General features: G+C 69.8%; 52 protein-coding genes (2 of these 52 cut by a window edge). 23 read left to right on the top strand and 29 right to left on the bottom strand.

The window, feature by feature from the left end:
• Window positions 1–946, bottom strand: the 5' portion of a protein-coding gene (locus ACFFQA_RS22615; RefSeq protein ID WP_377855527.1) for an ABC transporter permease. It extends 29 nt beyond the left edge of the window; only the first 946 of its 975 coding nucleotides appear in the window; its start codon is at window positions 944–946; its stop codon lies beyond the left edge, outside the window.
• A 4-nt stretch (window positions 947–950) separates the two neighbouring features.
• Complete coding sequence (locus ACFFQA_RS22610) at window positions 951–1,970, bottom strand: substrate-binding domain-containing protein (RefSeq protein WP_377855525.1); 1,020 nt, start codon at window positions 1,968–1,970, stop codon at window positions 951–953.
• Window positions 1,971–2,114: 144 nt separating this feature from the next.
• Here ACFFQA_RS22610 and ACFFQA_RS22605 point away from each other — a divergent pair, with 144 nt between their 5' ends.
• Both ACFFQA_RS22605 and ACFFQA_RS22600 read left to right on the top strand, forming a co-directional pair.
• Entirely contained in the window at window positions 2,115–3,107 is a 993-nt protein-coding gene (locus tag ACFFQA_RS22605; RefSeq protein WP_377855966.1) for a LacI family DNA-binding transcriptional regulator, read from the top strand.
• A 50-nt stretch (window positions 3,108–3,157) separates the two neighbouring features.
• Window positions 3,158–3,925 (top strand): sugar phosphate isomerase/epimerase family protein, encoded by a 768-nt coding sequence (locus ACFFQA_RS22600; RefSeq protein WP_377855523.1) that lies wholly within the window; start codon window positions 3,158–3,160, stop codon window positions 3,923–3,925.
• Here ACFFQA_RS22600 and ACFFQA_RS22595 read toward each other — a convergent pair.
• Window positions 3,922–4,893, bottom strand: coding sequence for an alpha/beta hydrolase (locus ACFFQA_RS22595; protein ID WP_377855963.1), 972 nt, complete (start codon window positions 4,891–4,893; stop codon window positions 3,922–3,924). The two genes, ACFFQA_RS22600 and ACFFQA_RS22595, sit on opposite strands and share 4 nt — an antisense overlap.
• A gap of 449 nt (window positions 4,894–5,342) precedes the next feature.
• Here ACFFQA_RS22595 and pdhA point away from each other — a divergent pair, with 449 nt between their 5' ends.
• The 6 genes from pdhA (at window position 5,343) to gntA (ending at window position 11,517) form a co-directional block, all read left to right on the top strand.
• On the top strand, window positions 5,343–6,572 hold the full coding sequence (gene pdhA / locus ACFFQA_RS22590; protein ID WP_377855520.1) for a pyruvate dehydrogenase (acetyl-transferring) E1 component subunit alpha: 1,230 nt from the start codon (window positions 5,343–5,345) through the stop codon (window positions 6,570–6,572).
• On the top strand, window positions 6,572–7,594 hold the full coding sequence (locus tag ACFFQA_RS22585) for an alpha-ketoacid dehydrogenase subunit beta (protein ID WP_377855517.1): 1,023 nt from the start codon (window positions 6,572–6,574) through the stop codon (window positions 7,592–7,594). Before pdhA ends, ACFFQA_RS22585 begins: the two co-directional genes overlap by 1 nt.
• Before the next feature lie 19 nt (window positions 7,595–7,613).
• Entirely contained in the window at window positions 7,614–9,041 is a 1,428-nt protein-coding gene (locus tag ACFFQA_RS22580) for a dihydrolipoamide acetyltransferase family protein (RefSeq protein ID WP_377855515.1), read from the top strand.
• A gap of 161 nt (window positions 9,042–9,202) precedes the next feature.
• Window positions 9,203–9,358, top strand: a complete 156-nt coding sequence (locus tag ACFFQA_RS22575) for a hypothetical protein (RefSeq protein WP_377855512.1) — start codon at window positions 9,203–9,205, stop codon at window positions 9,356–9,358.
• 97 nt (window positions 9,359–9,455) lie between these two features.
• Window positions 9,456–10,076: a hypothetical protein gene (locus ACFFQA_RS22570; protein WP_377855510.1), complete on the top strand. Its 621-nt coding sequence runs from the start codon at window positions 9,456–9,458 to the stop codon at window positions 10,074–10,076.
• 736 nt (window positions 10,077–10,812) lie between these two features.
• Window positions 10,813–11,517, top strand: coding sequence for a guanitoxin biosynthesis heme-dependent pre-guanitoxin N-hydroxylase GntA (gene gntA / locus ACFFQA_RS22565; protein ID WP_377855507.1), 705 nt, complete (start codon window positions 10,813–10,815; stop codon window positions 11,515–11,517).
• A 109-nt stretch (window positions 11,518–11,626) separates the two neighbouring features.
• Here gntA and ACFFQA_RS22560 read toward each other — a convergent pair whose 3' ends face one another.
• Together ACFFQA_RS22560 and ACFFQA_RS22555 are read right to left on the bottom strand one after the other, a co-directional pair.
• Window positions 11,627–12,838 carry an acyl-CoA dehydrogenase family protein gene (locus ACFFQA_RS22560; RefSeq protein ID WP_377855504.1) on the bottom strand — a complete coding sequence of 404 codons (1,212 nt, stop codon included), beginning with the start codon at window positions 12,836–12,838 and terminating at the stop codon, window positions 11,627–11,629.
• Between the two features lie 11 nt (window positions 12,839–12,849).
• Entirely contained in the window at window positions 12,850–13,404 is a 555-nt protein-coding gene (locus tag ACFFQA_RS22555) for an SCP2 sterol-binding domain-containing protein (protein WP_377855501.1), read from the bottom strand.
• A gap of 91 nt (window positions 13,405–13,495) precedes the next feature.
• Here ACFFQA_RS22555 and ACFFQA_RS22550 point away from each other — a divergent pair, with 91 nt between their 5' ends.
• Entirely contained in the window at window positions 13,496–14,176 is a 681-nt protein-coding gene (locus tag ACFFQA_RS22550; protein ID WP_377855498.1) for a TetR/AcrR family transcriptional regulator, read from the top strand.
• A 71-nt stretch (window positions 14,177–14,247) separates the two neighbouring features.
• On the opposite strand, the gene ACFFQA_RS22545 is transcribed toward ACFFQA_RS22550, so the two are convergent.
• From ACFFQA_RS22545 to ACFFQA_RS22485, 13 genes are all read right to left on the bottom strand, one after another.
• Window positions 14,248–14,745, bottom strand: a complete 498-nt coding sequence (locus tag ACFFQA_RS22545) for a hypothetical protein (RefSeq protein ID WP_377855496.1) — start codon at window positions 14,743–14,745, stop codon at window positions 14,248–14,250.
• A 220-nt stretch (window positions 14,746–14,965) separates the two neighbouring features.
• Window positions 14,966–15,868 carry an SGNH/GDSL hydrolase family protein gene (locus ACFFQA_RS22540; protein WP_377855494.1) on the bottom strand — a complete coding sequence of 301 codons (903 nt, stop codon included), beginning with the start codon at window positions 15,866–15,868 and terminating at the stop codon, window positions 14,966–14,968.
• A gap of 141 nt (window positions 15,869–16,009) precedes the next feature.
• Entirely contained in the window at window positions 16,010–16,909 is a 900-nt protein-coding gene (locus tag ACFFQA_RS22535) for an ROK family protein (RefSeq protein WP_377855492.1), read from the bottom strand.
• A 27-nt stretch (window positions 16,910–16,936) separates the two neighbouring features.
• Window positions 16,937–17,704: a peptidylprolyl isomerase gene (locus ACFFQA_RS22530; protein WP_377855489.1), complete on the bottom strand. Its 768-nt coding sequence runs from the start codon at window positions 17,702–17,704 to the stop codon at window positions 16,937–16,939.
• The gene (locus ACFFQA_RS22525; protein WP_377855486.1) at window positions 17,701–21,927 is read right to left on the bottom strand and encodes a glycoside hydrolase family 38 N-terminal domain-containing protein; all 4,227 of its coding nucleotides are present in this window, start codon (window positions 21,925–21,927) and stop codon (window positions 17,701–17,703) included. Before ACFFQA_RS22525 ends, ACFFQA_RS22530 begins: the two co-directional genes overlap by 4 nt.
• Before the next feature lie 22 nt (window positions 21,928–21,949).
• Window positions 21,950–22,780 carry a carbohydrate ABC transporter permease gene (locus tag ACFFQA_RS22520; protein ID WP_377855483.1) on the bottom strand — a complete coding sequence of 277 codons (831 nt, stop codon included), beginning with the start codon at window positions 22,778–22,780 and terminating at the stop codon, window positions 21,950–21,952.
• On the bottom strand, window positions 22,777–23,631 hold the full coding sequence (locus ACFFQA_RS22515) for a carbohydrate ABC transporter permease (protein ID WP_377855481.1): 855 nt from the start codon (window positions 23,629–23,631) through the stop codon (window positions 22,777–22,779). Before ACFFQA_RS22515 ends, ACFFQA_RS22520 begins: the two co-directional genes overlap by 4 nt.
• A 231-nt stretch (window positions 23,632–23,862) precedes the next feature.
• A complete protein-coding gene (locus ACFFQA_RS22510) occupies window positions 23,863–25,209 on the bottom strand; it encodes an extracellular solute-binding protein (protein WP_377855478.1) in 1,347 nt (448 codons plus the stop codon).
• A 206-nt stretch (window positions 25,210–25,415) separates the two neighbouring features.
• A complete protein-coding gene (locus tag ACFFQA_RS22505; protein WP_377855475.1) occupies window positions 25,416–25,754 on the bottom strand; it encodes a hypothetical protein in 339 nt (112 codons plus the stop codon).
• 78 nt (window positions 25,755–25,832) lie between these two features.
• The gene (locus ACFFQA_RS22500) at window positions 25,833–26,591 is read right to left on the bottom strand and encodes an amino acid ABC transporter ATP-binding protein (RefSeq protein ID WP_377855472.1); all 759 of its coding nucleotides are present in this window, start codon (window positions 26,589–26,591) and stop codon (window positions 25,833–25,835) included.
• A 1-nt stretch (window position 26,592) separates the two neighbouring features.
• Window positions 26,593–27,417 (bottom strand): amino acid ABC transporter permease, encoded by an 825-nt coding sequence (locus ACFFQA_RS22495; protein WP_377855469.1) that lies wholly within the window; start codon window positions 27,415–27,417, stop codon window positions 26,593–26,595.
• A gap of 61 nt (window positions 27,418–27,478) precedes the next feature.
• A complete protein-coding gene (locus tag ACFFQA_RS22490; RefSeq protein ID WP_377855466.1) occupies window positions 27,479–28,282 on the bottom strand; it encodes a transporter substrate-binding domain-containing protein in 804 nt (267 codons plus the stop codon).
• A gap of 129 nt (window positions 28,283–28,411) precedes the next feature.
• Complete coding sequence (locus ACFFQA_RS22485) at window positions 28,412–29,830, bottom strand: M20/M25/M40 family metallo-hydrolase (RefSeq protein ID WP_377855463.1); 1,419 nt, start codon at window positions 29,828–29,830, stop codon at window positions 28,412–28,414.
• 316 nt (window positions 29,831–30,146) lie between these two features.
• Between ACFFQA_RS22485 and ACFFQA_RS22480 the strand changes: the two genes are divergently transcribed.
• Window positions 30,147–31,769, top strand: a complete 1,623-nt coding sequence (locus tag ACFFQA_RS22480; RefSeq protein WP_377855461.1) for a hypothetical protein — start codon at window positions 30,147–30,149, stop codon at window positions 31,767–31,769.
• Between the two features lie 46 nt (window positions 31,770–31,815).
• Complete coding sequence (locus ACFFQA_RS22475) at window positions 31,816–32,508, top strand: ubiquinone/menaquinone biosynthesis methyltransferase (RefSeq protein ID WP_377855458.1); 693 nt, start codon at window positions 31,816–31,818, stop codon at window positions 32,506–32,508.
• 339 nt (window positions 32,509–32,847) lie between these two features.
• On the opposite strand, the gene mctP is transcribed toward ACFFQA_RS22475, so the two are convergent.
• Together mctP and ACFFQA_RS22465 are read right to left on the bottom strand one after the other, a co-directional pair.
• Window positions 32,848–34,506, bottom strand: coding sequence for a monocarboxylate uptake permease MctP (mctP, locus tag ACFFQA_RS22470; protein ID WP_377855455.1), 1,659 nt, complete (start codon window positions 34,504–34,506; stop codon window positions 32,848–32,850).
• A complete protein-coding gene (locus tag ACFFQA_RS22465; RefSeq protein ID WP_377855452.1) occupies window positions 34,503–34,796 on the bottom strand; it encodes a DUF3311 domain-containing protein in 294 nt (97 codons plus the stop codon). Before ACFFQA_RS22465 ends, mctP begins: the two co-directional genes overlap by 4 nt.
• Before the next feature lie 224 nt (window positions 34,797–35,020).
• On the opposite strand from ACFFQA_RS22465, the gene ACFFQA_RS22460 reads away from it, so the two are divergent.
• Window positions 35,021–35,893, top strand: a complete 873-nt coding sequence (locus tag ACFFQA_RS22460; RefSeq protein WP_377855449.1) for a septum formation family protein — start codon at window positions 35,021–35,023, stop codon at window positions 35,891–35,893.
• On the opposite strand, the gene ACFFQA_RS22455 is transcribed toward ACFFQA_RS22460, so the two are convergent.
• Complete coding sequence (locus ACFFQA_RS22455; RefSeq protein WP_377855448.1) at window positions 35,859–37,127, bottom strand: hypothetical protein; 1,269 nt, start codon at window positions 37,125–37,127, stop codon at window positions 35,859–35,861. The genes ACFFQA_RS22460 and ACFFQA_RS22455 overlap by 35 nt on opposite strands.
• A 220-nt stretch (window positions 37,128–37,347) precedes the next feature.
• Between ACFFQA_RS22455 and ACFFQA_RS22450 the strand changes: the two genes are divergently transcribed.
• Window positions 37,348–38,622 carry an SGNH/GDSL hydrolase family protein gene (locus ACFFQA_RS22450; RefSeq protein ID WP_377855961.1) on the top strand — a complete coding sequence of 425 codons (1,275 nt, stop codon included), beginning with the start codon at window positions 37,348–37,350 and terminating at the stop codon, window positions 38,620–38,622.
• Here ACFFQA_RS22450 and ACFFQA_RS22445 read toward each other — a convergent pair.
• The 4 genes from ACFFQA_RS22445 to ACFFQA_RS22430 form a co-directional block, all read right to left on the bottom strand.
• Window positions 38,619–38,801: a hypothetical protein gene (locus ACFFQA_RS22445; RefSeq protein WP_377855446.1), complete on the bottom strand. Its 183-nt coding sequence runs from the start codon at window positions 38,799–38,801 to the stop codon at window positions 38,619–38,621. The two genes, ACFFQA_RS22450 and ACFFQA_RS22445, sit on opposite strands and share 4 nt — an antisense overlap.
• A 169-nt stretch (window positions 38,802–38,970) precedes the next feature.
• Window positions 38,971–40,563 (bottom strand): glycosyltransferase family 87 protein, encoded by a 1,593-nt coding sequence (locus ACFFQA_RS22440; RefSeq protein ID WP_377855959.1) that lies wholly within the window; start codon window positions 40,561–40,563, stop codon window positions 38,971–38,973.
• A gap of 152 nt (window positions 40,564–40,715) precedes the next feature.
• Window positions 40,716–43,103, bottom strand: coding sequence for a transglycosylase domain-containing protein (locus tag ACFFQA_RS22435; protein WP_377855443.1), 2,388 nt, complete (start codon window positions 43,101–43,103; stop codon window positions 40,716–40,718).
• Window positions 43,104–43,615: 512 nt separating this feature from the next.
• Window positions 43,616–44,017 carry a DUF5318 domain-containing protein gene (locus ACFFQA_RS22430; RefSeq protein WP_377855442.1) on the bottom strand — a complete coding sequence of 134 codons (402 nt, stop codon included), beginning with the start codon at window positions 44,015–44,017 and terminating at the stop codon, window positions 43,616–43,618.
• 178 nt (window positions 44,018–44,195) lie between these two features.
• Here ACFFQA_RS22430 and ACFFQA_RS22425 point away from each other — a divergent pair, with 178 nt between their 5' ends.
• Complete coding sequence (locus ACFFQA_RS22425) at window positions 44,196–44,771, top strand: PadR family transcriptional regulator (RefSeq protein WP_377855439.1); 576 nt, start codon at window positions 44,196–44,198, stop codon at window positions 44,769–44,771.
• Window positions 44,772–44,790: 19 nt separating this feature from the next.
• A complete protein-coding gene (locus tag ACFFQA_RS22420) occupies window positions 44,791–45,882 on the top strand; it encodes an inositol-3-phosphate synthase (RefSeq protein WP_377855436.1) in 1,092 nt (363 codons plus the stop codon).
• Between the two features lie 49 nt (window positions 45,883–45,931).
• Here the strand turns inward: ACFFQA_RS22420 and ACFFQA_RS22415 are convergent, their stop codons facing one another.
• The gene (locus ACFFQA_RS22415) at window positions 45,932–46,606 is read right to left on the bottom strand and encodes a type 1 glutamine amidotransferase domain-containing protein (protein ID WP_377855433.1); all 675 of its coding nucleotides are present in this window, start codon (window positions 46,604–46,606) and stop codon (window positions 45,932–45,934) included.
• Between the two features lie 98 nt (window positions 46,607–46,704).
• Between ACFFQA_RS22415 and ACFFQA_RS22410 the strand changes: the two genes are divergently transcribed.
• On the top strand, window positions 46,705–47,598 hold the full coding sequence (locus ACFFQA_RS22410) for a LysR family transcriptional regulator (protein ID WP_377855431.1): 894 nt from the start codon (window positions 46,705–46,707) through the stop codon (window positions 47,596–47,598).
• A gap of 52 nt (window positions 47,599–47,650) precedes the next feature.
• Window positions 47,651–48,778, top strand: coding sequence for an HNH endonuclease signature motif containing protein (locus tag ACFFQA_RS22405; RefSeq protein ID WP_377855428.1), 1,128 nt, complete (start codon window positions 47,651–47,653; stop codon window positions 48,776–48,778).
• 297 nt (window positions 48,779–49,075) lie between these two features.
• Here ACFFQA_RS22405 and ACFFQA_RS22400 read toward each other — a convergent pair whose 3' ends face one another.
• Complete coding sequence (locus ACFFQA_RS22400; protein WP_377855425.1) at window positions 49,076–49,501, bottom strand: hypothetical protein; 426 nt, start codon at window positions 49,499–49,501, stop codon at window positions 49,076–49,078.
• A 172-nt stretch (window positions 49,502–49,673) separates the two neighbouring features.
• Between ACFFQA_RS22400 and ACFFQA_RS22395 the strand changes: the two genes are divergently transcribed.
• From ACFFQA_RS22395 to ACFFQA_RS22385, 3 genes are read left to right on the top strand one after another with little or no spacing between them, the layout of a single operon-like run.
• Window positions 49,674–50,324 carry a DUF998 domain-containing protein gene (locus ACFFQA_RS22395; protein WP_377855422.1) on the top strand — a complete coding sequence of 217 codons (651 nt, stop codon included), beginning with the start codon at window positions 49,674–49,676 and terminating at the stop codon, window positions 50,322–50,324.
• 45 nt (window positions 50,325–50,369) lie between these two features.
• Window positions 50,370–50,741 carry a YciI family protein gene (locus ACFFQA_RS22390; protein WP_377855419.1) on the top strand — a complete coding sequence of 124 codons (372 nt, stop codon included), beginning with the start codon at window positions 50,370–50,372 and terminating at the stop codon, window positions 50,739–50,741.
• Complete coding sequence (locus tag ACFFQA_RS22385; protein ID WP_377855417.1) at window positions 50,738–52,000, top strand: RNA polymerase sigma factor; 1,263 nt, start codon at window positions 50,738–50,740, stop codon at window positions 51,998–52,000. Before ACFFQA_RS22390 ends, ACFFQA_RS22385 begins: the two co-directional genes overlap by 4 nt.
• A gap of 13 nt (window positions 52,001–52,013) precedes the next feature.
• Here ACFFQA_RS22385 and ACFFQA_RS22380 read toward each other — a convergent pair whose 3' ends face one another.
• Entirely contained in the window at window positions 52,014–52,766 is a 753-nt protein-coding gene (locus tag ACFFQA_RS22380) for a DNA-processing protein DprA (protein ID WP_377855415.1), read from the bottom strand.
• 100 nt (window positions 52,767–52,866) lie between these two features.
• Between ACFFQA_RS22380 and ACFFQA_RS22375 the strand changes: the two genes are divergently transcribed.
• Genes ACFFQA_RS22375 through ACFFQA_RS22365 form a run of 3 tightly spaced genes read left to right on the top strand, consistent with a single transcriptional unit; the run spans window position 52,867 to window position 55,310 of the window.
• Complete coding sequence (locus ACFFQA_RS22375) at window positions 52,867–53,547, top strand: AAA family ATPase (protein WP_377855412.1); 681 nt, start codon at window positions 52,867–52,869, stop codon at window positions 53,545–53,547.
• 9 nt (window positions 53,548–53,556) lie between these two features.
• Complete coding sequence (locus tag ACFFQA_RS22370) at window positions 53,557–54,846, top strand: hemolysin family protein (protein ID WP_377855409.1); 1,290 nt, start codon at window positions 53,557–53,559, stop codon at window positions 54,844–54,846.
• Window positions 54,843–55,310, top strand: a complete 468-nt coding sequence (locus tag ACFFQA_RS22365) for a hypothetical protein (RefSeq protein ID WP_377855406.1) — start codon at window positions 54,843–54,845, stop codon at window positions 55,308–55,310. The genes ACFFQA_RS22370 and ACFFQA_RS22365 overlap by 4 nt, the downstream gene beginning before the upstream one ends.
• Here the strand turns inward: ACFFQA_RS22365 and ACFFQA_RS22360 are convergent.
• Window positions 55,290–55,866, bottom strand: partial view of an SDR family NAD(P)-dependent oxidoreductase gene (locus ACFFQA_RS22360; RefSeq protein ID WP_377855403.1) — the 3' portion only. The gene runs 170 nt beyond the window's last position; 577 of the gene's 747 nt are visible here — the last part of the coding sequence; its start codon lies off the right edge, out of view; the stop codon is at window positions 55,290–55,292. The two genes, ACFFQA_RS22365 and ACFFQA_RS22360, sit on opposite strands and share 21 nt — an antisense overlap.

The raw sequence follows: 55,866 nt of genomic DNA, 5'->3' as shown, positions 1-55,866 counted from the left end.
CCACCGCCACCGCGACGATCACCAGCACGCCGGTGGCGACGTCCTGGTAGAGGCTGTCGATCCCGGCCTGGGTCAGCCCGGAGCGCAGCACCGCGACGATCAGCGCGCCGACCAGGGTGCCGAGCACGCTGCCCCGCCCGCCGAACAGGCTGGTCCCGCCGAGCACCACCGCGGTGATCGAGTCGAGGTTGCCCATCTGGAAGGCGTTCGGGTCGGCGTTGGGCACCCGGCCCAGCGCCTGCCAGGCCGCGATGCCGTAGACCAGCCCGGCGACCACGTAGACGCTGAGCACGGTGCGCCGGACGTTGATGCCCGACAGCCGCGCCGCCTCCGGGTCGTTGCCGACGGCGTAGACGTGCTTGCCCCACGCGGTCCTGGTCAGCGAGTACCAGAGGCCGAGGTACATCAGCAGCGCCAGCCCCATGCCGACGGTGACCTCGATGTGGCCGAAGAGGTACTGCCGGGTGCCGAGGAACGACAGCACGTCGTCGGTGACCGGGTAGCTGCGGCCCTCGGCGTAGATCCGGCTGACCGCGGTGACAATGGTCAGCATGCCGAGGGTGACGATGAACGGCGGCAGGCTCGCCCCGGTGACGATGCCGCCGACCAGCGCTCCGATCGCCACCGCGACCGCGATCCCGGTGACGAGCGCGACGGGTCCGGAGACCCCGCCGACGACCAGCTTGGCCATCAGCAGGGTCCCCATCACCGCGGTCGCCGCGTTGGCCAGGTCGATGCCACCGGTGAGGATCACCAGCGTCTGGCCGAGCGCGAGCGTGCCGACCACCAGCGACTGCTGGACGATCAGCGAGAGGTTGTCGCTGTTGAGGAAGGTGTCGGTGGTCGCGGCGAACAGCACGACCGCCACCGCCAGCGCGATGGCGGGGCCGACCGCCGGAGTCCGCAGCACGAACTCGGTGACACTGCCCTTGGTCCTGGTACTCACGTGATCATCCCCAGCAGTTCTGCAGGCCCCACGCCGTGTCCTTGGACTCGATGCCGGGCACCGGCTTGTCGGTGACCACCACGGAGCCGGTGTTCACGAAGCCGCTCGGCTTCTTGCCGGACCTGGTGAACTCCACGGCAGCCTGCACGCCCTGCTCGGCCATCTTCTTCGGGAACTGCATGACGGTGAGGGCGTACTTGCCGTCCTTCACGTCCCGCACGCCCTGGCAGCCGCCGTCGATCGAGCCGACGAGGACCTGCGCCGCCTTGCCGCGCGCCGCCAGCGCCGCGTAACCGCCCCGGGCGGCGGGCTCGTTGATCGTGTAGACGGAGTTCACGTCGGCGGCGCGCTGGAGCAGGTTCTCCATCGCCTGCTGGGCCTTGTTCTGGTCGCCGTTGGTCGACTCCTTGCCCACGATCTTCGGGTCACCCTCGGCGATGCCGATGCCCGCGAGGAAACCTCGGTGGCGCATCTCGTCCACAGTGCCGCCGGGCGTGCCGTCGAGCATCAGCAGCTTCGGCTCCTTGCCCGCGAGTGCGGCCTTCACGTAGGCGCCCTGCGACCGGCCCGCGTCGAGGTTGTCGGTGGCGAAGGTGGCGTCGACCGCGTCCTTCGGGTCGGTCTCGGTGTCCAGGGCGATCACCAGGATGCCCTTCTCCCTGGCCTTCTTGATCGCGCCGAGGATGCCGGTGGAGTTGCTCGGCGTGATCATGATGGCGTCCACGCCCTGCTGGACCAGGTTCTCCAGCGCGGCGACCTGGCCCTCGTTGTCGCCGTCGAACTTGCCCGCGAGCGCGATGACCTCGGCGCCGTCCTTGGCCGCCTGCGCCTTCGCCGCGTCGCGCAACGCCACGAAGAACGGGTTGCTGTCGGTCTTGGTGACCAGGCCGACCTTGGTCTTGCCGTCGTCGTTGCCCCGCCCGGTGTCTCCGGCCTTCTGGCTGGAGCAGGCGGTGCCCGTGAGTGCGATCGCGGCGGCCGTGAGCACGGCGGCGCCGCGGCCGAGGGGACCTCGTCGTCCCATTCGCTGCCTCCTGGGTAGGCGGACCGCCCTCCTGGCGCGGGCGGCGGTGCGCGGATAGTGGCGCGGAAGCTAACCCGGCGCACGGCGAGCGCCAAGCGTTTGCGCAAACGCTTGCGACCGGCGCACCCTGGACGCGTGGTCACCATGCGGGAGGTCGCGCGACTGGCCGGGGTCTCGATCACCACGGTGTCGCACGTGGTCAACGGGACCCGCCCGGTCGCAGAGGAGACCAGGCAGCGGGTGCTCGACGCGGTCGCGCGGACCGGCTACACCGGCAACGCGATCGCCAGGTCGCTGGTCACCGGCGGCACCCGCACGCTGGGCGTGGCGATCTCGCTGGTCGCCAACCCGTACTTCGCGGAGCTGATGCAGGCCATCGAGAGCGAGGCCAGCGGCGCGGGGTTCACCCTGCTGCTGATCGACACCCACGACGAGGCCGAGGCGGAGCACGCCGCCGTGCGGGCGCTGCGCTCGCGCCGGGTGGACGGGCTGCTGCTGACGCCGTCGCGCCGGGCGAGTGCGGCGGTGCTGCCGGAGCTGCGGCACCTCGGCGTGCCCACGGTGCTCGTGGACCGGCTGCCAGCCGACGGCCAGTTCGATCAGGTGGGACCGGAGAACGTCGGCTCGACCGCCAGCCTCGTCACCCATTTGGCCGAACGTGGTCATCGCCGGATCGGGTTGGTCAGCGGAGCCGCGGGACTGACCACGAGCGCGGAGCGGACGCGCGGGTACCTGGTCGGCCTGCACCGCGCAGGGCTGCCGTCCGACGAGGCGCTGATGATCTCCGGGGAGTCGGCCGTCCAGCCCGCCGCAGAGGCGCTGCGGCGGATGGCCGCGCTGTCGCGACCACCGACCGCCGTGGTCGCGGCGAACAACAACATGCTGGTAGGAGTCCTGCGGGCGAGCCGAGAGCTCGGCATCCGGGTCGGCGAGGACCTCGCGGTCGTCTGCTACGACGAGGTCGAGTGGGCCGAGCTGGTGGACCCGCCGCTGACCACGATGGCGCAGCCGATCGCCGAGATCGGGCGCACCGCGGTGCGGATGCTGCTCGCCAGGATCGCCGATCCTCGGCGCCCGGCGCGCACGATCCGGCTGCCCGCACGGCTGATGCACCGCCGCTCCTGCGGCTGCGCATGATCGTGACGCCGCTAAGGTCCCTGCCGGCGGTCGATGCGAGAGGAGGGCTAGTGATCATTCCCGGCCTGGTGTCGGTGACCTTCCGGCACCTGGACGTGCCGAGGGTCATCGAGCTGGTCACCGAAGCGGGGTTGTCCGCCGTGGAGTGGGGCGGCGACGTGCACGTGCCCTCCGGCGACGTGGAGACCGCCCGCCTGGTGCGCGAGCAGTGCGCGAGCGCGGGCATCTCGATCGCCGGATACGGCTCCTACTACCGCGCGGGCGCCTCCGATCCGTCCGAAGTGGACCGAGCGCTGCGCACGGCGGTCGCGCTGGGCGCGCCGAGGATCCGGGTCTGGGCGGGCACGTGGGGCTCGAAGCGGATCACGCCGGGCAAGCGCGCCGAGGTCCTCGCGGCGCTGCGGCTGTGCGCCCAGGCCGCCGAGGCGGAGGGCCTCCAGGTCGCGCTGGAGTTCCACCGCAACACCCTCACCGACACCGTGGAGTCCACGCAGGCGGTGCTGGCGGAGATCGGCATGCCGAACGTGGCCTCCTACTGGCAGCCGCGTGGCGCGCAGGACGTCGAGGAGGCCGTCGACGAGGTCCGGTCGCTGCTGCCGAACCTGCCGACGGTGCACGTGTTCTCCTGGGGAGCGGGCTGGGGTGACAACCGGCTCCCGCTCGGCGAGCGCGCCGACCTGTGGGAGGCCGTGCTGCCGGAGCTGGCCGGCGACGAGGTGGACCGGTACGCGCTGCTGGAGTTCGTTCCCGACGACCACCCCGCCGCCTTCCGCCGCGACGCGGGCACGCTGCTCGGCTGGCTGGACCGGCTGCGCTAGACCCCGAGGGCTCCCAGCAGCATCGGCAGCGAGTTCCTCAGCTCGCGGCCGTAGTACGGCCACGCGTGCGTTCCCTTGCCGTAGAAGGACGTCTGCACCTTGCCGCCCGAGAGCAGCAGCTTGGTCGCGACCAGCTGCGACATGCCCTCGATGGCCTTCTCCTTGACGTCGAAGCCCGCGCCGGGCGCGTCGAGCGGGCCGGGCTCGCCGTTGCCCGCGGAGAGGTAGACGGGGATGTTCTTCAGCTTGTCGGTCAGCTCGTGCGGGTTGTGCGCGGCCCACACCTTCGCGTCCTTGACCGGGTCGCCCCACAGCGCGGCGGGGTCGAGCCCCTGGCCGATCAGGACGGCCTGCACGCTCGCGGGGCCGAGCATGAACAGCTGCGTGTGCACCGTGCCGCTGTAGGAGGCGGCGGCGGAGAACATGCCCGGCCTGCGCCCCGCGTAGGACAGCGCGCCGAAGCCGCCCATCGACAGCCCCGCGATCGCGCGCTTGGTGCCGCCGCCGTAGTTCTTCTCCACCAGCGGCAGCACCTCGTCGAGGTGGAAGTCCTCCCACTTCGGGCCGCCGGCCTTGTGCCAGTTGCTGAAGTAGCCCGCCTTGCCACCGATCGGCGTGACCACCAGGACCTTGCGCAGCTCGGGGTAGTTCTCGATGTCGGTCTTCTGCACCCAGCTCTCGTGGCCGTCGCCGTCGCTCCAGCAGCAGCCGCCGAGCAGCAGCAGCACCGGCCAGGTCCTCCCGTGCTGCCTGCCGTCCCAGCCGTCCGGCAGCAGCAGCCGCACGTTGGCCTGCTGGCCGATCGCGGGCGAGCTCACGGTGAGGTCGAGCGTGCGCGCGTCGACGCGGTTCTCGGCGACGACGGCCGCCCTGGTCGCTGTCCCCGCCGAGGCCGGGGCAGCGGCCAGCAGGGTCGGCAGCGTCACGGCCATCGCGGCGAAGATCGTCACAAGGCGTCGGATCGGCATTCGCACGCCCGGTCCTCCTCGAAGTTCACATTGGGGGAGGACATGCTCTCGGCGTGCTCACAGTGCTGGATAGAGCACGTTAAGTAATTTACTAATCGAATATCTTTACAGTGCGCCAAGAAGTAACAAGAAGTCACCGCTCACACACGCAAACGGTTACCCATCGGTAAGTGCGGGAGCCCTCATCAGAGGGCGGATACCGCCATGCGAGGCTGGGGCCGAGCCGTGCCGCGGAAGGCGACGAAAAAACCGTACACAAGCTGATACATAAGCCACATGTGGCAGGGCTCACGGATCATGGCATTCCCGTGTCAGGATGGCGGCAATGCGATCCGTCATCGTCGACGGGCTGGCACCCACCCGATCCGGTGGGTGTTCGTACCGAGCGGCGTAGTCGTGCCCGCCCGCCACAAGCGGGAGGCGTGACGTCAACCACGAGGAGAAGACGCATGTCGTCGCCGGACTTCTGGACGCAGCCTCCGGCCACCCCGCCGGACGCGTCCAGCGAGGTAGCCCCCGCTGCGACCGCAGCCCGACCGACCGCGGAGCAGGTCATCGCTGGATTGCGGGCGACCACCGAAGGTGGAGCCGATCTCGTGCAGCTGCTCACCCCTGAGGGTGAACGCGTGCACCACCCCGAGTTCGACATCGACATCACGGCCGAGGAGATCCGCGGGCTCTACCGCGACATGGTCCTCGTGCGCCGGGCCGACCGGGAGGGCAACGCGCTCCAGCGCCAGGGCCAGCTCGGCATCTGGGTCCCGCTGCTCGGCCAGGAGGCCGCCCAGATCGGCGCCGGCCGCGCCATGCGGCCCACCGACATGGCCTTCCCGAGCTACCGCGAGCACGGCGTCGCCTGGTGCCGCGGCATCGACCCGACCGAGATCGTCGGCATCTTCCGCGGCACCGACCACGGCTCGTGGGACCCGCAGGAGAAGCGGTTCCACCCGTACACGATCGTCATCGGCAACCAGTGCCTGAACGCGGCCGGCTACGCCATGGGCCAGAAGTTCGAGGGCAAGGTCGGCGACGACGACGGCGAGGCCACCATCACCTTCTTCGGTGACGGCGCGACCAGCCAGGGCGACGTGCACGAGGCCATGGTGTGGGGCGCGGTCTACGACGCGCCGCTGGTCTTCTACTGCCAGAACAACCAGTGGGCCATCTCCGAACCGCTGGAGCGCCAGACCCGCGTACCGCTCTACCAGCGCGCGCTGGGCTACGGCTTCCGCGGCATCCGCGTCGACGGCAACGACGTGCTCGCCACCCTCGCGGTGAGCCGCTGGGCGCTCAACGAGGCCCGGCACGGCAACGGACCGGTGCTGATCGAGGCCTTCACCTACCGGATGGACTCGCACACCACCTCCGACGACGCCACCCGCTACCGGCACTCCGACGAGCTGGAGGCCTGGAAGCTCAAGGACCCGATCGAGCGGGTCCGCGTCTACCTGGTCAAGCAGCAGCTGGCCGACCAGGAGTTCTTCGACGGCGTGCAGGCCGATGCCGACGAGCTCGCCGTCCGCCTGCGCGACTACACCATGAACCTGCCGGACCCGGGTCCGGAGCGGATCTTCAGCAACGTCTACGCCGAGGAGCCGGAGACCCTGCGCTCCCAGCGCGAGGAGTACCTGACCTACCTGTCCGGATTCGCCGACACCCACGCTGGAGGTGGGCACTGATGGCCGCGCCGACGATGAACAACGCACCGGGTGCCACCGCCCAGCCGCCGAGGACGACCACCCTCGGCAAGGCGCTGAACATGGGGCTGCGCGCCGCGATGGAGCGCGACCCGAAGGTCATCGTGATGGGCGAGGACGTCGGCAAGCTCGGCGGCGTCTTCCGGATCACCGACGGGCTGCAGAAGGACTTCGGCGAGCAGCGCGTCCTGGACACCCCGCTCGCGGAGTCCGGCATCATCGGCGCCGCGATCGGCCTGGCCATCCGCGGTTTCCGCCCGGTCGCCGAGATCCAGTTCGACGGCTTCATCTTCCCCGGCTTCGACCAGATCGTCAGCCAGCTGGCGAAGCTGCACTACCGCACCCAGGGCCGCGTGAAGGTGCCGATCGTGGTGCGCGTGCCCTTCGGCGGCGGCATCGGCGCGGTCGAGCACCACTCGGAGTCCCCGGAGTCCTACTTCGCGCACACCGCCGGTCTGCGCGTGGTCAGCTGCTCCAACGCCGTCGACGCCTACTGGATGATCCAGCAGGCAATCGACTGCGACGACCCGGTGCTGTTCTTCGAGCCCAAGGCGCGCTACTACGAGAAGGCGGAGCTGGACACCTCGCTCACGCCGGAACCGCTGTTCACCTCGCGCGTGCTGCGCAAGGGTTCCTCCGCGACGATCGCCACCTACGGCCCCTCGGTCAAGGTCTGCATGGCCGCGGCGACCGCCGCCGCCGAGGACGGCGTCGACCTTGAGGTCATCGACCTGCGGACGCTCTCCCCGCTGCACCTCGGCCCGGTGTTCGAGTCCGTGCGCCGCACCGGCCGCCTGGTGATGGTGACCGAGGCGCCGAGCGAGTCCTCGATCTCCTCCGAGGTCATCGCCCAGGTGCAGAAGGAGTGCTTCTACTCGCTGGAGGCTCCCGTCCTCCGGGTCACCGGCTTCGACACCCCGTACCCGCCGAGCAAGTTGGAGGAGGAGTTCCTCCCCGACCTCGACCGGGTGCTGCACGCCGTCGACCAGGCGCTGACCTACTGAGAACGGGAGGAAGTCCGCTATGCCGCAGTACAAGCACTTCCCCCTGCCCGACGTCGGGGAAGGCCTCACCGAGGCCGAGATCCTGAACTGGCACGTCAAGCCGGGTGACACCGTCACGGTCAACCAGATCATCGTCGAGATCGAGACGGCCAAGGCCGCGGTGGAGCTGCCGTGCCCGTACGCGGGCGTGGTGACCGAGCTGCTGGCCGAGGCGGGGCAGACCCTGGAGGTCGGCGTCCCGATCATCACCATCGACACCGACCCGAACGGCGAGGCCGCGCCCGCCGTCGAGCAGCCCGGTGGGGCCTGCCCCGCGGACGCGGTGGCGGCCAACGCGGCCGCCCGCGCCCAGGCCGACGCGGCCAACGGCTCCGGCAAGATCGGCGAGGAGATGCCGGGCGGCCGGATCGCCACGCTGGTCGGCTACGGCCCGCGCTCGACGACGGCCAAGCGCCGCGCCCGCAAGGGCGACGCCAAGCCCGCTCCGGCCCCCGCCGCCGTCGCGGCTCCGGCAGCACCGGCTCCCGTGGCACCTGCACCGGCGCCGGTCGTCGAGGAGCAGCTGCCCGGCGGCTGGGTCCCGCTGGCCAAGCCGCCCGTGCGCAAGCTGGCCAAGGAGCTCGGCGTCGACCTGCGCGAGCTGAACGGCTCAGGCCCGGACGGCGTGATCACCCGCGAGGACGTCTCGCTCGCCGCGTCGGCTCCTGCCCCGGTCGCCGTTGCCGCCCCTGCGGGCTACGACGCGGCGACGCGGGAACGCCGCGTGCCGATCAAGGGCGTCCGCAAGGCCACCGCGCAGGCGATGGTGGACAGCGCGTTCACGGCTCCGCACGTCACCGAGTTCCTGACCATCGACGTCACGCCGATGATGGAGCTGCGGGCGAGGCTGAAGAGCTCGCCGGAGTTCCGCGACGTCAAGCTGACCCCGCTGGCCTTCGCGGCCAAGGCGGTCTGCCTCGCGGCGCGGCGCACCCCGGACGTGAACGCGACCTGGGACGCGGCGAGCAACGAGATCGTCTACAAGGACTACGTGCACCTGGGCATCGCCGCGGCGACCCCGCGCGGGCTCGTGGTGCCGAAGATCCGCGACGCGGACGCGATGTCGCTGCGCGAGCTGTGCGTGGCGCTGGAGGAACTGACCACCACCGCGCGCAACGGCAAGACCTCGCCGGCGGACATGGCCAACGGGACGATCACCATCACCAACGTCGGCGTCTTCGGCGTCGACACCGGCACACCGATCATCAACCCCGGTGAGTCCGCGATCCTCGCCTTCGGCGCGATCCGGGACATGCCGTGGGTGGTGGACGGCCAGGTCGTGCCGCGCAAGGTCTGCCAGCTCGCGCTGAGCTTCGACCACCGCGTGGTCGACGGCCAGCAGGGTTCGCAGTTCCTCGCCGACGTCGGCGCGCTGCTCGCCGACCCGTCGGTGGCGATCACGTACTGATCCGGTCAACGGACATCGAGCACCCCCGTCATCCCGGCGGGGGTGCTCGTGTTCTGGGCTGAGAACACTGCCGACAACCGCTTCCTGGGCATGCGTCGCATGCAGCCCATCGGAGCCCTGCCCGCGGGCGCTCTCGCGCGTTGCAGTCCACATTGGACGAGATGACGCGCAACGGTGCTCCGGGGGTCCTCGCGCGGCTTCGAGACGGCGACCGGATGTGGGTCGGGGCAAGCGGGTTCGGCGACATCACCGTGCCGACCGCTGTGCTGAGCGCGAACGGGATCACCGGCCCAGGAAAATCCGTCCGAAAATTTTGATGCCACATCTGCTGACCTGGGCTTTTACCTCCGTGACTGTCAGACCCCCTCCGTAGGGTCCGTGGTGTTGGGTCTCCGCTGGCCAAGGAGGTACGGGATGGAGCGACACATCCCCACTTCGCTCTGGATCGACTACAACAACGCGCCCGGACCGGAGAAGGCGCGCCGCGTGCGCAGGCACCGCGCGATGCAGGAGGAGAGGAACGTCTGGGCGATCAGGTACAACCTGGACCTGCTCGACGCCATCCAGGCGGGACGACGCACGGGCGACGACCTGTCCGAGCTGATCACCGCGATCGACAACGCACACCCCAAGAAGCGGCGCAGCTACGAGGAGAACGCCGAGGGCTGGTGCAGCCTCACCGAGGACTGGAAACCCGCGCTCACCGAGGTCGGCATCGGCGAGGTCGTCTTCGACGACGTGCGCGTACGCGTGCGTCCGCACCTCGGCCTCGTCGACGGGAACACCCGGTACGCCACGTACCTGTGGTTCAAGGACGAGCCGCTGACCGAGTCCGCGGCGTGTTCGGTGCTGCGGCTGATGCAACTGGAGATGCCCGCCCTCCTGCCCGGCGGCAAGCCCCTGGTGATCGACGTCCGGCGGTCGCGGCTGATGCACCTGCCGCGTAAGCGCCAGTGGCAGGACTTCGACGCCTGGCTGGCCAGGGAGGCGGCGACCTACGGCGAGTACTGGCGCGAGGCCCCGGTGGCCGCGTAGCCGATGAGGTCCCGTGTCCCTGGGGGTGGACACGGGACCTCGTTCCCCGGCGCCGTACTGGCCGTTGTCCCAGACTTGCCTGCTGACCAGGCAAAACGGTGCCTGCACTGTGCCGCGAGGTCGTTGTCGGTCAGCGGCGAGCGGTGGCCACTGCGATGTCCGCTCGCCAGTCCGCAGCATCCGCGGGCGCGAGGTGGCGAACAACGGCTCGCTCAACCCGAGCTTCACCCACGACGAGTACGTGCAGCGCCCGCCCGGCACTTCTCCGGCAGGCTCACCGAGCGGGACTGGACATGCCCGTACCGCTCCCGTCACCGCGTCCCTGCCAGGTTTCGGGGAAGCGACGTCCTTCTCCGGGCGCCGGTGGTCCTCGACGCAGTCGCACCGCCGGGAAGAGCTTCGCGCAAGCGGTCCGCAACCGGGCTCGCGCGTTCGGGTGCGGCCACAGGACCTCATCACGAGCTGGTCAACCAGGTGTACACCCGTGATTCACGAATGGCCGAACCTCATATTTCGCTACCCATTCGAAGCGAAATGCGAAGAAAGGGCTTTCCGGGCGGGCGCCGCAATCAACCCAGCAGCACACAGGCACTCCATGCACATGCATGCACTTTTCTGTCAATCAATCAGCCTACGGCCGACAAAGTCGCAAAACGGGCAACCCTTCGACCGGAAATGCAACGTGAGATCCACGTCACATGGTTTCCCGGTTGTCGTCATTGTTACCTTTGCCCCCATGAAATCCGACGCACAAGCGGAGCTTGAGGAGTTCATTTCCTCAAAGAACTTCAGCTGCCTCGGCGCCCGCGCGGCAGTGAAGCGCGGCTCCATCACCCACGGGCATTATCGGCGACTCGGCGACGAGCAGTCCGCGCTGGAAAACCACCGCGACCTGCTTCGCTACGCGATCGGACTGGACCAGAAGCTGTCCGACAAGAGCTTCATGACCTTTGTGGCCACCTTTGACGAACCGGGCCTGGTCGATGAGGACGAGTACGAACGGCTCATCTGGAAGCACCTGCAGATCATGCACGACATCGACAGCGAGGACCACGGTCTCGACCCGGGCAGCAGTTCCGACCCGAATGAGCCGAACTTCGGATTCCACACCGGCGGACACGCGTTCTTCGTCGTCGGAATGCACCCCGGCTCATCGAGGGCCACCCGCCGGTTCTCCAAAGCCGCGATGGCTTTCAACTCGAACAAGCAGTTCATGATGCTCGGCGAGAAGTTCTTCTCGATGCAGGACAGGATCCGCAAGACCGAGCTGACGAACAACGGCTCGGTGAACCCGAGCTTCGTCACCTACGAGTACCAGCAGCCCGCGCGACACTTCTCCGGCCGCTTCACCGCAGCCGACTGGGAGTGCCCGTACACCTCACGGCACGAGGCGTCCCCGGTCACGTACACCAGCGACGTCCTGCAACGAGCCACCACCTGAGCGAGGCCGCCGGAGCCGCGGGTGGTGGTGGATCCCGGCACTGGGGGACACCGGGATCCACCACCCCCTCACGAGGCCGCCAGCGCGGTTTGGCGACCTGGTCCCACCATCAGCGGATGTGCACTCCGGAGATCGCACGGGCCATGACCAGGCGCTGGATCTCCGAGGTGCCCTCGAAGATGGTGTAGATCTTGGAGTCCCGGTGCATGCGCTCAACCGGGTGCTCGCGGGTGTAGCCGTTGCCGCCGAGGATCTGGATGGCGCGCTCGGTGGCCCAGACCGCGACCTCCCCGGCCTTCAGCTTGGACATCGAGCCCTCGGCGTTGGCGAACTTCTGGCCGTTGCGGCCCATCCACGACGCGCGCCACACCAGCAGCCGGGCCGCGTCGATCTCCATCTTCATGTCGGCGAGGGTGAAGGCGATGGACTGGTTCTCGATGATCGGCCTGCCGAAGGTGACGCGCTGCTTGGCGTAGTCCAGCGCGTACTCGTAGGCGGCGCGGGCGATGCCGACCGCCATGGCGCCGACGGTCGGGCGGGTGACCTCGAAGGTCGCCATGGCCGCCTGGCCCTCCGCCTTCTTGCCCTCGCGGGCGCGGGCCAGCCTGGCGTCGAGCTTCTCCTTGCCGCCCAGCAGGCAGGAGCCGGGGACGCGGACGTCGTCGAGGTAGACGTCGGCGGTGTGCGACGCGCGCAGGCCGTGCTTCTTGATCTTCTTGCCGCCGACGAGGCCCGGGGTGCCCGGCGGGATGATGAAGCCGGCCTGGCCGCGGGCCTTCAGCTCCGGGTCGACCACGGCGGTGACCACGTGGACGTTGGCGATGCCACCGTTGGTGGCCCAGGCCTTCTGGCCGTTGAGCACCCACTCGTCCTTGGCCTCGTCGTAGACCGCGCGGGTGCGCATAGCCGAGACGTCGGAGCCCGCCTCGGGCTCGGAGGAGCAGAACGCCGCGACCTCGGGGTCGTCCGCGTCGCCGTAGCACTGCGGAACCCACTCGGCGAGCTGGTCGGGGGTGCCGGAGGCGAAGATGCCCGCGACGGCGAGGCCGGTGCCCATGATGGCCATGGCGATGCCGCCGTCGCCCCAGAACAGCTCCTCGTTGAGGATCGGCAGCGACAGCCCCGTGGGGTCGGCGTAGCAGGTGGCAAGCGACTCGAAGCCGTACAGGCCGATCTTGGCCGCCTCCTGGATCACCGGCCAGGGCGTCTCCTCGCGCTCGTCCCACTCCGAGGCGGCGGGCCGCACCACCTCGCTGGCGAAGCCGTGCACCCAGTCCCTGAGCCCGGTCTGCTCCTCGGACAGTTCGAGCGAGAAGGTCACGTCGTCTCTCCTCAGGCCTTGGGGATGGAGAACAGGTTGGTCAGCCCGGCCGCGAAACCCAGGTCTCCCTTGACCTTGAGCTTGCCGGTCATGAACATCACCGGGGCGGAGCCGTTGCCGGTGACGAGCTTGAGGAAGTCCAGCGGTGAGAGGGTCACCGAGACCCGGGGCTCGGCGGTGTTGTCCTTGTTCACCGTGCAGACGCCCGAGTCGATCACCGTCTCGTAGCGGTCGTGCTCCTCGCCTTCCGGCCTGGTGATGCGCCAGTGCACGACCGCGCGGGTCGAGCCCGCCCGGTCGGCCTTGAAGTGCGTTCCCATCCTCCGGAAGACCTCATCCAGTACCTTGGCGCGCAGTTCCGGACGAACCATGACGGCTTCGATCTGATCCTTGGAGGCGCGGGAGACCAGGCGAGCGAACTTCTGTGGCTCCAGCGAGCTGAGATCGACCTCGGCTCCGCTGTCCGCGAGGTCCGACGCGGCGGAGAGCAGGGCGACGAACTCGTCGTTGCTGATCTTCTTCGGGTCGACCTCGGCGAGGGCGGCGATCGGGTCGGTGTTCGGCACAACGCACCTCCAGGCTTACCTACTCGCGAGTAAGACTACTTCTGAGTAGGTTTGGTCGCAAGAGCGTCCCGAGACACCGTTGAGGTGGTGCATGACCAAGAAGGACGTGGCGGGGGAGACCCCTCCGCCGCGCGCCAAGCGGCTGCCGCGCGCCGTGCGCGAGCGGCAGATCCTCGACGCCGCCGTGCGGGTGTTCTCCGAGCGGGGCTACCACCCCGCGTCGATGGACGAGGTCTCCGAGGTCGCGGGCATCTCCAAGCCGATGATCTACGCCTACCTCGGCTCCAAGGAGGAGCTGTTCGCCGCGTGCATCCAGCGCGAGACCACCAGGATGATGGAGGCCATCGGCGGGGTCGTCGACGTCAACCTCGATCCGGAGGAGCAGCTCTGGCGCGGCGTGCTGGCGTTCTTCACCTTCGTCGGTGAGAACCGCGACTCCTGGCAGGTGCTGCACCGCCAGGCCGGCACCCAGGGCGCGCCGTTCGCCGCCGAGCTCGCCGAGGGCAGGCGCAGGGCCATCGCGCTGATCTCCGTGCTGCTCGACCGCGCGGCGAGCAAGGAGGGGGTCGGCGCGTTCGCCGAGGGCCAGACCGAGCCGCTGGCCGCCGCGCTCACCGGGGCCGGTGAGGCGCTGGCCGAGTGGTGGCTGGAGCACCCCGACGAGAGCCCGAAGGCGATGGCGCGGCGGCTGATGAACCTGTCCTGGATGGGTTTCGGCAACCTCGTCGATGGCAAGGCCTGGCACCCGGAGAAGCAGCCGGAGAAGGCATAGGGGAGCCCCGTGACCGCGCCGGCTGGGGGGGCGCGGCGGGCCACGGGGCGAACGTCAGCTGATGGGGGGTTTCAGCTGACGGGCACGACGACCGCCGTGATGCCGACGGGGCCGTTGATGTCGCTCGGCCAAGCGACGTCGAACGGAATGCCGGCGGGACCACCACCGGGCAGCGTGAAGCTGACCGAGTTGGCGGGCGCGCCCTGCTCGTGCGGCTGCGGGGTCACCACGTGGGCATCCGCCTGGTGGTCGGCGTCGATGAGCACCGGCGGCGGGGTCCCGCCCGTGGTCAGCGGGTTGACCTCGACACCGAGCAGCGCACCGTTCGCACCGCGAAGGCCGCACGAGACACCGGGGCGGGAAGCACTGAAGGTGATCCGGAACAGCTTGTCGGTGCGGGTCGGCGACACTCCCTCGCTGACGACGGCCGTCAGGTCGCCCGCGGCGCAGGAACCCAGCTCGGGCGGCGGGTTGGTGCCCGCGTTGGCGACCCCGGCGGCGAAGGCTCCCACCGCGACCGCCGCGGCGGTCAGTGCGATGCCGAACGTGCGCTTGCTGATCCCCGACATGGCGCCCCTCCGTGGTCCGCTGTCCCGACGGCGGCAATCCTGTCCACAAAGGACGGCGCACGGATCGGCCGTGCGACCGGAACGCCCTTCGCGACCTCGGCCGGAGGGTCGCAGAACACCGGCCGATCGGTCGAGAACCGGCTCGGTCCGGGTTCATGACCAGCGCTGCCGCGCCGACGAGAGCTGGAAGGGCGCCGGGACGCCCTTCCTCCGTCCTCGTCTAGCGCAGCTGGGCGGAGACGAGTCCCGCCAGCGCGGCCTGGCCGTCCTTGTTCAGGTGCAGCACGGCCTCCCGACCTTCCTGTCCGGCCATGAGCGCGTCGAAGCCTCGGTAGTAGGTCGCACCGGCCTCGCACTGCGAGTGGCCGGCGAACTCCTTGCCGATGGCGATGGAGTTGGCCTTGTAGGGGCTGACGAACAGGGCGTCGATGCCGTGGCGCGTAGCCGTCTTGACGGTGTTGCGGAGTGTCGCGTCCAAGGCGCTGGCGACCTTGTTGCCCTCAGTGCGCTCCTCGGCGCTGAACACCGTGGGGGCGCAGACGGGGTCCTGCGCGGTGGACGCGTTGGCGCCGGAGGTGAGCTGGCGCCCGTAGGCGACCGTGACGATCTTCGCCTTGGGGCTCTTGGCCTTGATCTGCCCGAAGAGGGTGAACAGGTTCTTGGCCATCCCCGGCATCTGGTCGATGACGGACTCGGCCGCCTTCGAGCAGTCGCCCTGCATGCACAGGCCGCCGAACTCGGCGTAGCTGATGTCGTTGGCGCCCAGGGTCAGCATTACCAGGTTCGTGTCCGGCTCCAGCGCGTCCAGCTGCGCGGGCTCACCCTTGAACGACGTGCGGACGTCGTTGATGGCCGCTCCGCTGCAGGCGACGTTGCGCAGCTCCACCTTCCGACCGCTCGCGCGCAGGTTCGCCACGACGACCTCGGAGTAGGAGTTGCCGCTGCGCCAGCAGGTGCCCGCGGTACCGGACTGGTAGTCACCGGCGCCGGTGCCCGAGGCGGTGGAGTCCCCCATCGCCACCACGTTCAGCGGCGCGGCCGGGGTGGCCGAAGCGATCACAGCGAGGCCGCAGACCAGGAAGGTGGCGGCTACGACGGCGATCGGCAGGATGCGCTTTCTCAACTTCTCTCCATTGGCGGCAGCGATGCGTGAGCACTCCGCCCACAGCACTGAAGAACTTTCGCCCAGGGATACCAGCAGCGAAAGCAGGGGTACTGAAAACGAACTAAACGAGCGAAATCGCTCAGTGGGCGTCGGACGACCTCACGGGTTCGCGACCAGCGCCGCCGCGCCGACCAGACCGGCCCGCGCGCCCAGCTCCGCCCGCTCGACCCTCAGCTTGTCCAAAAAGGACAGTCCTGCGTGCGTGGCCAGAGTCCTCCTGACGGGACCGAAGAGCAGCTCGCCCGCCGCGGCGACGCCGCCGCCGATCACCACCAGGTCGAGGTCGCACACGGCCGCCGTCGCCGCGATGGCCAGGCCGACGGCGCGGCCACCTCGCTCGAACGCGGCGAGCGCCACCGCGTCGCCCGCCCGCGCCGACTCCGCGAGCCCGGCCGCGTCCGCACCGGCGTTCCACCCTCGCCCACGCGCCCACCTCACCAGATGCGGCCCTGCCGCAACGGTTTCCGCGCAGCCGCGACCACCGCACGTGCACGGCGCGCCGTCGGGTTCGACGACGACGTGGCCGATGTGACCGGCGTTGCCGGTGCGTCCGCCGAAGGGCTTTCCGCCGAACACCAGGCCGCCACCGACCCCGGTGGACACCACGATGCCGAGCAGGTGGTCACTGGTCCGGCCCGCGCCGCGCCAGTGCTCGCCGAGCGCCATGCAGACACCGTCGCCCGCGAGGCGCACCGGCACGTCCGGCACCAGGCCGGTGACGCGGCGGACGAGCGGAAAGTCCTGCCAGCCGGCGATGTTGATCGGGCTGACCGTGCCCGAGGTGGTGTCGATCGGCCCGGCACAGGCGATGCCGACGCCACGGACCCGGACGTCGCGCACTGCCTCCTCGATCGCCTCCCTGGTGGCCGCCCAGCCCAGTTCGGGGTTGGCGCGGGCAGTCGGCCTGCGGGCCTCGCGCAGCACTTGGCCCCGGTCGTCGACGAGCGCGGCGGCGATCTTCGTGCCACCGACGTCCAGCGCGAGCACCACGTCCGTCATCAGCGAGACGGTACGGGACCGGTGGGGTCAGTGGCGGTGGGTGTTGTCCGGCTGACGGGGATCTCCGGGATGTTCGTAGCCGGGGGCGAGGCGGACCAGCTCCGCGCGGCGCGCCTCCAGCCAGTCGCCGAAGGCCCGGCGGCGGGCCGCCGCGAGCAGGTGGGCGGTGATCTCCTCACGCGCCTCCGCGAGGGTGCGGAGGTTCTCCGGGTAGGCCCGCTCGACGAAGAGGGTGTGCCAGCCGAGCGGGTCCTGGACCGGGCCGACCACCGAGCGTTCCGCCGCCGCGAACAGGGCTCGTTCCACGGGTCCCGCGAGCTGACCGCGCACTACTGTCCTTAATGGACACTCAGAGAGGTCGGCGAGGTCCGGGGTCGGCAGGACCCGGTGCCGCACGACTCGCCGCTCCGGGGCGGAGAACAGCTCGAAGTTCGCCTCGTAGTAGCGGACCACCTCGTCGGGGCTCACCGCGACACCCGCGGTGACCTCGACGAACACCGACCGCGCCTGGGGGCTGCCGGTGAGCAGGGACGCGGCGACGCTGCCCAGTTCGAGCATGGCCGCCCGGTCGGCGGCGATCTTCTCCAGTGCCGGCGGCTCGCCGTGCGGGTTCATCAGCCCGACGATGCGCTCCGCCGTGAGCCGCTGCACCAGCCAGCGCCGCAGCTGCCGCGCCTCGCTCGTGCCCTGCGCGGGCAGGGTGGCCGCCGCGCGCCCGGAGCGCAGCTCGGCCTCGGCGTTGTCGACCTCGGAGACCAGGACCGGCTCGTCGCCGACCCACGCGATGGGGGTCATGTCGTCACCACCAGTGCGACCGCGTCGGAGTAGAGGATGCGGCCGGCTCCGGCCACCTTCACCAGCGCCCAGTACGCACCGGGCTCGGCCCAGGGCGGTGGCGCGATGTCGAAGCCGAACTCGGTGCGCCCCTTGAGCTCCCGGACCTGCCACCAGTCCGGCGTCGCGTCCCAGGTGCCCCACGGGGTGAGCAGCTGCGCCTCGACGGAGACCGGGGCGGAGGTCTGGCAGACCACGTCGACGGTGAGCCGTTCCCGCGCGCCCCGCGCCACCCGGACCGCGCGGGGCGATCCGGCGAGGCGCAGCGGTTGCGCGGGCTCGGCGACGGTCGACAGCATCGCCACATCCTCGACCACCTGACGCCAGCTCGGTGGGAGCGCCTCGCCGACGAGTTCCAGCTGCGCGCGCACCGGATGCGGCCCCTGTTGATCACCCCCGGGCGCGCTGACCTGCACTTCCGTCTGCCAGTGACCGCCAGGGGCCAACCCGAACGGCAGCTGCGCGGGCGTTGAGGTCCACCCGTCCGGCACCACCAGGCGGACGACGCCGTGCAGCTCGGCGTCGGTGCAGTCGCTCGCGACGGTCAGCGTGAGCGTGATGTCACCGCCCGGTTGGACCAGTCCGGTCACGGGGTCGATGTGCACCGCGACCGGCAGCCCGCCCAACGGCGCGGGGCCCCGGTTGTGCATCCAGTACCGCGCGTAGAGCGGCTGGGCGACCTCCGCCTCCGGCCCGAGCGGACGACCGTCCAATGTGGACCAACGGTTCGGCTCGGGGCGGGCGACGATGGTGGCGATCTCGAACGGGGCCAGGTCGACGGAGAGCTCCGCGCCCGAGGGGATCGAGTCGCGGCGCTGTTCCAGCAGGTCGGCGGTCGCCGCGTCGGCGAAGCTCAGCAGTGGCGAGGACAGCAGCGCCGCCACCGCGGTTCCCGAGGTCTCCACCAGCCGCACCGCGATGCCCTCCGCCGGGTCGACCGGTCGCGCGGAGCCACGGGCCAGCGGGTTGCCCGCCGCCTTCACCGCGGCGAGGTTCACCGCACCCGCCGGTTCGACGCGCAGCAGGGAGCCGGAACCGGGCAGGCCACCGACGCCGTCCTCCGGCGACGGCACCGCGATCAGCGGCCGGGAGAACTCCGCGCTGCGCTCCGGGATCCCGTTGCGCCAGTCGCCGTCCGTGCTGACCACCGCGTAGTCGAAGACGTGTGTCCAGTGCTGGAGCTGGAAACCGCTGCCGTCCGGCGTGGTGCGGCGCGGCGGGTCGATCCACACCCCCGACGGCCAGCCCGTGCACGAGCGCAGCAACGACGCGTGCAACGTGCCCGCCGCGTCGACCGCGAAGCCGGGCACGCCGCGGTTGAGCAGCGCCACCGTGCGCGGCTCGAAGTCGCCGACGCCCGCGTCCACACTCTGCTCCACCACGATCTCGTGGTCCGCCAGATCGTCCACAATGGACTTGATGACGGCACCGAGGTCGTCCCCCGCGACGATCAGCACCGGAAGCGCCCGCGCCGCACGGAGATCGGCGCTGGGCACCCAGACCTCGGCCAGTGGCCGTTCCGCGGGAACCCACACCACCGCCCGGCCGGTCGCGGCGAGCTGACGGTCGAGCTCCTCCCGGTAGGCCGGGTCCGCCTCGGCGAGAACCCTGGCGGTGAACGCGTTCCGGTCCGGTCCACCGAGGGCGAACCGCACGTCCGGGAGGTTCGAGTCGACTTCGAGGTGTCCGTAGCGCGGACCGCCCGAGGTACCGCAGGTCGCGGTGACTCCGGCTCGCGCGAGGGCGACCGTGAGTTCGCGCGCCAGCGGAGCGGCTTCCGCCCGCGACGGTGCGACCAGCTCCGCGACACCGATCGCGCGGGTCGCCCCTCCGACGCGGATACGAGCCGTCGCGGAGAGGCCGAACCACGTGCAGGCGGGGTTGTCCAGGGTCCACGGGTGCTCGGCGGAGTCCACGTCCGGAAGGCCGAAACCACGGCCCACCACGGCATCCCCGACCTCGCTCACCGGGAGCGCACCCGGGACCGGGCACGGCCAGCGCAGGCGCAGCAGCTGGTCGGAGCCGGTGAACTCATCGACCTTCGTCGAGCAGTCCACCCGGGGAACCCCGCGCCACAAGGTGATCGTCTGCGTGTACCTGACCGGACCGATCTCGCCGCGCACCACGAGCCGCTGGCCGATGGGGCAGCGAAAGGCTTGCACGGAAGCGTTGTTGGCGCTCGACACCTGGACCGGCCCCTTGGGCAACAGGTGCCACGGACCCTCACCGAAGCGCGGATGCTGGTGGTACTCCTCGTAGACCGCGAGCTCGTTGCCGACCGATCCCGGCGCGACCAGCTCCCGTTCGCCGGGCAGCTCGACGAGACTGACGACTCCGCCGCCCCGGCCCGGATCGACCTCGACGCGGTAGTGCCCGTTGGCCACCGCACAACCATCCACAGGCTGCCACCGCGAGCTGTCCACACCGTCCACAGGTTCATCCACAATAGACTTATCCACAGTGGACACTCGTATTGTGTATGCCCGCCAACCGAAAGACGGCACGTCACGGGCGAGGAAGCTGACCGAGTGGCCATCATGATCCACAAGCGCTGGCAGCTCGGTCCCCGAGTCGTCCACAACGGAAACGCTGCCATGCACAGGATCCGTGAGTCGCGCGGTGACCAGATCGGTCCGCGACGAGGCCAGCGAGTTCCACACCACCACGCCGCGACCCACAGCCTGAGAAAAGTCCACGCGGTCGGTCAGCTGCCGCAGAGCCGAGTCGCGCACACCGAGCGCGAGCTCCCTCGCCTCGCGCCAGCCCCACAGCAGATCAAGGTAGACCTGGTCGGACTCCGAGCCGGTGATCCCGTCGTGGTGCGCACCGTAGGCCAGCTGCACCCAGGCCTTGGCGAACGCGGCGTCCGGGTAACGCGCGCCGGTCACCAACGACGCGAAGACGGCGAAGCGCTCCGCTTCGAGCAGCACGTCCTCCGCCTCGCGCTGCGCCTGCTTGGTGTCGATGTAGGAGACGTCCTTGCCGGTGTAGACCGGGTTCATGTCGCGGCTCTGCGGCGTGGGTTCCTCGCCGCGTTCGGCCAGCTCCGCGCGGACGGCGGCGAAGAACTCCTTCGGCAGCGCGCACACGAACCGAGGCCACGTGTAGCGGGAGCCCCAGTCGCGGTGGATGCGGGTGATCCACTTGTTCGGCGGCGTGTAGTCGGTGCCCACCGGCAGCAGCACGTTGCGGGTGGTGGCCACCTTCTTGAGGCCCTGGAACAACGTCAGCACCGCGGCCTCGGCCTCGTCCAGCGACGGGGCGGAGTCCATCCACCAGCCCGCGCTGTAGTGGTCGGCCATGTAGCTGGTCAGCAGGCCGCGGCCGGAGGGGGAGATCCACTCGAACTCGCTGGGGAACTGCATGCGGCCCGGATCGCCCTTGACGCCGTCGCGCGTCTCCATCGGCCCCCACTGGTGGAACGGGCCGCGCGCCCACGAACTGGACGAGAGACCGGCGTCGGCGGCCATGCCGGGGAACGCCGGGTCGTGGCCGAACACGTCGAGCTGCCAGGCGGTCCGCGGGTCGGCGCCGAGCACGTGGCGCTGGAAACCGATGCCGTGCACGAAGTTGCGGATCGCCGACTCCGGGCTGCACAGGTTGGTGTTCGGCTCGTTGTACGTGCCGCCCATGATCTCCACCCGGTCCTCGGCGATGAGCCTGCGCAGCACGTCGCGGTCGCCGGGGAAGGCGTCCCAGTAGGGCTTGAGGTAGTCGACCTCGGCGAGCACGAACTTGTACTCCGGCTCGCGCAACGCGAGGTCGAGGTGCGCGCGCACCAGGTCGAAACCCGCGAGTTGGTAGGCCGATCGCGGCGAACCGGGGAAGTCCAACGCGTCCCACGCCGTGGTGTAGGCGGCCTGGGTGTTCCACCACACCGGGTCGTAGTGGAAGTGGCTGACCATGTGCACCGTCCAGCCGGGTTCGGCGACGGTGAGGTCGAAGTCGAGCCCCGACCCGTCGTCGGCGACCACCCGCGCCCTGACGACACTGCCCGGACTGTCCGATGTGGACACTGAGACTTCGACGACCCCCTCGCCCCGTGCCGGCTCCGGCGTGCTGACGCCCGGCCCGGTCACGCGCACCGTCGCCTGCTCGGCGAGGGTCACCCGAACCACCTGGAGCGGCGCGTCCACCGGGCCGGTGAACAGCTCGGTCGACTCCGCAGACAGCACCCGTGCCATGGGACCCCTTCCGCTCCGAGGATCACTTCACCGCGCCCGCCAGCGTGAACGAGCCACCGAGCCGCCGCGAGACGATCAAGTACAAGCCCAGCACGGGCGCGGTGTAAAGCAACGAGTACGCGGCGAGCGGCCCGTAGGACTCCACCCCCGCCCTGCCGAAGAACGCGAAGACGCCGACGGCCGCCGGCTGCTTGTCGGGGTCGAGCAGCAGGGTGAACGGGACGAAGAAGTTGCCCCACGCGGCGATGAAGGTGAACACGCCGACAACCGACAGGCCGGGAACCATCAGCGGCAGCACCACCTGGCGCAGCGACTGCATGCCGGAAGCGCCGTCCATCCACGCCGCCTCCTCCAGGCTGAGCGGGACGCTGTCCATGAAGCCCTTGGTCATCCAGATCGCGTAGGGCAGCGACGTCGCGGCGAGGAACAGCATCGTGCCGATCATGCTGTCGACGAGTTCGAGCTGCACGAACATGCTGTAGACCGGCACCATCACGGCCGTCATCGGCAGTCCGGTCGCGAACAGCACGACGTAGAGGAACGGCCGCTTGAACCGCAGCTGGTAGCGCGAGAGCGGATACGCGGCGAGGGCGGCGAGGGTCACCGAGATCAGCGCGGCTCCCCCGGCGAGCACCAGACCATTGATCATGGGCAGCAGGCCGATCTCCCAGTCGAGCACCGCGAGGAGGTTGGCAGGCCCGGGCCGTTCGGGGATCTCGACGCGCAGCCCCGCCTTCTCGTCCACCGCTGCCGTCACCAGCCACAGCAGCGGCGCGGCGAAGACCAGTGCGATCACGCCGAGCACCAGGTGGACGAACGCGGTCGCGACGCGTCTTCGCGGAGTGGTGGTCATCGCAGCTCCTCCCGCAGCGAGCGCGCGTAGACGGCGGCGAACACCCCGCCGACGACGAGCAGCACCAACGCGGTGGCGGCGCCGTATCCGATCTCGCGGAACACGAAGGCCTGCTCGTACATCAGCAGCGGCAGAGTCTGGCTGGCCTCGCCGGGACCACCCGCGGTGAGCACGTAGATCAGCGCGAAGACCCCGAGCGTCTGCAACGTGACCAGCAGCAGGTTGGTCATGACCGTGCGACGGATCAGGGGCAGCGTGACGTGCCAGAACCGGCGCAGCGGTCCGGCTCCGTCCATCTGCGCGGCTTCGACGAGGTCGCCGGGCACGTCGGACATGGCCGCCTGGTAGGTCAACATCGAGAACGCGGTGCCACGCCACACGTTCGCCAGCACGACCGCGGCCATCGGCGCCGTGTAGAGCCAGTTCTGGCCGGGAAGCCCGAGCCACTCCAGCAGCGCGTTGAGACTGCCGTCGGCGTTGAGGAAGGCGTAAACGGCGAAGGCGGCGACCAGCTCCGGCAACACCCACGCCGCGACGACCACTCCGCCGACGACCGAGCGCAGCGGCCCGGACCGGCCCGCGAGCAGCACGGCGATCAGCATTCCCAGGCAGTTCTGGCCGATCACGGCGGAGCCGATGGTGAAGACCACGGTCAGCCACACCGCGTTCAGCAGTGCCGGGTCCTCGATCATCCGCTCGAAGTTGTCCAGGCCGGTGAACTGCGGGGCGCGCGCGGCGGCCCCGCTCAGCGCCGTGTTGGTGAAGGAGAGATAGATCGTCCAGAGCACCGGGCCGACCAGGAACAGCCCCAGCAGCACAGTCGCTGGCACCAACGGCAACAGCCGCTTCACGCGCACTCCCCCCTGGCACCCGGCGCCTTGTGCGCACGAATGGCGGTTTCGGGTCACCCCGAAAGCGCGATAAGTGCGCGAATGGCGAAGAGGCTCCCTGACGTGGGGAGATGTAGTGCATGTGGGTGCAGGTATTTGTGTGGAACAGGTATTACGAGCGAGCCTATGGACAGGCGGGACAACTCCGACACCGCCATAAGTACTTGAATGCCATAAACACGCTAATGGCCGTCATCCCGCCCTGGTGTTGGAGAGCCCGACGATGCGGGTGACCTTGGCCGCCCACGCGGTGGCCGTGTCCGCCGCGTCGGCGCCGTTGACCACCTGGTCCATCGCGATCTGCAGCTCCTGGGAGACCCTGGGGTAGATCGTCAGCGTCGGCCGGTAGTGGGTGATGTCGATCAGTCCGGTCCAGAAGGCGACCGTGGGGTTGCGCTCGACCAGGCGCGGGTCCCCCTTGGCGATGTCCCTGCGCACCGGCAGCTGACCAGCGCCGACCGCGAGCGCCAGCGCGCCCTCCCGGTCCAGCGCCGAGGTGATGAACCGGAACGCGTTCTCCTTCTGCTTGCTGCGCGCGCCGACCGCGAGCGTCCAGCCGCCGGAGAGGCTGACCCGGCCGGGGGCCTGGCCGAACTGCGTCGGCATGGCGGCGGGCGCCATCGTCCGCGACCACTCCGGCCACTCCGCCTTGCCGCCGGGGCTCCAGTGCGCCGGCAGCCAGCTGCCGTCGAGCCGGATGCCGACGCGGCCCTGCTTGGTGAGCTCCTCGATGCCGCGGTCACCGAAGCGCGGGTCGGCGACCTGGGCCGGGCTCGGACCGAGACCGGTGGCGAAGACGTTGTTGACGAAGCGCAGCGTCTCGGCCATGCCCTGGCTCGGCACGACCCACTTCTTCTGCGCCTCGTCGTAGAGCGTGGCGGTCCTGGTGCCGTAGAGCAGCATCTCCACGCTCTGCATCGCAACGGCCTCGCCGTTGGCGCGGCCGGCCGGCATGGCGAACGGGATGACCTCCGGCACCCGCTCCTTGATCGTGCGGGCCGCGGTGAGGATGTCCTCCCAGGTCCTGGGCTGCCAGTTCTCCGGGAGCCCCGCGCTCGCGAAGACCTGCCGGTTGAACCACAGCCCCCTGGTGTCGGTGGCCATCGGCACGCCGTAGGTCTTGCCGTCGATCGCGCGGGCGCTCTCCCTGGCGACCGGGATGATCTGGTGCCAGTCCGGCCACTTCGCCAGGTACTCGTCGAGCGGGGCCAGGTAGCCCGCGTCCACGTCCGCGTTGATGTTGAAGCTGTCCTCGTAGATCACGTCCGGCGCGGTCGCCGGGGAGCGCTGCATGAGCTGCACCTTGGACAGGTACTCGTTGTCCGGAGCCACCACCGGGATCAGCTCGACCTCGATCTCGGGGTGGGCGGCCTCCAGTGCCTCCTTGGTGCGCTTCATGTGCGCCTCGACCCGGACGTCCTCGCCGTAGCGCTGGTAGACGACCTTGAGTGAGTGCTCGTCAGAGCCGTTGCCGCAGGCCGTGACCGACAGCAGCAGCGCCGAGATCGCGAGCGCGGCCACCGCCCTGTGCAACGACATTCGCCCTCCTCGCATCAGTTGCGAGAGCTTGAGACGTGGATCACACCGACCTAAATCCAGCGTTCAGTGAAAGTCAACGGCCCACAGGTTGAGTTCCTGAAGCGGCCATGTGGCTTAGGAGACACGCCGGGATGCCGCCCGGCGCCAGCGCCACAAACCGTATCGGACCTCGTGCGCGAGCTGATCATCGACGGGTCGGCGGGTGATCAGTCCCCCATGAACCAGAGGTAGCTGCCGGGCGTCCTGGCACACGTCCGCAGCAACCCTTCGAGGTCACGAACGGCAGCTGTGGCCTCGGCGTCGGAGCACGAGCGGAGCAGGCCGGGAATCTCCAGGAGTGCGGCTTCGGCCTCCTGCTCGTTGAACAGCGTGTCGCCGAACGGGTCCACCCAGCCCAACTTGCCGGAGCCGTTCTCCTCAAGCCGGGACAGCACATCCGCCAGCGCGTAACCGTGCTCGTACGACCCGCGCACGAGCGTGGTCCTGGACTTCTTCCAGTTGCCGCGCGCCGGCCGGCTGGAGTGCAGCTCGATCTCAATCCCCATAGTTCCCCTTGGAAAGCCGCTCCTGAGCCCGTTTCGCACCCATCACGGTGAGTGCGAAACGGGCGCCGAGCGGGCGGGTCAGGTTCCCGACTGGTGCACCGGGTCGAGCACGCGGGCGAGGAACGACCGGGTGCGCTCCTCGCGCGGGGCGCCGATCACCTGCTCCGCGGGCCCCTCCTCCACCACGTAGCCGCCGTCCATGAACAGCACGCGGTCGGCGACCTCGCGGGCGAACTGCATCTCGTGCGTGACCACGAGCATGGTCATGCCGTCGTCGGCCAGGTCGCGCATCACGCCGAGCACGTCGCCGACGAGCTCCGGGTCCAGCGCGGAGGTGGGCTCGTCGAAGAGCATCACCTCCGGGTTCATCGACAGCGCGCGGGCGATGGCCACCCGCTGCTGCTGGCCGCCGGAGAGCTGGCCCGGCATGGAGTCTGCCTTCTCGCTGAGCCCGACCTTGGCCAGGTTCTCCCGCGCGACCTTCTCGGACTCGTCCTTGGAGCGGCCGAGGACCTTGCGCTGCGCGATGGTGAGGTTGTCCAGCACGCTCAGGTGCGCGAACAGGTTGAAGCCCTGGAACACCATGCCGACGCGGGTCCGCGCCTTGTCGATGTCGCAGTCCTCGTCGGTCAGCTCGACCCCGTTGACGACAACCTTGCCCCTGGTGGGCTCCTCAAGCAGGTTCACGCAGCGCAGCATCGTGGACTTGCCGGAGCCGGACGGCCCGATGATGCAGACGACCTCGCCGCGCTGGACGGTCAGGTCGATGCCCTTGAGCACTTCCAGCGGCCCGAAAGCCTTGCACAGACCGGTGATCTCGATGATCGGCTCGGTCATGTCAGCCGCCCACCCCTCGGGTCGTCGTTCCGCCGGAGCCGTACTTCTTCTCCAGACTGCGGGAGAGCAGCGACAGCGGGATCGTGATGATCAGATAGCAGAGGCCGACGACGAGCACCGGCGTGAGGCTCTTGAACTGGGTCAGCGCCTGGCGGCCGAACTGCGCCAGCTCCTGCTGGGCCAGGGTGCTGCCGAGCAGGTAGGCCAGCGAGGAGTCCTTGGTGAGCAGGATCAGCTCGTTGGTCAGCGGCGGCAGGATGATCCGGAACGCCTGCGGGATCACGATGGTGATCATCGCGCGGCCCTGCGACATGCCCAGCGAACGGGCCGCCTCGACCTGGCCCTTGGGCACGGCCTGGATGCCCGCGCGAATCGTCTCGGCCATGTAGGCGCCGCCGACGAGGCCGAGCGCCAGCATGATCGCGACCTCACGGCTGAGGAAGACGTTGGGGAAGGCCAGCGGGATGCCGGTGCCGATCGCGATGAACACCAGCAGCGCGGGCAGGCCGCGGAAGAACTCGATGTAGATGGTGGACAGCCACCGGTAGGGCGCGACCGAGGACAGCCGCATCAGCGCCAGCACCAGGCCCAGGCTCAGGCCGAACGCGAACCCGAGGACCGTGTAGACGAGGGTGTTCTTCAACGCAATGGTGATGACGTTGGGGAACTGGTCGGCGGCGACATCGAAGTCGAAGAACGCCCGCTTGATCTGCCCCCAGTCGGCGACGATCGCGATCACCACGACGATCACGGCCAACAGGGCGTACTGCGACATTCGGAAGATCTTGGCGCGCTGGCGCTTGCTCAGGCCGGACTTGCCTGACATCCGTACTCCTGGAAGTCGTCGGGGCCGGTGCCGCCTCCCGGCACCGGCCCCTCGGGGACGCTTACTTGCTGGTCGGCTTCTTGCCGAACCACTTCTCGTAGATCGCGTCGTACTCCCCGCTGGACTTGGCCTTCGCGATGATCTCGTCGATCTTGGCGCGCAGCTTGTCGTTGCCCTTGCGGACACCGATGCCGTAGTCCTCGTTGGTGTCGAACTCCTTGGTCACGTCGAGGTCGGAGTTCTTCTTGGCGTAGTCGAGCAGCACGCCGTTGTCGTTGATGCCCGCGTCGACCTGACCGCTCTTCACGGCCTCCAGCAGCAGGCCGAGGTCCTCGTAGACGACGACCTCGGCACCGAGGGGCTTGGCGTTCTTGTTGGCGTAGTCGAGGCCCGTCGTCGCCGACTGCGCTCCGAGCTTCTTGCCCTTCAGCTGGTCCAGGCTGTTGATGCCGGAGGACTTCTTGACCAGCAGCGCCTGGGTCGCCTTGAAGTACGGGGCGGAGAAGTCGAAGTTCTGCTTACGGGATTCCTTGATGGTCATTCCCGCCGCAGCGAGGTCGCACTTCTTGGCGTTGAGGTCCTCGCCGGACTCGATCGTCTCGAACGGGCCGTTGATGATCTCCTGCTTGACGCCAAGATCCTTCGCGACCAGGTCCACCAGGTCGACGTCGAACCCGACGACCTCGCCGGACTTCTCGAACTGGAACGGCTCGTACGGCAGGTGGGTGCAGGTCTTGAGCTTGCCCGCCGCGACGAGCGGAACGCCCTTGGCCTCACCGGCCTGCTCACCGGAGCCGCAGGCGGCCACAACGATCGCCAGTGCCGGAAGCAGCGCGAGAGCCTTGAGCCCTGTTCGTCTGGCCACGGTGTAACTCCTCGTGATGGAGATCGATCGAGATCTGGGAATCCTGCCATCCACATGGGGCAGGCGCACCGGTTCAGTGATTACGGCTGCATGACTATACGGACATTTGAACTACGCAACGTGTCCAAATCAGCGCTTTCCGTGACCATCGAGCAGATGCGCGATGGCCGCGGTCACCTTCGCCGCGAAGTCCAGCCGCAGCGACTCGTCCGGCACGTGCGCGTTGCTGTCCGGCCCGAGAGCGCCGGTGATCACGAACTGGGCCTGCGGGTAGGCCTCCTGGAGCAGGCCCATGAACGGGATGGAGCCGCCCATGCCCAGCGCGCCCCACGGCTGGCCGAAGACCTCCGAGCCCGCCCGGTCCAGCGCGGCGCTCAGCCACGGGGACAGCTCCGGGGCGTTCCAGCCGTCGGCGTGCTCCACCCGGCTGAGCTCGACCTGCGCGTCGTAGGGCACCTCGGTGGTCAGCACGCGGCGCACCGCGGCGAGGGCCACCTCGGAGTCCGCGGTCGGCGGCAGCCGGAAGCTCAGCATCAGCGAGGTGCTCGGGCGCAGCACGTTGCCCGCGTCCGCCGGGGTGGGCAGGCCGTCCGCGCCGATGACCGAAAGGGTCGGCCGCCAGGTGCGGTTGAGCTCCAGCTCCAGCTCGTCACCGGTCACCGCTCGCACGCCGGGGGTGAACGGGAAACTGCCGACGACCATGCCCGGCAGCGCGGAGACGGCGGCCGTCGCCTCCTTGACCCGCGTCTCCGGGATGTCCACGTGCAGCTCGGCGAGCTTGATCGCGCCGGTCGTGGCGTCCTCGATGCGGTCGAGCAGCTCGCGCAGCACGCGGAAGGAGCTGGGCACGACACCGCTGGCGATGCCGGAGTGCTGGCCGCTGTCGAGCACCTGGACCTTGACCTCAAGGGCGACCATGCCGCGCAGCGAGGTGGTCAGCCACAGCCGCTCGTAGTCGGCGCCGCCGGAGTCCAGGCACACCACCAGGGAGACCTCGCCGAGGCGGGGCCGCAGGTGTTCGAGGTAGGCGGGCAGGTCGGGGCTGCCGGACTCCTCACCGGTCTCCAGCAGCACGACGCAGCGGCCGTGCGCGCCACCGGCGGCCCGGACGGCGAGCACCGCGCCGAGCGCGGCGTAGCCGGAGTAGCAGTCGTCGGCGGAACCACGGCCGTAGAGCCTGCCGTCGCGGACGACCGGGGTCCACGGGCCGAGCCCCTCCGACCAGCCACCGACCGGCGGCTGCTTGTCCAGGTGCCCGTAGAGCAGTGCGGTGCCCGCGTCCTCCGCGCCCGGGGTCGCCGGGATGTCCACCAGCAGCACCGGGGTGCGGCCGTCGAGCTGGACCACGTCGATCCGCGCACCGGGCAGGTCGCGTTCGGCGGCCCAGGCGCGCACGTGCTCGATCGCGGCGTCGAGGTGCCCGTTGCGCTGCCAGTCCGCGTCGAAGGCGGGGGAGACGGCGGGGATGGACACCAGTTCGGAGAGGCTGGTCAGGATGGGACCGTCCCACAGGGTCTGGACGGTCGTCTTCAGGGCTGCATGGTCCACGTCCGCATCCTGTCACGTCGTGGCGCTTGCGCAGGGTGAAGCGCTCAAACGCTTGGCGCGCAAGAAAAACCGCCTCAACCGGGGCAGCTTGGTCCGTTCGGCGGCCACGAGTCGGCCGGTGTGGCTAGCGCCTGTCCCGCACGCCGTCCCGATGCCCCGAGACGGCGTCGCCCCCGCACCCCCTGCGCTGGCTGGCGTGGTCGGGCTTTTCGCGTTTTGTCACCTTGATGCGCAAAAGAGCGCTCCCATTTCGCATCAAGGCTACAAAACGCGAAAAGAGGGGGCACGTGGCCGGTGTGGCTACTCTCCTCGGACCGTGGGGGAGACCAGGACCCGAGCGGCCGTCGACGTCATCGGGCTGTGCGCGGTGGCGATGTTCTGTGTGAGCTGGTCCGGCAACGAACTGGTCCGGTGGACCACCGTCGCGCTCACGGCGGCCGGAGTCGTCCTGACGTGGTTCCACCGACGAGCGGCGGCACTGCCGTTCGTCGCCGCGCTGCTGGTGTCCGCCTACACGGTGTGGACCCCCAACATCTCCGCCAATCTGGCGGAACGGGTCCTCGGCATCGGGGTGCACGGACCGCTGCAACAGGCCGGGTGGCTCCTGCTGGTCCCCTTGGTCTGGTTCTCCGTCGGCAGCGTCACCGCACCCACCTGGCTCGTCGCCGTGACGCTCGTGGCCGCGCTCCTGGCCGGTTGGGGTTGGTCGGCGTTCCTGGAGGACAGCACGGACGGGAGCCACCTCAAACACACCACGGCCACGCGGAAGCCATCCGGTCCCGCAGACGGGAAGCCGCTCGAAGTCGCGTGGGCCCGCACGCTGCCGCCCGAGGTTTACAGCGGAGGCGTGGTCGTGCCGGGACGCGGCGTCGTGGTCGAGGTCCGCGACCGGTCCGGCAAGGGCGAGCAGGGCTTGTACGTCGGCGACGCCGCGACCGGGGAGACGTTGTGGCAGTACTCCGTTGACGAGCACCTCGTCATGCAGGTCATGATCGACTCCGATGCGGGCCTGGTGTTCGCGCAGTTCCGCCGCGCGGCACTGGTCTTCGACCTGATGACCGGCGATCTCCGGGACCGCCTCGACCTGTACGAGCTCCAGCCGGAGAGCACCTTCTCCTTCGTGCGCGCTCCCGGCGAGAACCAGCCGTCGATCCGGTTCGGCTCCGTCGCGTTGGTCAACGCCAGCCGCCCGGGGGTCGTCGACGACGCGGTGTACGCGGTGGACGCCCGCACGCTGAAGTGGCAGGAGGTGCTGCGCGGCGGGAACCCCGACTGCGCGGACTACTGGGTGCGCGGCGCCGGGGCGGAGAACTACTTCGTGCGCAACGCCTGTCCCGACGCCTCGGTCGAGGTGATCCGGCTGGACGGCCTCCGCGAGGCGAGCCGGACGAGGACGCCGGTCCGGCCGGACGACCGGCGGTGCAGGGCGGCGCCGTGCCGGCTGATCGACATCGTCGGCCACGACCACGGACTGCTGCTGCTCACCTCGGACTCCGGCGGGGAGAGCACACGCGGCCAGGAGAACCACGGGCTGGTGTGGCTCCGCGAGGACGGTTCGGTCGGCGCGCGGGTCGAGCTCGGAAACTACGGACGGCTGATTCCCTTGCGGGAGAAGGACAACAGCCGCTCCCGCGTGGTCGCCGCCGGGGAGGGCATCGGCACCAAGGCGTTGGACTTCGGCGGTGGCGCGCTGACGCAGACCGACGTCGCGTTCGACAGCGGGGCGGTGTCCCTGGGAACCGCGTCCGGTGTGGTCTACCAACGGATCGAGCAGAACATGGTGCGGGCGTTGGACGTCCGGAGCTTCACACCGCTCGGGGACGCCGCGCGGCCCGGTTGCCCGCCGAGGTACGTGACCGCGGCCGACGGGCGGGTGCTGATCACCTGCCAGGCTTCCGGCAACGGGGACTCCGCGCTGGTCGCATTGCACGGGCCCTGACCGAAACCACAGCTGTTCCCAGCGCGGACGGCGTTACCATCCGGTCATGGTGAGAGCGGACCTGAGCAAGGACACGGCCCAGGTCTCGGCGATGTTCGACCAGGTCGCCGCGGGCTACGACCGCACCCGGAACCGGTTGTGGTGGGGCCGGATGGACGCCTGGGGGCGGCGGATGGCCGCCGCGGCGCACGCCGGGCCCGGCACCCGGATCCTGGACGTCGCCGCGGGCACCGGGACCTCCAGCGCGATCATCGCCCGGCACGGCGGCGCCGTCATCGCCTCCGACTTCTCCCTCGGCATGCTCGACGTCGCGGGACGCAGGCACCCGGGCCTGAGCCGGGTTGCCGCCGACGCCATGGCGCTGCCGTTCGCGGCGGGCTCCTTCGACGCGACGACGATCTCGTTCGGGCTGCGCAACATCTCCGACCCGCAGGCGGCGCTGCGCGAGATGCGCCGGGTGACCCGGCCCGGCGGCCGCCTGGTCGTGTGCGAGTTCAGCATGCCTCCCGCCACCGTTCCCCGTGCCCTGTGGCGGGTGTACCTGCGCCGGATCGTTCCGATGATCGGAAAGCGCATCAGCAGCAACCCGGAGGCCTACGTCTACCTCGCCGAGTCGATCCAGGCCTGGCCCGCGCCGTCCGCGCTCGCCGGGCAGATCGCCGCGTCCGGCTGGAGCGACGTCGCCTGGCGCGGCCTCGACGGCGGTGTCGTCCACCTGCACACCGCCGTCGCGCGCTGAGCGAGGGCTCAGAACGGCCTGCTGACGGCCTTGCGAGCAGCGGACTCCAGCGATCCCACCGGCTGCGCCGTCACGTCGACGCCCGCCCCGCCCACCCCTCGTTTCGCGTTTTGGCACCTTAGCGCGAAATGGGAGCGCTCTCTTGCGCAAATAGGTGACAAAACGCGAAAACCTCGACCACGCCAGCCAGGCCGCGCGCACGCGGGCACACGTCGGGGCACGGGCGGCGACCGGTCGGAGGTGCTTCTCCGAAGCCTGCGATGTGCTGCTCTCGCGGCGGTGGTTCCAGCGCACCAAAAAGGGCACCCGTTCCCGGGTGCCCTTCCTGGTGGAGCGTGCCTAATGCGCGGCGACCGGCTTGAGCTTCGGGTCGCCCTCGTCGGCGTGGTAGTCCTCGGGGTTGGTCTCGTCGGTGCCGTTGGGCTTGCGCAGCTTCCTGGCGACCAGCGTGACCACGACGGCCACCACCAGGTTCACCACCAGCGCCACGAAACCGACGTAGATCTGCACCTTGGAGCCCTCGAACGGCGCCCAGCCGAACAGCGTCAGCTTGTCCAGCGTCAGCGCCGAACCACCGAAGTGCGCCTTGCCCGCCGCCGGGTTCGGGATCTGGTAGAGCAGCCAGAACCCGTAGGCCATGCCCGCGACCCAGCCGGAGATGAGGCCCCACACGTGGAACCAGCGGGTGTAGAGCGCGATCGCCACCGTCGGCAGCGTCTGCAGGATGATCACGCCGCCGATCAGCTGCAGGTCGATGGAGAACTGCGGGTCGACGAACACGATGAACAGCACCGCGCCGAACTTGACCACCAGCGAGGCGAGCTTGGCCTGCTTGGCCTCCTGCTGCGGGGTCGCGTCCTTGCGCATGTACTCCTTGTAGATGTTGCGGGTCCACAGGTTCGCGGCGGCGATGGACATGATCGCCGCCGGCACCAGCGCGCCGATGCCGATGGCGGCGAAGGCGACTCCCGCGAACCAGCCGGAGAACTGCTGGTCGAACAGCACCGGGACGATGGTGTTGGTGTCCGGCCTTCCGGTGGCCGCGTTGGTGATCGGCTTCGCCCCGGAGACCAGCGCGACGTAGCCGAGCAGCGCGAGCAGCCCCAGCAGCAGCGAGTACGCCGGCAGCGCGACCATGTTCTTCTTGATCACCTTGCGCCCCTTGGACGCCAGGATGCCGGTCAGCGAGTGCGGGTAGAGGAACAGCGCCAGCGCCGAGCCCAGCGCCAGCGTGGCGTACTGGAGCTGGTTGTTCGGCGTGAGCAGCGTCGAGCCCTTCGGCGCCCCGTTCGCGCCGGGCGCGGACAGCAGCTCGGCCGACTTGTCGAAGATCGTGGACCAGCCGCCGAGCTTGGCGGGCAGGTAGATCACCGCGACCAGGATGACGATGTAGATCAGCGTGTCCTTGACGAAGGCGATCAGCGCGGGCGCGCGCAGGCCCGCCTGGTAGGTGTAGACCGCCAGGATCAGGAAGCCGACGAACAGCGGAAGGTGGCCGAGGAAGCCGCTGCCGTTGAGGCCCATCGTGCGCAGCACGGCCTCAAGGCCCACCAGCTGCAACGCGATGTAGGGCATGGTCGCGACGATGCCGGTGATCGCGATCAGCAGCGCGAGCGGCCGGGAGCCGTAGCGGCCCTTCACGAAGTCGGCCGGCGTCACGTAGCCGTGCACCCGGGAGACCGACCACATCCGCAGCAGCGGCAGGAACACGATCGGGTAGAGGATCACGGTGTAGGGCAGCGCGAAGAAGCCCATCGCGCCGGCGCCGAAGATCAGCGCGGGCACCGCGACGAAGGTGTAGGCGGTGTAGAGGTCACCGCCGACCAGGAACCAGGTGATCCACGAGCCGAACTTGCGGCCGCCGAGGCCCCACTCGTCGAGGTGCTCCAGGGTGTCACCGGCCTTCCACCGGGACGCCACGAAGCCCATCACGCTGACCACGAGGAACAGCGCGGTGAACACGATCAGCTCGGTCCACTGCACGTTGTCCAGGCTCATCGCTTGTCCCCCTCGTCGAGGTCGTCGACCGAGAGGTGGTCGGGCTTGTCCGTGACAACGGGCTCGTCCTTGGTCTTGACGTAGACCAGGCCGACGCAGATCACGCCGATCGGCACGAAGGCGAACTGGGACCAGTAGAAGAACGGCAGCCCGAGCACCCTGGGCTCATCCAGGTTGATCATGGGCGTGAACAGCATGGCGAGCGGGATGATCAACAACAGGTTCCACGCGTTCCAGCGCAGCCCCGTCGGACTCGTCCCACCCGCGTTGGACGGTGGTCCAGACGCCATCGGGTTTCCCTCCGAACTCTCCGACCGCGCAGCTCAGCCGGTTCCCGACGGGTCACGGCGGTGTGGCGGTGTCGCGCGGATGTTAAGTCTCGACCGATCTCGGCGTCACCCAGAAGAACTCCGCCGCACGGACACGAATGACCGAATCGTGACCTGGCGCCCGTGGACGGGACTGCCGGGACGAATCCCGGTACCGTTCGCCGAGGGAGCGAACGGGGAGGGACATGCGCAGGCACAAGCGGGGTGGGACCACGCTGGTCGTGCTGTCCGCGCTCGCCCTGGTCACCGGCTGCACCACCCTGGTCCGGCCGGAGCCGCTGCCGGTCACACCGCTGCCCAGCTCGGTGCGCCCGCAGGCCGCCCCGGCCAGCCCTTCCGGCACGGCGCTGGCCGCGCAGTGCATCGACGGCAAGCGCTTCGTCGTCGTGGACTGCGCGCAGCCGCACGACCTGGAGGTCACCCAGCCGGACCGGTTCCCGGCGACCATGCCCAAGGAGTACCCGGACGAGGCCACGCTGCTGGCCGCGGCGCTGCCGCAGTGCCGGGCGCACGCGCTGTCCTACGTCGGCGACCAGCTCGACGCGAGCAGGCTCCAGGCGTGGCCGGTGTGGCCGACCCGTGAGGGCTGGGCCAAGGGCGAGCGGTGGCTGACCTGCGCCGCGGTCGAGCTCGGCCCGGACGACAAGCCGATGAGCCGGACCGGATCGGTGCGCGCCGCCATGGCGGGCACCAGCTACTACCGCTTCCAGGTCTGCACGGCGGGCTCGCCGTCGAGGGACAACCAGCTCAAGATCGCCCCGTGCGACCAGCCGCACCTCGGCGAGGCCGTGCCGTGGGTGCTCTCGCTCGGCAAGCCGAGCGACCCGCCCCCTTCCGCGGAGCAGATGAACGCGGCGGCCGAGCCGCACTGCAAGGCGATGTCCAACCAGTACCTCGCCGCCCCGAACGGGCGGAAGGACCTGACGCTGACCTGGCGGCTGCCGGAAACCAAGGACTGGCCGCTCGGCTACACCACCGCGGTCTGCTACCTGGAGTCGGCGAAGCCGCTGACCAAGACGCTGCTCAACATCGGCGAGAGTGCGCCGCTGCCCGGCTGACCACCCGGCGGCTGCGGTGCCAGAGGTTGAGCACGAGCAGCGCGATCCCGGCCAGGACGGCCAGCATCGCCACGGACATCCACGGCCCGAACCCTCCGCCCGGCGTCCCGGTGAACTCCGCCCGCGCGTCCGGTGGCTTGGCCACCGCGTGCACCGGGGCCTCCGAGGTCGTCGGCCGCGCCGTGGTCGGCGCGATGTCGATCTCGCAGTGCACGCGCAGCTGCGCTTCGGAGACCGTGCGGTCGTTGCCGTTCCTGACCTGCACGGTGTCGAGCATGCCGTCGGTCAGCGGCACGAGCACCCGTTCCGCCCCGCCCGGCGGGAGCAGGCCCGCGCGCATGACCTGCCCGTTGACCAGCACCCGATAGCGCGCGATCGCGGTGCCGGTGGCGTTGCCGACCTCGACGCTGGTCGCTGGTCCGGCGGCGCAGTCGACCTGCCCGATCCGCGCGGTCGGCATCGGCCTGGTCGTGGTCAGGTCCGAGCCCGCGACCTGGTACTTCCACGCCCCGCCGGTCAACGCCCCCGGCCGCAGCCGCACGAACGGCACGTACTTCGTCGTGGGCTCGCCGGGCAGCACGCCGGTGAAGGTGTACGGCAGCTGCCCCTGCGGCTCGTAGTCCTCGACCACCTGGCCCGCGACGTCCACCGCGTCGACCCGCGCGGTGTAGGTGTTGTCCTGCCGGAGCTGCACGGTGTAGCGCAGCGACGCCACGTCCTCGGCGGGCTCCTCGTGCCCGGGCGCGTCGAGCGGGTCGGCGCAGTGCACGCCCTCCTCGAACACGAACCTGCCGCCGCGGTTGAACTGGTTGTTGACGCAGAACATGCTGCTCGCGCCGTTGACGTAGCGGGTGAACAGCATCGGGTCGCCGTCGTGGTCCGGGGTGGCGAGCGGGGTCTTGTGGCTGACCGCCTCGCCGTCGAGCACCCGCAGGAACCCGACCGCGGTCGACTCGGGCGCGCCGTCGTAGAAGGTGGCCGCCCGGTCGGCGGAGATGGTCGTGGTGAACGTGGCGGCGGCGTCGGGCGCGCTCTGCGCCAGCTCGGCGGGGCTGACCGCGAGCGCGGGGTCGTAGCCGAAGTGCGCGGGCTGCGACCTCGGGTCGAACAGGGTCGCCGAGCCGGAGTGCGTGCCGTTGTAGCTCGGCACGGGCGCGGCGATGGCGGTGGGGGCGGCGAGGGAGAACGACGTCACGGCGACGAGCGCGGCGAGCAGCAGGTGGCGAATGCGCATCTGGCGGTCCTGGGGCGGCACAGTGGGGGACCTGCGGAAACTAACCCGGATGTGACGGCTTCACCTGCGGAGATCCGCTCTGGCACTCGACGGGGTTACCGATGTTGACCAGAAACGAGGTAGTCCACCCTCTGGTGGGAACGCCACCACAGGGGTCAGGGTGGTGGGGTTGCCGGCGCTCGCCGCCACCGACGCGCCGCCCGACCGGAAGGACGACCGCATGTTGATCAAGGGGCAACGGCTGACCGTCGCCGCGGCCACGGTCGCCGCACTCGTGCTGTGCACGACGGTGTCCTCGACCGCAGGCTCGACGGCGACGGCGGGGGAGGCGGGCGTCGACGCCGCCGCTCCGGTCCCCGCCGCGCTCGGTGGCTGGGTGGGCACCTGGCAGACCGCCCCCGCCGCGGGCGTGGACAACACGCCCAACGGCTACCCCAACCACTCGATCCGCAACATCGTGCACACCAGCATCGGTGGCGGCACCGCCCGCGTGCGGCTGTCCAACGCCTTCGGCAAGTCCCCGCTGCCGATCAGCGCGACGGTCGCGGTGGCGGAGAGCGGCACCGGCCCCAAGGCGGTCGCGGGCACCATGCGCGAGCTGACCTTCGGCGGCGCCAAGACGACCACGGTGCCCGCGGGCGCCGAGGTGGTCAGCGACCCGGTCCGGCTCGCTGTGCCCGCCGACGGGGACCTGCTGGTCACCACGTTCACCCCGACCCCGTCCGGACCGGTGACCTACCACCCGGCCGCGATGCAGACCTCGTTCTTCACCCGCGACGGCGACAAGGCCGCGGAGGAGTCGGGCACGTCGTTCACCGAGAAGACCAGCGTCTGGCACTACGTGGCGGGCGTCGACGTGCTCGCGCCGGAGGTGCGCGGCGCGGTGGTGGCCCTCGGCGACTCGATCACCGACGGCGTCGGCGGCACGGCGAGCACCAACCGCCGCTGGCCGGACCACCTCGCCGACCGGCTGCTCGCCCGGCCGCGCCCGAGGCAGCTGGGCGTGCTCAACTCCGGCATCAGCGCCAACCGCATCCTGCTCGACGGCGGCAACCCGAGCGCGGGCGTGAACGCGCTGGCCCGCCTGGACCGTGACGTGCTGACCAGCACCGGCGTCCGCACGATGATCCTGCTGGAGGGCATCAACGACATCCAGCAGACCCCGCACCAGACCGACCCCGAGCAGATCATCGCGGGCATGCGGCAGATCGTGCTCCAGGCGCACGCGCGCGGAATCCGGGTCATCGGCGGCACGATCACGCCGTTCAAGGGCTGGCGCACCTACGACGAGACCCTGGAAGCCACCCGCGTGAAGGTCAACGAGGCGATCCGCTCCGGCCGGATCTTCGACGGGGTGGTCGACTTCGACCGCGCCGTCCGCGACCCGCAGGACCCGCAGAAGATGCGCGCGGAGTTCGACTCCGGCGACAGGCTGCACCCCGGCGACGCGGGCTTCAAGGCCATGGCCGACGCGATCGACCTCGCCCTGCTCTAGTGCCGACCTGGCTCCCGCTGCCGGTCGTCCTGGCGGCAGCGGGAGCCGTGGCAGAAGGTGACGTCGCCGTTGATGGTGTGGGCCTGCACGACGTTGGCGGCGTCGCGGACCTCGTTTCGCGCCGGGCGTTCCCGCAGGCGCGCGAGCAGGAGACCGGCCAAGCCGAAGAAGAACCGCACCGAGAAGGTGACCGCGCCCGCGATCAGGGCGAACAGGCCGCCGGAGAGGAGGAGCCCTCCCGGGCTCTGGACAATTGCCGGATCACCGTGGGTCGTATGAGAAAAGGCTGATCAGCGCCAGTCCCATCGAGTCCAGGTGAACCACCTCGCCCTCGCTCTCCTCAGGAGCTTACTGGCGCGGCGTCACCCTTTCCAGCCCCTCGGCGGGCGGCTCCTCCACGTCCACCGGCGGCTTTTCCTTGCGCCGCAACACAAACCTGTCCTCGGCGCCGTCGAGCACACCGCCGGTGGGATCGTCCTGCCCCGCGTAGCGCACCTTGTCCCGGCCGGGGCGGTAGATGTCCCTGATCACCAGCACGCACAGCACCACGACCATGGCGTCGCGCACCAGTACCGTGCCCAGGAACCAGTCAGCGGGCAGGCCCTTGTTGGACTCGCCGAGGTAGAAGTACATGCGCGGCACCCACACCAGCGCGTCGACCGCCATCCACGCGAGCAGCAGCCGCCACCTCGGCAGCGCCAGCACCGCGAGCGGGACCAGCCACAGCGAGTACTGCGGGCTCCACACCTTGTTGGTCAACAGGAACGCCGCAACCACGAGGAACATCAGCTGCGCCACGCGTGGTCGGGTCGGTGCGGACAACGCGACCCAACCGACTCCCGCACAGCACAGGCCGAACAGCACGGCGGTCACCGCGTTGAGGATCGTCGGCGCCTGTCCGTGCGCCAGCGGACCGTCGAAACCCGCCCAGCCGGTGAAGTACATCAGCGCGTTGTAGATCGTGTCCGGGTCGACGCCGCGCTCGGAGTTGAGCCGGAAGAACTCCCACCACCCAGCGGGGTAGAGCAGCATGATCGGCAGGTTCACCGCGCTCCACGCGACGACGGTGGCACCCGTGGTGCGCAGCCACGCGCCCATCTTCCCGCCGCGCAGGCACAACACGAGCAGCGGTCCGAGCAGGAACAGCGGATAGAGCTTCGCGGCGGCGCCCAGGCCGATCAGCACTCCGGCCAGGATCGGTTTCTTCCGCGCCCACGCGAGCATCCCGACGGCGGCGAACGCCGTTGCCAGGGTGTCGAAGTTGGTGAAGGCGTGCACCACGACGAGCAGTGACAGCGCGGCGATCGCGGCGTCCCACGGCCTTCTGCCCGCCAGCTGCACGGTCGCCCAGATGGTGACCAGCCACGCCAACGCCAGCCACAAGGCGGTGAAGTCGAAGTACACGACGACGGGCATCGTGCTGGGGAGCCAGCCGTCGGCGGCGAGCGCGGTCCACCCGGCGGTGAGCTTGGCGTTGAACCACTGGAACAGCCCGGTCAGCACCGGGTACTCCATGTAGCGGACCTGTTCGTTGGGCTGGCCCTCGTTCTCCACCCACGAAGTGGCGTAAGGGAAAGCGCCCTTGTCTAGGCGTTCGGCCGTGTAGAGCGGAACCGTGTCGGAGTAGCACATCGCGACGTACTGCCTGGAGTCGCGCCAGTCCAGCTGGACGGTGCCGTTGTCGTCGACGTAGGTCTGCAGGCACGGCGACTTGGCGAACCAGCCGAGGACGAGGGTGACCGTGGCGAGCAGCAGCACCACCCGCAGCGGTGTCCAGAACCAGTGCCGCCCGAGCACCGCGTGTCTGCCGAGCGGACCACCGAAGGGCCTGCTCGCGTGGAACGCCAACGGCTCGCTCCAGGTCGGCACGATGCGGTCGGCCGGGGTCAGCGACGCGGAGTCGGCGACGGAGTTCTGCTGAGGCGACGCTTCCTCTGGCAGGTCCTGCGACGGCTGTGGATCACGGCTGGACACGGGCCGGATGCTACGTGAGCGCGGAGAGCGACACCGGACAAGCCGCCGAACAGCGCGAAGAAAACGGCCACCACCCGAACTCGGGTGGTGGCCGTCCCGCAACTCTGCTTTCAGCTGGGTCAACCGCTGCCGGGGTCGCGTCCGCCCCCGCCCCCGCCACCGCCGCCACCGCCGCCGCTGCCGCCACCGCGTTCCTGGCCGTCGCTGGACTTGGTGGTGGTGGGCTTCGAGGGCTTGGTGGGCTTGCAGTCCGGGTCCCACGGCGGGCACCACTTGGACGACGTGGTCGTCGGCCGCGACGGAGTGGTGGTCTCGTCGGGCGGGGTGGTCGTGGTCTGCGGAGGGGTCGTGGTCGTCGGCGGCGTCGTCGGCTTCGGCGGCTCCTGGTACTGGCCGATCCCCTTGGCCTTCTGGAACGGCACGACGGGCTTGCCGGTGAGGTAGGAGTCCATGAACTCCTTCCAGATCTGGCCGGGCTCGTGCCTGCCGTAGATGTCGTGCATGCCCGAGGGGTAGTTGCCCCTGATCGCCATCAGCTGCTCGGAACCGACCCACACGGCGGCGGAGATCTGCGGGGTGTAGCCGACCATCCACGCCTTCGAGTTCTGGGCGGTGTCCTTGTACTGGTGCGTTCCGGTCTTGGACGCCACCGGCCGGTTGCCCTTGAGCGCGAGCCTGGAGTAGCTGGCGACCTCGCTCATCGACTCGGTGACGTTGCGCGCCAGGTTGGCGTTGCGGTCACTGTCGGCGTCGTCGAACGCGGCCTTCTCCGCGAAGTGCCGCTTCTCGTAGTCGGGCTCGTAGGGCTGCTGGCCGTCGAGCACCTCCTTCACGAAGTGCGGCTGGATCTTCATGCCGTCGTTGGCGAAGGTCGCGTAGGCACCGGCCATGTCGATCGTGCGCACCGCGGTGGTGCCACCACCGATCGCGATGTCCGCGTATGGCGGACTGCCATTCGCACCGACGAGGGTCTTCTTGCCCTTGATCTCCTTCGGGATGCCGGCCTGCCAGGCGGCTTCGGAGATCGTGAGGGGCTTGAGGTCCACCGCCATCTTGATGAACACGGTGTTGACCGACATCTTCATCGCTTCGCGCACGGAGCACTGCTTGCCGCATTCGCTGCTGTTGCCGGAGTTGTTCCAGTTGCGGCCGGCGATGGGGATGCCAGAGGTTCCGTCGTAGGTCGCCCCCAGCCCGATGTTGTTCTCCAGTCCCGCCAAGGCGACGAACGGCTTGAACGAGGAGCCGGGCTCCTGCGGGGACTGGGCGAAGTCGAGACCAGCGCCGTTCTCACCGCCGTAGTACGCCTGGACCCCACCGCTCTTCGGGTCAACGGCGACGAGGGCGCTGCGCAGTGACTCGACGTTGCGCCCCATCACCTTCTCCACCGCGGCCTCGGCAGCCTGCTGCGCCCCCGGGTCGATGGTGGTGACGATGGTGAGACCGTTCTGCCCCTTCTTGAGCAGATCGTTCTCCTTGATCTTCAGCGTGTCTTCCAGCTCCGACAGGATCTGGTCCTGGATGTGCAGCATCGGACCGCTGATGCCGCCGTTGGTCTTGGTCGACCGGGGCTGCACCTGGGGGAACGGCAGGGTCTTCGCCTGTTCCTCGGTGATCCAGCCACCCTTGGCCATCCGGGGCAGGACGAGGTTGCGCCAGCGGTCCTCGACGGCATCCCGGTTGCGGTCCGGGTCCAGCCGGGACGGCGCCTGGAGCACGGCGGCCAGCAACGCGGCCTCGGCCGGGTCCTTGATGTCCTTGACGCTCTTGCCGAACATCGCCTGGGCACCGGCGTCGATCCCGATCGTCCTCGCCCGGAACTGAGCCGTGTTGAGGTACGCCTCCATGATCTTTTCTTTGTCCTGCTGGACGTTCATCTTGAAGGACTTGACCAGCTCGACCCACTTGCGGCTGAGGGTGTTGTCGTTCTCGCCCGTGGACAGCTTCACGTACTGCTGGGTGATGCCGGAGCCACCGCCGACACCGGTGGTCGCCTGGTTCCACACCGCGCGCAGGATGCCGATCGGGTCGAAGCCGGGGTTCTCGTAGAACGAGGCGTCCTCGGTCGAGGTGATGGCTCGCCGGACGATCTCCGGAACCTCGTTGTGCGTGACGTAGGTCCGGTTCCCGTTCTCCGGAACGATCTTGCTCATCGGCGTCTTGCCGTCGCTGAACATCAGCGTGACGGTCTTGCCCTGCTCGGCCAGGTACTCCTGCGGGCTCTTCACGTCGACCGAGTAGTAGGTGATGATGAACGCCACGATCGGACCGATGATCGCCAGCCCGCCGAGCACGTAGCAGGTGCGGCGGACGCGGCGCCAGATCTTCTTCTTGCGCAGCCTGCGCTCCTCCTCCTCGGTCAGCTCCCCGTCCTCGCCGTCGAGCCCGTCGGCGTGGTTCTCGAAGTCCTCGCCTCCGGGGATCGGCTCGCGGTGGGTCAGCAGCTGCGGCTCGCGCGGGTAGTCCTCCTCGACCGGAGCGATCATCTCCGTCGGGGCCTGGATCATCTGCGTCCGCGCCTCGTCGGGGTTGCGCCGCGGCGGCGGACCGGGCGGCGGGAACCCACCGGGACCGTTGGGACCAGTGGGGCCATTCGGACCATTCGGACCGTTGGGTCCATACTGTCCACCGGGACCGTTCTGCGGCGGCCTACCCGGCGGCGGTCCCATGGGGGCGCCGGGGGGACGGTTGGGTCCCTGCGGCGGTCGCGGACCACCGGCTGGGGGGATCCCTCCGGGAGGCGTGGCGGGACGCGGCGGCGGACCGCCGGGGCGGGCACCGCCTGGCGGCTGCGGCGGGCGAGCCGGGGGAGCGTCGTCATCGTCCCACTGGGGGCTCCAGAAGCCGGTGCTCTCGTTCGGTTGTTCCGGCCCAGGGCCGGACCCGCGCCCTCCGCCGTCAGGTCGGTTGCGCTCGTCGTTCACGACTTAGCCTCCAGAAACCGGCGTCGCCCCGACAGGACGCCGCTCGGTGTAGTTCTCCGTTCCCCCGTGGGACTCCAGCACCAGTGCGTGTTGGCTCACTCCGACGCGGTCTTCCTCCGCGATGGGCTGGGCAGACCACGCGTCCCCAGGACGTATGACTGCACCAGGTGGTTCCAACCGCACGTGCGGCAGACCTCAACCACGTAGACGGTGAACTCCTCGTACAGAGTTGCCAGCTTGACCAGTTCCTCCGCGGTGCGGGCGGAACCGGCGGCGTGCTTGAGCTCGTCCCCGTAGACCCAGGACACGTGCGTCAGCGGCTCCTTGCGGCAGACCGGGCACGTCGTGGTGCTCGGCTGCCCGTGGAACTTGGCCGCCCTCAGGAGATAAGGGCTGGCGTCACAGACTTCGGCGACACCCGTCCGACCCGCGTAGACCTCCGCGAGCAGCGCTCTGCGCTGCAACGCGTAGTCGACCACCTGCCGCTGGGTTCGCACGCCCAACAGCGTACGTGCCGAGCCTGTGAAGGCTCGTGAGCCGTTCAGGGCAGCACCGCGCCACCCCAGGTCAGACCGGGTGATGTCGGCTGAATCACGTAGGTGCGGAGGTAGGGGATGGGTATATCGGCTCGATATAGTCACCGATGGCCCGCGTGACGAGTGCGAGGAGGTGCCGGTGCTGGAGCTCGCGATTCTCGGCCTGCTGCATCGACACCCGATGCACGGCTATGAGCTGCGCAAACAGCTGTGCGGGCTGTTGTGCGGGCTGCGCTCGTTCTCCTTCGGCTCGCTCTACCCGGCGCTGGGACGGCTGCAACGCGCCGAGCTCATCGCTGAGGAGAACGCCGGAGCCGGCACCGGGAATTCCCCCAGCGGCCGGAACCGGAAGGTGTACAACCTCACGCCGCGAGGACGGGAGCACTTCACGGCACTGCTGGCGGAGGACGGCCAGCAGGCGTGGGAGGACGAGTGCTTCGGCGTGCGGCTCGCGTTCTTCTCGCGGACACCGGCGTCGGTGCGGGTGCGGATCCTGCACGGGCGCAGGCAGTGGCTGGCCGAACGGGCGGAAGGGCTGCGGGCCGCGCTCGCCCAGTCCGCCCGGCTGACCGACCAGTACGTGCGCGAGCTGCACCGGATGAGCCTGGACAGCACCGAACGCGAAGCGCTGTGGCTCGACGAACTCATCGCGCGGGAGCGGGGCGGTGGCGAGCTTTGCCCGGACCACGGCGACCGCGCGGACCAAGCCAGATAACCCAAGGAGGAACCCGGTCATGGGCGGAGACCGCAACACGGTGCGGGTGGCCATCGTCGGCGTCGGAAACTGTGCGGCGTCCTTAGTACAGGGCGTGCACTACTACCGGGACGCCGAACCCGACGCCCGGGTTCCGGGCCTCATGCACGTGCAGTTCGGCGACTACCACGTGCGCGACGTCGAGTTCGTCGCCGCGTTCGACGTTGACGCGAAGAAGGTCGGCCGCGACCTGTCCGAGGCGATCGTGGCCAGCGAGAACAACACGATCAAGATCTGCGACGTCCCGCCGCTCGGCGTCGCGGTGCAGCGCGGGCACACCCTGGACGGCCTCGGCAGGTACTACCGCGAGACGATCACCGAGTCCGACGAGGAGCCGGTGGACATCGCGGCGGCCCTGCGCGAGGCAAGGGCGGACGTGCTCGTGGCGTACCTGCCGGTCGGCTCCGAGGCGGCGAGCCGGTTCTACGCGCAGTGCGCCATCGACGCCGGGGTCGCCTACGTCAACGCGCTGCCGGTGTTCATCGCCTCGGACCCGGAGTGGGCGGAGAAGTTCCGCGCGGCCGGTGTGCCGATCGTCGGCGACGACATCAAGTCCCAGGTCGGTGCGACGATCACGCACCGCGTTCTGGCGAAGCTGTTCGAGGACCGCGGCGTGATCGTGGACCGCACGATGCAGCTCAACGTCGGCGGCAACATGGACTTCAAGAACATGCTGGAGCGGGACCGCCTGGAGTCCAAGAAGATCTCCAAGACACAGGCGGTCACCTCGCAGCTGGAGCACGACCTCGGCAGCCAGAACGTCCACATCGGACCGTCGGACTACGTCGCGTGGCTCGACGACCGCAAGTGGGCCTACGTCCGGCTGGAGGGTCGCGCGTTCGGTGACGTTCCGCTGAACCTGGAGTACAAGCTGGAGGTCTGGGACTCGCCGAACTCCGCAGGCGTGATCATCGACGCGATCCGCGCCGCGAAGATCGCCATGGACCGGGGGATCGGCGGCCCGATCCTGTCGGCGTCCTCGTACTTCATGAAGTCCCCGCCGGAGCAGTACACCGACTCGCTCGCGCGGGAGCGGGTGGAGCAGTTCATCCGGGGTGAGATCGAGCGCTGAGCCCAGGGGGCGCAACGAGAAGACGTTGCGCCCCTTGGCTTTCCCCCGGTCAGTCGGCGAGGGCGGCGAGCACGCCGTGCGCGGTCCCTGTCGCCGACGCCGGATTCTGGCCGGTGACGAGGCGGCCGTCGCGGACCACGTTCTCGGCGAAGTTCGGCGCGACGCGGTAGCGCGCGCCCAGCTTCTCCAGCTCGGTCTGCAACAGGAACGGCACGATCTCGGTCGCCTCGACCGCCGCTTCCTCGTCGTTGGTGAAACCGGTGATCTCCCTGCCCGCCACCAGCGGCGTGCCGTCGGAGAGCCGCAGCCCCACCAGCGCGGCGGGACCGTGGCACACGGCGGCGACCACGCCGCCGTTCTCGTAGATGTCCCTGCCCAGTGCGGCGAGGTCCTTGTCGCCTGGGAAGTCCCACATGGTCCCGTGCCCACCGGCGTAGAAGATCGCGTCGTAGTCGGCGGCGTCGACCTGCGCGGCGGTCGGGGTCCCGGCGAGCCGCTCGCGCTCGCTGTCCAGGAACTCGCGCTGGACCGCGTCGTCGGGGTCGAAGCCGGACTCGGTCGGCTTGCCGCCCCGCACGGACACGTAGTCGACCTCGAACCCGGCGGCCCGGAAGACCTGCCACGGGTGCGCGGCCTCCTGCACGTAGTAACCGGTCGGCTTGCCGGTGTCGCCGAGGGTGTCGTGGCTGGTCAGCGCGATCAGCACCTTGTGGGGGCGAGCCATGTCGATTGCCTTCCTCTGCAAGGGGTTCGCCCCGAGGCTAGGTCGGACAACCCATCGCCCACCAAGAGAACTGAGCAGGTCCAGCCATAATGAGATTTATGGATCTGGGACAGCTGCGCAGCTTCGTCGCGGTCTACCGCGCCGGCTCGCTGACCTCGGCGGCAACGGTGCTCGGCCTGACCCAGCCCGCGGTGAGCGTGCAGATCCGCGCGCTGGAGAACCGCCTCGGCAGGCAGCTCTTCCGCAGGCTGGCGCGCGGCGTCGCCCCCACCGCGTTCGCCGACGAGCTGGCCAGGCGGGTCGGCCCGCACCTGGACGCCCTGGCCGGGGTGGAGCTGGAGCTGACCAAGGAGGAGTTCGCCAGGACGATCCGCTTCGGCGGCCCCGCGGAGGCGATGTCCCTGCTGGCCCTGCCCGCGCTGGCCCAGCTGGTCCGCCGCGGCCTGCGCCTGCGGGTGGGCCTCGGCCTGGCCGACGACCTGCTGGAGGACCTGGCGGAGGGCCGCTTCGACCTGGTGCTCTCCTCGGTGCGCCCGCGCCGCAGGGGCCTGGTCGCGACGCCGCTGGCGGACGAGGAGTTCGTGCTGGTCGCGGCGGCGGGTGCGGAGTTCCCCGACCTCGCCACGGCCCCGATGCTGGCCTACGCCGAGGAGCTGCCGCTGACCAGGCGCTACTGGCGGTCGGTCTTCGGCGGCCCGCCCCCGCACACGGCGGCGGTCGTGGTGCCGGACCTGCGGGCGGTGCTGTCCTCGGTGCTGGCGGGAGCCGGGATCGCGGTCCTGCCGAGGTACCTGTGCGCCAAGGAACTGGAATCCGGAGAGCTGGTACTGCTGCACGAGCCGACGGAACCACCGATCAACACGTTCTACCTGGCCACCCGAGCCGACCAGGCGCAGCTGCCGCACATTCGCACGGTAACCGAGACGATTATCGCCGCCGCGAAGAACTGGTTGCCAATTTCTTGCCACCGCCGCAAATGTAGTAGCTCGTAAATTAACCCGATAGAGCACCGATCTCGACGAGCGAGCGAAGTACTATTGAATTATGACCCCCGACGAGACCCTCGACGCAATCGAGGATGCCTACCGCGCGGTGAATCACGCGCACGCGGTCCTGGCACGCCGTCTCGCCGAATTGGTGGTCAGCACGGATTTCGCCGAATACCCCTACCTCGGTGACGAGGTCGGCGCTCTGTTGTCGATTTCCTCGCGCAAGGCCAGCACGCTGATCAACCACGCCGAGAACCTCGCCTCCCGCCCCGCCGTCCTCGCCGCCCTGGAGGAGGGCCGGATCGACCAAGGCAAAGCCCTGCTGATCGTGGACCAGCTGGAGCCGCTGACCGCCGTGCAGGCCGAGATCGTGGAAGCGGTGCTGATCGAGTACGCCCGCACCCACCACTACAGCCGGATCCGGCAGCACGCCCAACGGTTGATCGCCAAGCTCGACCCGGAAGCGGCAGCCCGGCGGCATGAGGAGAAGAAGCGCACCCGGCGGGTGGAGAAGCTGAATCTCGACGACGCGATGTGTGCGCTGCGGTTCCAGTTCACCGCCCTCCAGGGCGCCCTGGTCTGGGACCGCATCGACCGCATCGCCCGAGGTCTCGGCGATGATGAGCGCACCATGGACCAACGCCGCGCCGATGTCGCGTTTGACCTGCTGATGGGTAAGGAGACCGGTGCACCCCAGGGGGAGGTCAAGGTCCTGGTCACCCTCCCCGCGACCACGTTGATGGGGATGGACCAAGAGCCCGGGATGCTCGCCGGGTACGGGCCGATCCCCGCAGACGTGGCCCGCGACATCGCCGCCGGAGGCACGTGGAAGCGGATCCTCACCGACCCGGTGACCGGGGTAGCGGTGGACGTGGGGCGCACGAACTACCGCCCCTCAGCCGCCCTCGCCGACCTGGTCCGAGCGCGGGATGTCACGTGTGTGGCCATCGGCTGCCGCCAACCGGCGCACCGCTGCGATCTGGATCATTGCGAACCGTTCGACGGCACCAACACCATCGCGGATGACCTCGGCGCGAAATGCCGACGACATCACGTAATGAAACATCACACTCGGTGGAAACGAACCCAGCTCCCCGGCGGTATCCATATCTGGACCACCCCGATGGGACGCACGTATGTCCGGGAACCGGAACCGATAGCGGATCCCGCTCCCCCGTTTTAAAACCCGGCCCCGGCTAGCCCGCCACCGTATTAGGTGAGCGGGCTAGCCGGGGTCGGCGCCCAAGGAAATCCGCGCCTGAGTCCGGAAGAATTATCCGAGGGCAACCCGACGAAGTCGGGGCGGCAGCACCACCCGTGATACCCCAGCCGCACAGTTGAAGAAGACGCGGCGGCAGACCGGGTTCGAAGGCATACTCCCGGGCGGGGTGCGAGATGAAACGGCCGGAGAGCGGTGGCATCCATGAGGGGACCGCCGCACACCCTCCGGCCGTTCCAAGCCAGTGTTTGCGCGTCGACGTCAGATGCGGGTCATGGTGGAGGGGTAGCCGCCTCCACCGGGGTAGACCCATTCGCCGGTGACGGTGGTGCCGTCGGCGTTGAACGTGCCCTGGTAGTAGGCGGGGCTGCCTTTGGCTCCTCCCCAGATGGTGAGTGTGTCGCCGGTGAGTTCGTAGACGTAGTCGAGGGTGTTGCCGGTGGAGTCGTAGAACCGGGAGACCACGTCCGCGCCGGTGGGTTCGCCGAACGGGCGGAGGTTGCCGATCACCTCAAGGCCGGTGACGGATTGGCCGTGCTGGGCGAGGTCGACGTGCTGGAGCAGGAAGAACTGGCCGGGCATCCACTCGTACCGCACGGTTCCCTCGGCGCCGCCGGTCACGGTCCAGGTGCCGACCAGGCGGTCCAGAGCCTTCAGTTCCTCGCTCGGCTGGATGGGGTCAGTCATCTTGTCCTCCTCGGTGGAGTGCTGGGTGGGTGTTCGCCGCTACCTCGGAGGCGGCACGCACATCTCGACACCCGCTGTTCGTGACTCAGGTCACGTTGGGAGCGTGTCGAGATCCAGCGATCGGCCACGAGGTAGCGGCGAGAACCCACCCAGCGCTCAGCAGGAGGAAGTCATGACCACCGTCGCCGCACCCACCGCCGCCACCCCTGCCGCCCGTCGCTGGCCGGGTCGCCTGCTGCTCGCGGGTGCGTTCGCCGGGCCGGTGTTCTACGGCTCGGCCACTGTCCAGATGCTCACTCGGGAGGGATTCGACATCACCCGGCACCCGATCAGCCAGCTGGCCACCGGCGGTCTTGGCTGGATTCAGATCGCGACGTTCGTGCTGGCGGGCCTGGGTGGTGTGGCGTTGGCGGCGGGCATCAAGCGCACCCTTGTCGAGGGGATCGGCCGGCGGGCGCTGCCGATCTTCATCGGGATCTTCGGCGCCGGGCTGGTCTCCGCGGGCCTGTTCACCATGGATCCGGAGAACGGCTTTCCGGTGGGCACGCCTGACGGGCCGGTCGCCCGGATGTCCTGGCACAGCGTCGTGCACTCGGCCTCGGCCGCCGTCGCCTTCACCGCACTGGCCGTTGCCGCCATCGTGCTGACTGTCCGGTACGCCCGCCGCCGGCAGGTGGGGCTGGCCGTGCTGAACGGCGCCGCCGCGCTTGTGCTGCTGTTGCCCGTATCGCCCGAACACATGAGCATCCAGATCGCGGTGAACGGCCTGGTCGCGTTCGCTTGGACGACCGCCCTCGCGGTGGCTCTGCGCCGTGCCGCCTGACCTCGACATGCTGTTGCCGACACGATCGGAAAGAGGAACCTCGTCGTGAAGTACCTGCTGCTCAGCTACACGCCGGCCGCCGCGTGGGACGCCGCGACCGCCGGCACCCCGTCCGAGGAGGCCATGGCGGCGTTCGCCGCGTACCAGAAGTTCGAGCAGGAACTGCGCGAGACTGGCGAGTTCGTCAGCAGCGAGGGCCTCGGCCACCCGGCGGTCAGCACCACGGTCCGCAAGACCCCCGACGGCGTTGTGGCGACCGACGGACCGTTCGCCGAGCTCAAAGAGGTCCTGGCCAGCTTCGCCGTGATCGACGTCGCCGACCACGAACGTGCCATGGAGATCGTCTCGCGGATCGTCGAGGTGCTGGGGGAGCCGATCGAGATCCGCCCGATCATGGGCGACGACTTCGGCACATGACCCACTCCGCCGGGGAGGTCGACCACCTGCTGCGCACCGAGGCGCCGCAGGTGCTCGGCGCGCTGGTGCGGCGTTTCGGTCATTTCGACATCGCCGAGGACGCGGTGCAGGAAGCGCTGCTCGCCGCGAGCCGGGCATGGCAGGCACACGGCGTGCCGGAGAACCCGCGCAGCTGGTTGATCCGCATCGGCTACCGGCGCATGGTCGATCTGCTCCGCTCCGACCAGGCCCGCCGCAGGCGCGAGCGGGAAGTCGGCATGGCCGAACTGGCCATGCACGAACCCACCCGCCAGGCGAGCCCGCCACCGGCGACCGACGACAGCCTCACGGTGCTGCTGCTCTGCTGCCACCCCGCGCTGCCAACCACCTCTCAGGTGGCTCTCACCCTGCGTGCGGTTGGCGGCCTCACCACCGCCGAGATCGCCCACGCCTACGGCACGACCGAGAACACCATGGGCACCCGGATCAGCCGCGCCAAACAACAACTGGCCCGGGCCGGCGCCCGATTCACCCCACCCACCGACACCGACCGGGACAGCCGGCTCACCGCCGTGACACAGGTGCTCTACCTGATCTTCAACGAGGGCTACACGGCCACCGCCGGCACCGCACTCACCCGCATCGACCTGACTCGCGAAGCGATCCGACTCACCCGCATGCTCCGCGACACCCTGCCCGACGACGACAAGACGACCCCGGAAGTGGCCGGCCTGCTCGCGCTGATGCTGCTCACCGAATCCCGACGCTCCGCCCGCACCGGTGGCGACGGCGAACTGGTGCCGCTGGAGGAACAGGACCGGACACAGTGGAACCCCGACCTGATCCGCGAGGGCACCGAACTCATCGACAGCGTCTGGAACCGGCGCGAGACCGGCCCGTACCAGCTGCAGGCAGCGATCGCGGCCGTGCACGCCGCCGCCCCGTCACCCGAACAGACGGACTGGCCACAAATCGCCGCGCTGTACCTGTGGCTCGAACGGCTCAGCCCGACCGGGCCGGTCCGTCTCAGCCGCGTCGTGGCAGTCGCCCAAGCCTACGGACCCACTCGGGCCCTGGCACTGCTCGACGACCTCAACCAACGCCACCACCTCGACCAGGACCCACTCACCCGGCAACGAGAACGCGCCGTCCGCGCACACCTCCTCCAGCTCACCGGCAACACCACCGCTGCGGCACAGCTGTACCGCGAGGCAGCTACGTTGACGGACAACCAGGTCGAACAGAGGTACCTGCTGGACCGGGCCCAGAACCTCGGCTGACTCCGGCGTCGGCCTAGGCTGCGGCCAACGCGGGAACGTCCAAGGAAGTAACCACGTGCCGTGGCCCGGACAACACGGTCACCCCTGGCAGGGACGCCATCCGAGCGGCCCACTCCACGGCGAGCACGTCCTGGGCGAAGAAGACAGGCCGCCCGCTCTCCACCGCCGACTCGGCGAGAACGCGGGCCTCGCAGTACTCCTCAGCGTCCACGACCACCACACCGGCACACCGGCTCATCAACGCGCAGCGCTGACGGAGCCGGTGCCGCGCGGGCGGAGTGTCGGGGAGGAACTGCGACACCACGGCCCCGTTCCGAGCGATCTCCGCTTCCAGCAAGGAGTTCTCGAAGGGGTAACAGTGCCGCAGACCGGTTCCGACCACGGCGACCGTCCGCGCCCCGGCGGCCAGCACCCCGCGGTGCACGGCGGCGTCGGTCCCCGCACCGAGACCGCTCACCACGGTCCACCCCGCCTCGGCCAGCACCGAAGCGACGTCCCTTGCCCGCGCCAGCCCCCGCCTGCTGGGCCGACGGCTGCCGACCACGGCCACCGACCGGACGTCCCGCGACGCCAGCACGCCCCGGTAGGTCAGGAACGGCGGTGGCTGCGGAACCGACCGCAACCAGGCCGGGTAGTCCGGATCGCGCAGGGTGACCAGGCCGATGCCCTCGCGCTGCCACGCGGCGATCTCCTTCTCGACCGCCTCCAGCCGCCCGCCGCCCCGCAGGGCGAGCAGGAAGGCGGCCTGCTCCAGCCTGTCCACCATCACCACAGCATATCGAACAGGTGTTCGAATGCGTCAAGTGCCGCCCGACTCCGATCACTGCCGCCTGGCCTCGACGGGGGCGTCTGGCAGGCTGAGGACCATGAGCTCATCACGGCCGGAGGTGGTCGGCCACCTCGTCGAATGGCTGACCCGAATCGACCTCGCGAGACCGGTGCGCGTCGCCGTCGACGGCCCCGACGCGGCGGGCAAGACGACGCTGGCCGACGAGATCGCCGAGGCCCTGGGCCCGCGCGCCGTGCGGATCTCCGGTGACGACTTCCACCGCCCCACCGAGGAGCGGCTGCGGCGGGGGCCGCTGTCGGCCGAGGGCTACTTCCTGGACGCCTTCGACCACGGTGCGCTGCGCCGCGAGGTGCTCGAACCGCTTGGGCCGCAAGGGGATCGGCGCTACCGGACGGCGACCTGGGACCACCTGACGAACTCCAGGCGCGAGGACCCGGCCGCCACCGCGGCCACCGACGCGATCGTGGTGGTCGACGGCGTGTTCCTGCTGCGCGAGGAGCTGCGGGACGCCTGGGACGTGCGGATCTTCGTGGAGGTCGGCGAGGAGGAGCAGATGCGCCGCGCCGTCGACCGCGACACCGAGCTCTTCGGTTCGGCGGAACGGGTCCGAGAGCGCTACGCGGTGCGCTACCGGCCCGCGCACGAGCTGTACTGGAACAGCGCACGGCCGAAGGAGGCCGCCGACATCGTCATCGACAACACCGACCCCGGCAGTCCGGCGATCCTGCGCTGGACGCGGAACGGAGAAGGGCTCTAACAGTCCACAATGGACGGCTATTGGTTCACCATCGCCCTGATCCTGGTGCTGATGCTGGTGAACGCGATCTTCGCGGGCAGCGAGATCGCGCTCATCTCGCTGCGTGAGGGGCAGCTGCGGCAGCTCGAACGACGCGGCGGCAAGGGCGCGCTGCCCCTGGTTCGCCTTGCCAAGGACCCCACGCGGTTCCTCGCCACCATCCAGATCGGCATCAACCTGGCCGGTGCGCTGGCGTCCGCGACCGCCGCGGTCTCGCTGGCCCGGCCGCTCGTCCCCGCGCTGTCGTTCTTCGGCGCCGCCGCGGAGTCCGTGGCGATCGCGCTGGTCACGTTGGTGCTGACGTACTTCACGCTGGTCGTCGGCGAGCTGGCGCCGAAGAAGCTGGCGATGCAGTACGCCGAGCGCTGGGCCCTGCTCGTCGCACGGCCGCTCGACCTGCTGTCGACGATCTCCCGGCCCGTGGTGTGGCTGCTCGGCCGGTCGACCGACCTGGTCGTGCGGCTGCTCGGCGGCAACCCCAAGGCGGACCAGGAGCAGCTGAGCCCGGACGAGCTGCGCGAGCTCGTCGCCGGTCACCGCGGCCTGAACCCCGAGCAGCGGATGATCATCATCGGTGGGCTGGAGATCCACGAGCGGCTGCTGCGGCACGTGCTCCGGCCGCGCCGGGCGGTGTTCACCATCGAGGCCGACACGCCGGTGCCCGATGCCCGTGTCGCGCTGGCCGCCTCCGGCCACTCCCGCGCGCCGGTGGTGCGCGGGAACGACCTCGACGACGTGATCGGCATCGTGCACCTGCGCGAGCTGCTCGCCGACACCGGGACCGCCGCCGACGTGGTGCGCCCCGCGACGGTCTTCCCCGACTCGGTGCGGGTCTCCGACGCGCTGCGCCGGTTCAAGGCCGACCGCCAGCAGTTCGCCATCGTCGTCGACGAGCACGGCGCGGTGGACGGCATCGTGACGCTGGAGGACCTGCTGGAGGAGATCGTCGGCGAGATCTACGACGAGGCCGACCGGGACATCATGGCGGTGCGCGCGGAGGACGACGGAACGCTCGTCCTGCCCGGAACGTTCCCCGTGCACGACCTGTCCGACCTGGGCGTGCTCATCGCCGACGCGCCGGACGGGGACTACACCACCATCGCCGGGATGCTGCTCACCAAGCTCGGCAGGATCCCGGAGAGACCGGGCGACCGGGTGGACTTCGCCGAGTGGTCGGCGGAGGTCACGGCGACGGAGCACCATGCGATCACCGGAGTGCGGCTGCGGCCGCGACGGAAGCGGGAGGCAGCGGGTTCATGAGGTTCGTGATCGCGAGCGGTGAGGGCATCGACCCGTCCGGCTATCTCGCCCAGCTCCCCCGGATCGCCCCGGCGCTGCCGCCCGGAGCGCGCGCGTTCGCCGAGGCGCAGGGGCACTACGACCTCAACGGCCCGCGCTGCGTGAAGGACCTCGTGCTGAGCCGGGTGGACTTCGACAGCACCGAGACCGAGGTGACCCTGGAGCTGCGCTTCCGGCACCGCTGCGGGCAGCACGTGGAGAACCTGCTGCTGCGCTACTACGGGGTCTCCGGCTTCATGCTGGAGTCGCCGGAGTGGAGCCGGTACGGACCGCTGCTGCTGGACGAGGTGCTGCCACACGCCCACGGGCTCAGCCACGAGATCGGCCACCAGGCGGGCTCGCTCGCGGTGATCGCCAGGGACCTCTCGGCGAGCTGGACCGCGAGCGACTGCCCGGAGCGGAGCTCAGCGCTTACTCAGGCGTAGCGACTGCCACGACCCGTCGGCGGTCCACCCGCCGTCGACGGGCAGCGCGACGCCGTTGACGAACGCGCTGGTGGGCTCGGCGAGGAACAGCACTGCCTGGGCGATGTCCTCGGGCACGGCGAACCGGCCGACCGGGACGTGGTCGGTGATGTCGGAGTCGCCGTAGAGCCCGGCGTCCTGGGCGGTGACGTCCATGTCGGTCTTCACCCAGCCAGGGCAGACCGCGTTGACCCGGACGCCGCGCCCACCCCACTCCACGGCCAGCGTCCTGGTCAGCCCGATCAGGCCGTGCTTGGAGGCGTTGTACGCGGCCCGGTCGGCGACGCCCTGAAGCCCGGCGACCGAGGCGATGTTGACGATCGAGCCGGACCCGGCGGCCAGCATGTGCCTGCCGATCGCCTGGCAGAGCACGAACGGCCCGGTGAGGTTGATGTCCATGACGCGCCGCCACTGTGCGGGCTCGGTCTCCTCCGCGGGGACGATGAAGGAGATCCCGGCGTTGTTGACCAGCACGTCGACCCGGCCGAACCGCTCCATCACGGTGTCGGTGAGCCGC

This window comes from Allokutzneria oryzae (assembly GCF_042429765.1).
In the GTDB taxonomy this organism is placed as follows: domain Bacteria; phylum Actinomycetota; class Actinomycetes; order Mycobacteriales; family Pseudonocardiaceae; genus Allokutzneria; species Allokutzneria oryzae.
The sequence above is the reverse complement of the archived record's forward strand: the minus strand, read 5'-3'. Positions and strand labels throughout refer to the sequence as shown.

Excerpts from the sequence above, each read along its gene's own strand:
- ACFFQA_RS22610 (WP_377855525.1), bottom strand. The coding sequence starts at position 1,970 with ATGGGACGACGAGGTCCCCTCGGCCGCGGCGCCGCCGTGCTCACGGCC.
- ACFFQA_RS22605 (WP_377855966.1), top strand. The coding sequence starts at position 2,115 with ATGCGGGAGGTCGCGCGACTGGCCGGGGTCTCGATCACCACGGTGTCG.
- ACFFQA_RS22595 (WP_377855963.1), bottom strand. The coding sequence starts at position 4,893 with ATGCCGATCCGACGCCTTGTGACGATCTTCGCCGCGATGGCCGTGACG.
- pdhA (WP_377855520.1), top strand. The coding sequence starts at position 5,343 with ATGTCGTCGCCGGACTTCTGGACGCAGCCTCCGGCCACCCCGCCGGAC.
- ACFFQA_RS22585 (WP_377855517.1), top strand. The coding sequence starts at position 6,572 with ATGGCCGCGCCGACGATGAACAACGCACCGGGTGCCACCGCCCAGCCG.
- ACFFQA_RS22580 (WP_377855515.1), top strand. The coding sequence starts at position 7,614 with ATGCCGCAGTACAAGCACTTCCCCCTGCCCGACGTCGGGGAAGGCCTC.
- ACFFQA_RS22575 (WP_377855512.1), top strand. The coding sequence starts at position 9,203 with ATGACGCGCAACGGTGCTCCGGGGGTCCTCGCGCGGCTTCGAGACGGC.
- ACFFQA_RS22570 (WP_377855510.1), top strand. The coding sequence starts at position 9,456 with ATGGAGCGACACATCCCCACTTCGCTCTGGATCGACTACAACAACGCG.
- gntA (WP_377855507.1), top strand. The coding sequence starts at position 10,813 with ATGAAATCCGACGCACAAGCGGAGCTTGAGGAGTTCATTTCCTCAAAG.
- ACFFQA_RS22550 (WP_377855498.1), top strand. The coding sequence starts at position 13,496 with ATGACCAAGAAGGACGTGGCGGGGGAGACCCCTCCGCCGCGCGCCAAG.
- ACFFQA_RS22545 (WP_377855496.1), bottom strand. The coding sequence starts at position 14,745 with ATGTCGGGGATCAGCAAGCGCACGTTCGGCATCGCACTGACCGCCGCG.
- ACFFQA_RS22535 (WP_377855492.1), bottom strand. The coding sequence starts at position 16,909 with ATGACGGACGTGGTGCTCGCGCTGGACGTCGGTGGCACGAAGATCGCC.
- ACFFQA_RS22530 (WP_377855489.1), bottom strand. The coding sequence starts at position 17,704 with ATGACCCCCATCGCGTGGGTCGGCGACGAGCCGGTCCTGGTCTCCGAG.
- ACFFQA_RS22525 (WP_377855486.1), bottom strand. The coding sequence starts at position 21,927 with ATGGCACGGGTGCTGTCTGCGGAGTCGACCGAGCTGTTCACCGGCCCG.
- ACFFQA_RS22520 (WP_377855483.1), bottom strand. The coding sequence starts at position 22,780 with ATGACCACCACTCCGCGAAGACGCGTCGCGACCGCGTTCGTCCACCTG.
- ACFFQA_RS22510 (WP_377855478.1), bottom strand. The coding sequence starts at position 25,209 with ATGTCGTTGCACAGGGCGGTGGCCGCGCTCGCGATCTCGGCGCTGCTG.
- ACFFQA_RS22505 (WP_377855475.1), bottom strand. The coding sequence starts at position 25,754 with ATGGGGATTGAGATCGAGCTGCACTCCAGCCGGCCGGCGCGCGGCAAC.
- ACFFQA_RS22500 (WP_377855472.1), bottom strand. The coding sequence starts at position 26,591 with ATGACCGAGCCGATCATCGAGATCACCGGTCTGTGCAAGGCTTTCGGG.
- ACFFQA_RS22495 (WP_377855469.1), bottom strand. The coding sequence starts at position 27,417 with ATGTCAGGCAAGTCCGGCCTGAGCAAGCGCCAGCGCGCCAAGATCTTC.
- ACFFQA_RS22475 (WP_377855458.1), top strand. The coding sequence starts at position 31,816 with ATGGTGAGAGCGGACCTGAGCAAGGACACGGCCCAGGTCTCGGCGATG.
- mctP (WP_377855455.1), bottom strand. The coding sequence starts at position 34,506 with ATGAGCCTGGACAACGTGCAGTGGACCGAGCTGATCGTGTTCACCGCG.
- ACFFQA_RS22465 (WP_377855452.1), bottom strand. The coding sequence starts at position 34,796 with ATGGCGTCTGGACCACCGTCCAACGCGGGTGGGACGAGTCCGACGGGG.
- ACFFQA_RS22460 (WP_377855449.1), top strand. The coding sequence starts at position 35,021 with ATGCGCAGGCACAAGCGGGGTGGGACCACGCTGGTCGTGCTGTCCGCG.
- ACFFQA_RS22455 (WP_377855448.1), bottom strand. The coding sequence starts at position 37,127 with ATGCGCATTCGCCACCTGCTGCTCGCCGCGCTCGTCGCCGTGACGTCG.
- ACFFQA_RS22450 (WP_377855961.1), top strand. The coding sequence starts at position 37,348 with ATGTTGATCAAGGGGCAACGGCTGACCGTCGCCGCGGCCACGGTCGCC.
- ACFFQA_RS22435 (WP_377855443.1), bottom strand. The coding sequence starts at position 43,103 with ATGATCCAGGCCCCGACGGAGATGATCGCTCCGGTCGAGGAGGACTAC.
- ACFFQA_RS22420 (WP_377855436.1), top strand. The coding sequence starts at position 44,791 with ATGGGCGGAGACCGCAACACGGTGCGGGTGGCCATCGTCGGCGTCGGA.
- ACFFQA_RS22415 (WP_377855433.1), bottom strand. The coding sequence starts at position 46,606 with ATGGCTCGCCCCCACAAGGTGCTGATCGCGCTGACCAGCCACGACACC.
- ACFFQA_RS22410 (WP_377855431.1), top strand. The coding sequence starts at position 46,705 with ATGGATCTGGGACAGCTGCGCAGCTTCGTCGCGGTCTACCGCGCCGGC.
- ACFFQA_RS22405 (WP_377855428.1), top strand. The coding sequence starts at position 47,651 with ATGACCCCCGACGAGACCCTCGACGCAATCGAGGATGCCTACCGCGCG.
- ACFFQA_RS22400 (WP_377855425.1), bottom strand. The coding sequence starts at position 49,501 with ATGACTGACCCCATCCAGCCGAGCGAGGAACTGAAGGCTCTGGACCGC.
- ACFFQA_RS22395 (WP_377855422.1), top strand. The coding sequence starts at position 49,674 with ATGACCACCGTCGCCGCACCCACCGCCGCCACCCCTGCCGCCCGTCGC.
- ACFFQA_RS22385 (WP_377855417.1), top strand. The coding sequence starts at position 50,738 with ATGACCCACTCCGCCGGGGAGGTCGACCACCTGCTGCGCACCGAGGCG.
- ACFFQA_RS22380 (WP_377855415.1), bottom strand. The coding sequence starts at position 52,766 with ATGGTGGACAGGCTGGAGCAGGCCGCCTTCCTGCTCGCCCTGCGGGGC.
- ACFFQA_RS22375 (WP_377855412.1), top strand. The coding sequence starts at position 52,867 with ATGAGCTCATCACGGCCGGAGGTGGTCGGCCACCTCGTCGAATGGCTG.
- ACFFQA_RS22370 (WP_377855409.1), top strand. The coding sequence starts at position 53,557 with ATGGACGGCTATTGGTTCACCATCGCCCTGATCCTGGTGCTGATGCTG.
- ACFFQA_RS22365 (WP_377855406.1), top strand. The coding sequence starts at position 54,843 with ATGAGGTTCGTGATCGCGAGCGGTGAGGGCATCGACCCGTCCGGCTAT.